Origin of the sequence: Blautia sp. MSK.20.85, from assembly GCF_013317245.1 — a bacterium.
Classification (GTDB): Bacteria; Bacillota; Clostridia; order Lachnospirales; family Lachnospiraceae; genus Blautia_A.
In genome coordinates this window covers 57,672-100,679 of the sequence record NZ_JAAIUN010000012.1, presented here as the reverse complement: position 1 = coordinate 100,679, position 43,008 = coordinate 57,672, and the positions used below count along the sequence as shown (strand labels likewise).

Annotated in this window: 41 protein-coding genes and 4 pseudogenes (1 of these 45 cut by a window edge); 36 read left to right on the top strand and 9 right to left on the bottom strand. The window is 41.8% G+C overall.

All coding sequences use genetic code 11. From position 1 onward, the window contains the following. Positions 1 to 163: 163 nt before the first annotated feature. The 6 genes and pseudogenes from G5B12_RS17475 (at position 164) to G5B12_RS08955 (ending at position 4,072) form a co-directional block, all read left to right on the top strand. Positions 164 to 874, top strand: a complete 711-nt coding sequence (locus G5B12_RS17475) for a histidine kinase dimerization/phospho-acceptor domain-containing protein (RefSeq protein WP_021975873.1) — start codon at positions 164 to 166, stop codon at positions 872 to 874. Further along, positions 859 to 1,221 (top strand): annotated as a pseudogene (locus G5B12_RS18515) (sensor histidine kinase); the annotation flags it as partial. The gene G5B12_RS17475 and the pseudogene G5B12_RS18515, both read left to right, overlap by 16 nt. A gap of 48 nt (positions 1,222 to 1,269) precedes the next feature. Then, positions 1,270 to 1,368: pseudogene (locus G5B12_RS18510) on the top strand (DNA-binding response regulator); the annotation flags it as partial. 10 nt (positions 1,369 to 1,378) lie between these two features. Continuing rightward, positions 1,379 to 2,347 (top strand): phosphodiester glycosidase family protein, encoded by a 969-nt coding sequence (locus tag G5B12_RS18505; RefSeq protein ID WP_244096070.1) that lies wholly within the window; start codon positions 1,379 to 1,381, stop codon positions 2,345 to 2,347. Further along, positions 2,344 to 2,616 carry a hypothetical protein gene (locus G5B12_RS08960; protein WP_021975876.1) on the top strand — a complete coding sequence of 91 codons (273 nt, stop codon included), beginning with the start codon at positions 2,344 to 2,346 and terminating at the stop codon, positions 2,614 to 2,616. Before G5B12_RS18505 ends, G5B12_RS08960 begins: the two co-directional genes overlap by 4 nt. Positions 2,617 to 2,758: 142 nt before the next feature. Further along, the gene (locus G5B12_RS08955) at positions 2,759 to 4,072 is read left to right on the top strand and encodes an MATE family efflux transporter (RefSeq protein WP_021975877.1); all 1,314 of its coding nucleotides are present in this window, start codon (positions 2,759 to 2,761) and stop codon (positions 4,070 to 4,072) included. Here G5B12_RS08955 and G5B12_RS08950 read toward each other — a convergent pair whose 3' ends face one another. After that, positions 4,073 to 4,510, bottom strand: a complete 438-nt coding sequence (locus G5B12_RS08950; RefSeq protein WP_021975878.1) for a MerR family transcriptional regulator — start codon at positions 4,508 to 4,510, stop codon at positions 4,073 to 4,075. Positions 4,511 to 5,172: 662 nt separating this feature from the next. Between G5B12_RS08950 and G5B12_RS08945 the strand changes: the two genes are divergently transcribed. The 11 genes and pseudogenes from G5B12_RS08945 (at position 5,173) to G5B12_RS08895 (ending at position 13,712) form a co-directional block, all read left to right on the top strand. Then, complete coding sequence (locus G5B12_RS08945) at positions 5,173 to 6,093, top strand: hypothetical protein (protein WP_021977525.1); 921 nt, start codon at positions 5,173 to 5,175, stop codon at positions 6,091 to 6,093. A gap of 44 nt (positions 6,094 to 6,137) precedes the next feature. Next, positions 6,138 to 7,271, top strand: a complete 1,134-nt coding sequence (locus tag G5B12_RS08940; RefSeq protein WP_118071806.1) for an electron transporter RnfD — start codon at positions 6,138 to 6,140, stop codon at positions 7,269 to 7,271. Positions 7,272 to 7,379: 108 nt separating this feature from the next. Continuing rightward, positions 7,380 to 7,682, top strand: a pseudogene (locus tag G5B12_RS08935) (MATE family efflux transporter); the annotation flags it as partial. Next, positions 7,667 to 8,047, top strand: a complete 381-nt coding sequence (locus G5B12_RS08930; RefSeq protein WP_174088071.1) for a polysaccharide biosynthesis C-terminal domain-containing protein — start codon at positions 7,667 to 7,669, stop codon at positions 8,045 to 8,047. The pseudogene G5B12_RS08935 and the gene G5B12_RS08930, both read left to right, overlap by 16 nt. A gap of 11 nt (positions 8,048 to 8,058) precedes the next feature. After that, the gene (locus tag G5B12_RS08925; protein WP_174088070.1) at positions 8,059 to 8,217 is read left to right on the top strand and encodes a hypothetical protein; all 159 of its coding nucleotides are present in this window, start codon (positions 8,059 to 8,061) and stop codon (positions 8,215 to 8,217) included. Positions 8,218 to 8,382: 165 nt separating this feature from the next. Beyond that, positions 8,383 to 8,880 carry a nitroreductase family protein gene (locus G5B12_RS08920; RefSeq protein WP_118061831.1) on the top strand — a complete coding sequence of 166 codons (498 nt, stop codon included), beginning with the start codon at positions 8,383 to 8,385 and terminating at the stop codon, positions 8,878 to 8,880. Between the two features lie 109 nt (positions 8,881 to 8,989). Further along, on the top strand, positions 8,990 to 9,595 hold the full coding sequence (locus tag G5B12_RS08915) for a hypothetical protein (protein ID WP_021977529.1): 606 nt from the start codon (positions 8,990 to 8,992) through the stop codon (positions 9,593 to 9,595). A gap of 108 nt (positions 9,596 to 9,703) precedes the next feature. After that, positions 9,704 to 9,943 (top strand): hypothetical protein, encoded by a 240-nt coding sequence (locus G5B12_RS08910; protein WP_021977530.1) that lies wholly within the window; start codon positions 9,704 to 9,706, stop codon positions 9,941 to 9,943. Between the two features lie 913 nt (positions 9,944 to 10,856). After that, a pseudogene (locus G5B12_RS08905) lies at positions 10,857 to 12,553 on the top strand (carbon starvation CstA family protein). Positions 12,554 to 12,735: 182 nt separating this feature from the next. Further along, on the top strand, positions 12,736 to 12,894 hold the full coding sequence (locus tag G5B12_RS08900; RefSeq protein WP_174088052.1) for a hypothetical protein: 159 nt from the start codon (positions 12,736 to 12,738) through the stop codon (positions 12,892 to 12,894). Beyond that, on the top strand, positions 12,876 to 13,712 hold the full coding sequence (locus G5B12_RS08895; protein ID WP_174088069.1) for a S8 family serine peptidase: 837 nt from the start codon (positions 12,876 to 12,878) through the stop codon (positions 13,710 to 13,712). Before G5B12_RS08900 ends, G5B12_RS08895 begins: the two co-directional genes overlap by 19 nt. A 54-nt stretch (positions 13,713 to 13,766) precedes the next feature. On the opposite strand, the gene G5B12_RS08890 is transcribed toward G5B12_RS08895, so the two are convergent. Next, the gene (locus G5B12_RS08890; RefSeq protein WP_005428285.1) at positions 13,767 to 13,937 is read right to left on the bottom strand and encodes a hypothetical protein; all 171 of its coding nucleotides are present in this window, start codon (positions 13,935 to 13,937) and stop codon (positions 13,767 to 13,769) included. Between the two features lie 156 nt (positions 13,938 to 14,093). On the opposite strand from G5B12_RS08890, the gene G5B12_RS08885 reads away from it, so the two are divergent. Beyond that, on the top strand, positions 14,094 to 14,474 hold the full coding sequence (locus tag G5B12_RS08885; protein ID WP_005428283.1) for a TnpV protein: 381 nt from the start codon (positions 14,094 to 14,096) through the stop codon (positions 14,472 to 14,474). A gap of 309 nt (positions 14,475 to 14,783) precedes the next feature. Then, positions 14,784 to 15,449, top strand: coding sequence for a PBECR4 domain-containing protein (locus G5B12_RS08880; RefSeq protein ID WP_005428282.1), 666 nt, complete (start codon positions 14,784 to 14,786; stop codon positions 15,447 to 15,449). A 411-nt stretch (positions 15,450 to 15,860) separates the two neighbouring features. Here the strand turns inward: G5B12_RS08880 and mobQ are convergent, their stop codons facing one another. The 6 genes from mobQ to G5B12_RS08850 all read right to left on the bottom strand — a co-directional run bounded on the left by mobQ (position 15,861) and on the right by G5B12_RS08850 (position 20,996). Then, complete coding sequence (gene mobQ, locus G5B12_RS08875; protein WP_023924145.1) at positions 15,861 to 17,570, bottom strand: MobQ family relaxase; 1,710 nt, start codon at positions 17,568 to 17,570, stop codon at positions 15,861 to 15,863. A gap of 135 nt (positions 17,571 to 17,705) precedes the next feature. Then, the gene (locus G5B12_RS08870) at positions 17,706 to 17,927 is read right to left on the bottom strand and encodes a hypothetical protein (RefSeq protein WP_005428277.1); all 222 of its coding nucleotides are present in this window, start codon (positions 17,925 to 17,927) and stop codon (positions 17,706 to 17,708) included. A 169-nt stretch (positions 17,928 to 18,096) separates the two neighbouring features. Next, a complete protein-coding gene (locus tag G5B12_RS08865; RefSeq protein ID WP_005428275.1) occupies positions 18,097 to 18,954 on the bottom strand; it encodes an ATP-binding protein in 858 nt (285 codons plus the stop codon). Then, entirely contained in the window at positions 18,951 to 19,667 is a 717-nt protein-coding gene (locus tag G5B12_RS08860) for a replication initiator protein A (RefSeq protein ID WP_005428274.1), read from the bottom strand. Before G5B12_RS08860 ends, G5B12_RS08865 begins: the two co-directional genes overlap by 4 nt. A gap of 24 nt (positions 19,668 to 19,691) precedes the next feature. Then, entirely contained in the window at positions 19,692 to 20,075 is a 384-nt protein-coding gene (locus tag G5B12_RS08855) for a hypothetical protein (protein WP_005428271.1), read from the bottom strand. A 3-nt stretch (positions 20,076 to 20,078) separates the two neighbouring features. Then, complete coding sequence (locus G5B12_RS08850; RefSeq protein WP_009245410.1) at positions 20,079 to 20,996, bottom strand: ParM/StbA family protein; 918 nt, start codon at positions 20,994 to 20,996, stop codon at positions 20,079 to 20,081. 537 nt (positions 20,997 to 21,533) lie between these two features. Between G5B12_RS08850 and G5B12_RS08845 the strand changes: the two genes are divergently transcribed. The 7 genes from G5B12_RS08845 to G5B12_RS08815 all read left to right on the top strand — a co-directional run bounded on the left by G5B12_RS08845 (position 21,534) and on the right by G5B12_RS08815 (position 28,870). Next, on the top strand, positions 21,534 to 22,289 hold the full coding sequence (locus G5B12_RS08845; RefSeq protein WP_005428267.1) for a hypothetical protein: 756 nt from the start codon (positions 21,534 to 21,536) through the stop codon (positions 22,287 to 22,289). Continuing rightward, entirely contained in the window at positions 22,282 to 23,175 is an 894-nt protein-coding gene (locus G5B12_RS08840; RefSeq protein WP_005428264.1) for a hypothetical protein, read from the top strand. The genes G5B12_RS08845 and G5B12_RS08840 overlap by 8 nt, the downstream gene beginning before the upstream one ends. Before the next feature lie 12 nt (positions 23,176 to 23,187). Further along, positions 23,188 to 23,829, top strand: coding sequence for an ABC transporter ATP-binding protein (locus G5B12_RS08835; protein ID WP_009245407.1), 642 nt, complete (start codon positions 23,188 to 23,190; stop codon positions 23,827 to 23,829). 18 nt (positions 23,830 to 23,847) lie between these two features. After that, positions 23,848 to 25,128, top strand: coding sequence for a Cys-rich peptide radical SAM maturase CcpM (ccpM, locus tag G5B12_RS08830; RefSeq protein ID WP_015526201.1), 1,281 nt, complete (start codon positions 23,848 to 23,850; stop codon positions 25,126 to 25,128). A gap of 128 nt (positions 25,129 to 25,256) precedes the next feature. After that, positions 25,257 to 26,777, top strand: coding sequence for a DUF6034 family protein (locus tag G5B12_RS08825; protein ID WP_005428257.1), 1,521 nt, complete (start codon positions 25,257 to 25,259; stop codon positions 26,775 to 26,777). A 115-nt stretch (positions 26,778 to 26,892) separates the two neighbouring features. After that, complete coding sequence (locus G5B12_RS08820) at positions 26,893 to 27,987, top strand: S8 family serine peptidase (protein ID WP_009245400.1); 1,095 nt, start codon at positions 26,893 to 26,895, stop codon at positions 27,985 to 27,987. A gap of 25 nt (positions 27,988 to 28,012) precedes the next feature. After that, complete coding sequence (locus tag G5B12_RS08815; protein ID WP_015526198.1) at positions 28,013 to 28,870, top strand: ABC transporter transmembrane domain-containing protein; 858 nt, start codon at positions 28,013 to 28,015, stop codon at positions 28,868 to 28,870. 238 nt (positions 28,871 to 29,108) lie between these two features. Here G5B12_RS08815 and G5B12_RS08810 read toward each other — a convergent pair whose 3' ends face one another. Continuing rightward, on the bottom strand, positions 29,109 to 31,352 hold the full coding sequence (locus tag G5B12_RS08810; protein WP_005428247.1) for a tetratricopeptide repeat protein: 2,244 nt from the start codon (positions 31,350 to 31,352) through the stop codon (positions 29,109 to 29,111). Between the two features lie 343 nt (positions 31,353 to 31,695). Here G5B12_RS08810 and G5B12_RS08805 point away from each other — a divergent pair, with 343 nt between their 5' ends. The 10 genes from G5B12_RS08805 to rsxC all read left to right on the top strand — a co-directional run. After that, complete coding sequence (locus tag G5B12_RS08805) at positions 31,696 to 31,863, top strand: hypothetical protein (RefSeq protein ID WP_009245398.1); 168 nt, start codon at positions 31,696 to 31,698, stop codon at positions 31,861 to 31,863. A gap of 76 nt (positions 31,864 to 31,939) precedes the next feature. Further along, positions 31,940 to 33,529: a recombinase family protein gene (locus G5B12_RS08800; RefSeq protein ID WP_009245397.1), complete on the top strand. Its 1,590-nt coding sequence runs from the start codon at positions 31,940 to 31,942 to the stop codon at positions 33,527 to 33,529. Then, positions 33,526 to 35,118 carry a recombinase family protein gene (locus tag G5B12_RS08795; RefSeq protein ID WP_005428244.1) on the top strand — a complete coding sequence of 531 codons (1,593 nt, stop codon included), beginning with the start codon at positions 33,526 to 33,528 and terminating at the stop codon, positions 35,116 to 35,118. Before G5B12_RS08800 ends, G5B12_RS08795 begins: the two co-directional genes overlap by 4 nt. Before the next feature lie 107 nt (positions 35,119 to 35,225). Then, positions 35,226 to 36,083, top strand: a complete 858-nt coding sequence (locus tag G5B12_RS08790; protein WP_243113451.1) for a S8 family serine peptidase — start codon at positions 35,226 to 35,228, stop codon at positions 36,081 to 36,083. Between the two features lie 161 nt (positions 36,084 to 36,244). Continuing rightward, the gene (locus tag G5B12_RS08785) at positions 36,245 to 37,213 is read left to right on the top strand and encodes a DUF4428 domain-containing protein (protein WP_174088068.1); all 969 of its coding nucleotides are present in this window, start codon (positions 36,245 to 36,247) and stop codon (positions 37,211 to 37,213) included. A gap of 145 nt (positions 37,214 to 37,358) precedes the next feature. Continuing rightward, positions 37,359 to 39,026: a histidine kinase N-terminal 7TM domain-containing protein gene (locus G5B12_RS08780; protein WP_174088067.1), complete on the top strand. Its 1,668-nt coding sequence runs from the start codon at positions 37,359 to 37,361 to the stop codon at positions 39,024 to 39,026. Next, positions 39,023 to 40,366, top strand: a complete 1,344-nt coding sequence (locus G5B12_RS08775; RefSeq protein ID WP_235812400.1) for an ATP-binding protein — start codon at positions 39,023 to 39,025, stop codon at positions 40,364 to 40,366. The genes G5B12_RS08780 and G5B12_RS08775 overlap by 4 nt, the downstream gene beginning before the upstream one ends. Continuing rightward, complete coding sequence (locus G5B12_RS08770) at positions 40,314 to 40,940, top strand: response regulator transcription factor (RefSeq protein ID WP_022426201.1); 627 nt, start codon at positions 40,314 to 40,316, stop codon at positions 40,938 to 40,940. Before G5B12_RS08775 ends, G5B12_RS08770 begins: the two co-directional genes overlap by 53 nt. A gap of 111 nt (positions 40,941 to 41,051) precedes the next feature. Continuing rightward, positions 41,052 to 41,576, top strand: coding sequence for a hypothetical protein (locus G5B12_RS08765; protein ID WP_161209969.1), 525 nt, complete (start codon positions 41,052 to 41,054; stop codon positions 41,574 to 41,576). Between the two features lie 419 nt (positions 41,577 to 41,995). Next, positions 41,996 to 43,008, top strand: the 5' portion of a protein-coding gene (rsxC, locus tag G5B12_RS08760) for an electron transport complex subunit RsxC (RefSeq protein ID WP_161209970.1). It continues 952 nt past the right edge of the window; only the first 1,013 of its 1,965 coding nucleotides appear in the window; its start codon is at positions 41,996 to 41,998; the stop codon falls past the right edge of the window.

The following is a 43,008-nucleotide window of genomic DNA, read 5'->3' as shown; positions in this document are numbered from 1 at the left end:
GCGGTATCCCGCCTTAATTCAGATGCTCTGGTAACTCAGTTGCCGAGTAGTTCACAAAAACGCTGTATAAGGAAGATGAACAAAAGCGTTTTGCGTCAAGCGGATATTCGCAATCCGCTTCGCTGCGTAGCTCTACACCAAATAACTGCAGGAGGGTGAAAACATGGAAAAGGGAACAGTAAAAAGAAGGATTTTTCTTTCAAATGCACTGATGGTGCTGGTGACGCTTCTGATCTTTCTGGCTATTAATCTGGCAGTGGTGAAGATTTATGCGGAATCAGTGGAAAAAGAACTGAAGACATCTATAGAAGACCTTATTGATGGAAGTGGCACATCGAATTTTTCGGATTCTGACAATGTAAAATACCAACATAAGGATGGCCGGGAACTTCTCGGAGATCTGGATGATTTTCTGGAAAGCTGGACAATCCACAGAAATGAGTTTATCCTTTTATTTGGAGCAGATGGAATTATCTGTATCCTTGTACTTTTACTGATCAGCCAGATTTTCACACGGAATCTGGAGAAAAATATTATGGAGCCTCTGGACCTTCTGGCACAGGGTGCAGACCGCATCCGGCACAACGATCTGACAACGGAGATCCGGTATGTGGGAGATGCGGAATTTGAGGATGTGTGCATCACCTTTAATCATATGCAGGAGCACATTTTGCGGGAGCAGGAGAAGAACCGGAAATATGAGAAAGCCAGAACAGATATGATCGCCGGAATCTCCCATGACCTGCGTACGCCGCTGACTGCCATCCGGGGAACGATCAAAGGACTTATGGACGGCATTGCGGCAACTCCGGAAATGCAGGAGAAGTTTTGCAGGCTGCATACCGTCGGACCGGAGATATGGACGGACTTCTGAACCAGTTGTTCTATGTTTCAAAGATCGAAACCGGAAATATGCCCCTTTCTGTTCAGAAAATAGAGATTGCTGATTTTATCCGGAATTATGTGAACGGAAAGCAGGAACTTCTGGATAAGGAAAAAGAGCAGATGCAGGCAGAAACAGGGGATATTCACCTGGATGTCGATTCAGATCCGGAACAGCTGCAGCGTATTTTTGACAATCTTCTGGAAAACAGCCGGAAGTATGCAGAACGTGATGTGCTGAAAACAGAACTTTCCCTGAAAAGAACAGAAGGTGGCGTGGAGATCTGTTTCCGTGACAATGGTGTAGGTGTTCCGGAGGAAAAACTGCCCTATGTATTTGATGAATTTTACAGAGGCGATGAGTCCAGAAACAAAAAAGAAGGAAACGGCCTTGGACTGGGAGCCGATGATTATATTTCGAAGCCTTTTGACCCGGTGGAGCTGGTGGCAAGAGTGAATGCAAATCTGCGCCAGTACCAGCGGATGGTGGAGAAATTTGCCAACAAAGGACCGGATGCGTCCGAGGAGATCCAGGTGCAGGATCTCCGGATCCTGGCAGGATGGGACAGGAACATCCGGAAATGTTGTAAATTCGGATGGAACAGAACTTACACAGACAAGAAAGGTCCTCAGTACCCAGGACTGGCATAAGAAATTTGCGGACAAATTTACCGATACAGTGGTTTCTACAGATACATCATACACAAGTCCCAATCTGTCCATTCAGATTTCTCATCATCAGTACGATTCCGGAACTGTGGATAACACACACGGTGGCAGTTATGCAAAATACGGAAGTAAAATTTCCTATGTGCTGGCGGATATTTATATTGGTGATATTACCTGCTTCCAGACTGCGTTTGCACAGGATACCTATGGAATTGGCTATACGGAAAAACTTACGGATATGTCTGCAAGAATGAAATCCATATTGTCGGTCAACGGAGATTCCTACAGCAACAACCGTCATAAGAATAATGGTACGATCATACGAAACGGTGTGATCTACCGCAGCCAGCAGTCCGGTGAGGAAACCTGTGTTCTCAACTGGGACGGAACAATGGATATCTATCAGCCGGGGCAGCTGGATGAGCAAAAACTGATCGGCAGAGGTGCTTATCAGAGCTGGATCTTTGGGCCAAGTCTGCTGGATGCAAATGGAAAGGCGAATGATAAATTCTGGACCTGGACTTACATTCGCCGGTCTCATCCGCGGACTGCCATCGGGTATTTTGAACCGGGACATTACTGCCTGCTTCTTGTGGACGGGCGGCAGCAGAACTCCAGGGGAATGTTCCTGGATGAGATGGCAAAGGTGTTTGAGGATCTTGGCTGTAAGGTGGCTTATAATCTTGACGGCGGCCACTGTTCTTTTATGGAAATGAACGGAAAAGTGGTCAATGATCCTTACAAACCGGAGCATGAGATCGAAGATGGAATTTTTATTACGGAGGGATCTTTATGAAGATATTAAGCACAATAAGAAAAATTCTCCTGCATGTCTGTGTTGTATGCAGCCTGGTTTCCATAACAGCAAAAATCCTGGACTGGTATAATCCGTATATGGATTTTTCCGGACATGTGGGAGGGCTTCAGATGGTGTTATATTTTGTGGTGATAGTGCTGGCAGTGACAGAAGGCGGAAGTATCATTTCAGGAAGAAAATCCCGCAGACATGTTGAAGAAAGAAGGTTGCATAATCATTCCGAAAGATTTATCATAAATCCTATGTAGAGTATCAGGGCAAAATTTCGTCCCCGGTATTCCTGTGATTATAAATACAAAGAAGATCAGGTTTCAGTTTCTCTGACATTTTCCTGTATGTCAGAAATCGGGGCCTGATTTTTGGCGTATGAGGATGATGGAGTGTAGCAAAATGTATTATGATCTGACAAAAGGCAGGATCGGCAAATGTCTGATCCTGTTTGCGCTGCCTATGATCGCGGGTAATCTTCTGCAGCAGTTTTATAATATTGCGGATACCCTGATCGTAGGACGTGTGCTTGGAAAAAATGCGCTGGCAGCCGTTGGTTCTGCCTATACTTTGATGACGTTTCTGACATCTGTTTTTCTGGGACTGAGTATGGGTTCTGGTGCTCTTTTTTCGATTTATAAGGGAAAGGGCAGTGACCGGGAGCTGCGGCTTTCTGTTGTCCATGCTTTTGGACTGATCATGGGTGTAACGGTGCTGTTAAATGTGCTGGTGTACCTTTTTACGGACCCGATCCTCTGGTTCCTGCGGGTGCCGGAAGAAGTGTACGATGGGATGAAAACATATCTGCTTGTGATCTTTGCAGGGCTTGTGGCAACATCCCTTTATAACTTTTTTTCCTGCCTTTTAAGGGCTCTTGGTAATTCCACGGTGCCTCTTGTTTTTCTGGCGGTTTCCGCTGTCCTGAATATTGGACTGGATCTTTTGTTTGTGGCGGTTCTTCCCTGGGGGATTGCAGGTGCGGCCTTTGCTACGGTGATCGCTCAGTATGTGTCAGGAATCGGGATTACCATTTATGTGCTGCATTCCTGCAAAGATCTTCTGCCTGGAAAAGAGGAGCTTTGTTTTGACCGGGGGATTCTTGGTGAGATCGTGAATCTTTCTTCTCTGACCTGTCTGCAGCAGTCAGTGATGAATTTTGGTATTCTGATGGTCCAGGGATTGGTGAACAGTTTCGGGGCTACGGTGATGGCTGCTTTTGCGGCTGCTGTGAAGATTGATACTTTTGCCTATCTTCCGGTTCAGGATTTTGGAAATGCCTTTTCTACATTTGTGGCGCAGAATTATGGTGCCGGGAATCAGGAGCGTATCCGCAAGGGTACCAGGGTGGCTTTTGCCATGAGTATCGGGTTTAGTGTGATGATCTCAGTGCTGGTGTGTCTGTTTGCCGGGCCGCTGATGAAGATTTTTGTCAGTGGGAAAGAGGTGGCCGTGATTGCTGCGGGGGTGAAGTATCTCCGGATCGAGGGTGCGTTTTATCTTGGGATTGGCTGTCTGTTTCTGCTGTATGGTTATTACCGGGCGATCAAGCGGGCGGAGATGTCGGTTGTGCTGACGGTGATCTCCCTGGGACTTCGTGTTCTGCTGGCTTATGTTCTTTCTGTTGTGTTCGGTGAGGTGGGAATCTGGGTGGCGATTCCCATTGGCTGGGTGATGGCAGATGTTACGGGGATTGTTTATATGCGGCGGACGTGGTAGTTATTTGTGGCCGTTGTCGTATAGCTGCTGGATGTCTTTCGGGAGGTTGTCCGGGAGCATCTGGCGGATCTTGTCTTCGTTTCCTTCTTTCATGGCCTGGTCGTAGTACCAGCATTTGTATTTGAGCATATCGAGGGTTTTATTGAGTCGTAGGATTTCCTGTTCTACGGCTTTTTTTCTTGTCTCGAAGAGTTCTTTGCGGTTCTGGTAGGTGCTGCTTCCCTGGTTGCACCATTCGAAGAATTGTTTGATGCCTTTGATTTCCAGGCCGGAGGCTTTGAGGCATTCGATCATGCGGAGGGCTTCCAGTTCGTGGTCGTTGAATTTGCGGATGCCGGATTCGCGTTTGAGGTTGGGGAAGAGGCCTTCTTTGTCGTAGTAGCGTAGGGTGGAGACGGGGAGATGGAACATCTCGGATACCTGGCCGATGGTGTACATGGGGATTCCTCCTTTGGGTTTTTGTTTTTATTTTATGATAAATGGTGGGGGGATGCAAGTATAGGACGTGAATAGGACGCCGTGGAGTGTGCATCGGTTCTGGCTGGGGCTTCGTCGGGGGCTGGCTTCTAGGCTGCCGGAATTCTGCTAAAACCGTTTTCCAAAAGTTCGAACTCGCTTCGCTCAAACAGCGAACTTTTGTAAAACAACGCAGATTTCCGCCAGCCAAGAATCAGCTCCCCTCCTGCAGAGTCAGCCAGAACCGATGCACACTCCACGGCTGGTTATTCAGGGCGGGAGGGTTGGGTGGCTTTCGCGGTTGGGTGTTCAGGTTGGGAGATTTAGGGTGGCTGCTCGGGGGTTGGATGAGGCATCAGCGCTGCGCTGGATGCCTGGGTGGAAAGGCTGAGTTTCCTTGTGGTTTGGCGGGAGTGGATGTCGGATTATGGGATAATTTTTGGAATAGTTTTGGATGATTTTTGGGGTGATGCGTGGTATGGTTATTATATCTTATAAGATCTTTGTCTGTATGGACATTCTTGGAGCTTCATGTTCTGGAGCGTTTTCCATTTGGAGTTACTGTAGAGTTTGTGAAAATCCGTTTTATGGGGTTTTTATGTTTGGGTGATGTGGTATAATTTTATATACCAGTAGGAGTGTTAATGACCAACAATACTATATTCGATGATGTTTTCCGGACAATGGTGGAGAAGATGACTTATCTGGTGGTTCCGCTTATTAATGAGGTGTTCCATACCGCATATCCGGAGGATGTTAAGATTGTTCAGCTTCGTAATGAACATCAGTTGGAAGATGGGGAGATTATTACCGACTCCTGTCTGAGGATTGGCGATATGTTGTATCATATTGAATGCCAGAGCCTGGATGATGAAACAATGGCGGTCAGGATGGTTGAGTATGACTTTGCGATTGCATTGGAACACAGAAAAAAAGTTGATGGGAGATATTGCGTAGAATTTCCCAGATCTTGCGTACTATATTTGAGAAGCGGAAAAAGGACACCGGATTTTCTGGAGGTAGAGTTAATCCTTCCGGATTCTCAGATGTGTGTATATCGGGTTCCAACTGTGAAAGTGGAGCATTATACAAAAGATAGTATTTTTGAGAAAAAGCTTCTGATGCTGCTTCCATTTTATATTATGAGATATGAGAAGTCTGCGGATATAATAGAGAAAGATTCGGAAAAACTTCAGAGATTATTAAGTGAATATGAAGATATACGTAATAAACTGGGGAAGGAAATTTCGATTTCCGGGAGGTCAGAGTTGTATACAGATCTGAACAGGCTGATTATCAGAATATCGGATTATGTTTTCAGGAATAAAGAAAAAGTTCGGAAAGGAGTTGGCGAGGTTATGGGTGGAAAAGTTTTGCAGTTGGAATCTGAGAGGCTTCGCGAGGAAGGAATGGCGATTGGAAAAGCGGAAGGAAAAGCAGAGGGTGAAGCAAGATTGAGTGCACTGATCAATCGATTGTTTCTGGAGGGGCGGTCGGATGAAGTGCAGCGTGTGGTGACGGATGTAAAATGGCGTCAGAAGCTGTATGGTGAGTATAATCTGTAATAAGTGATGTGTGAGCTATAAACAAAAAGTTAAGGGGATATTTTATGTGGATTTGTGCCAATGATGAGAGGATTCGATATACAGGGAGGATTGACTGTAGGGTGGAGGCGGAGCCGGTCTGGGTGTTTCCGGGGTCTTCGGCGGAGTTTTGGTTTTCAGGGGAGGTGCTGAGGATTCATGTGGAGAATTTTAATGAGTACTGGCAGAATTATCTGGGGTGTATTCTGGATCAGGTGCAGTCGGCGTTTTATTTGAAAAAGTCCGGTGAGACGGTTATTGAGGTTAGGGTGCCGGAGAATGAGTCTGGGGTGCATCATGTGTTGTTTTTTAAGAGGCAGGATGGGTGTCATGAGCTGAAGATTCTGGGGTTTGAGATTGGGGATGGTGAGAGATTGATTGAGCTGCCTCCGGTTTCGGAGCGTAGGATTGAGGTTTATGGGGATTCGGTTTCTGCCGGGGAGTCGGTGGAGGCGATTGATTTTATTGGTAAAACGGATATGGAGCATGAAGGGGGTTTTTCTAATTGCTGGTTTTCTTTTCCTTGGATGACGGCGAGGATGCTTGGGGCGCGACTTCATGATATTGCTCAGGGCGGGATCGCGCTGATGGATGGTCATGGGTGGTTTCACAGGCCAGAGCAGACTGGAATGGAGACTGCGTGGGATAAGATTCATTATAACACCATGCTTGGGGAGATGACGGAGTGGGATTTTTCGAAATTTGTTCCCCAGGTGGTGATCGTGGCTCTGGGCCAGAATGATAATTATCCGGTGGATTATATGAAAGTGGAGGCTGAGAAGAAAGCACAGGGTGTCTGTGTTCACGAACAGGAACCGGATCAGGAGCAGGTGACGCAGGTGGAGAAGAGTTATTCATATTGTTGTGAGATGGCTGACAGGTGGCGGAGTCACTATGGGGATTTTCTGAAAAAGCTCCGTGGTGTTTATCCGGAGGCGTGGATCGTCTGCTGTACGACTGTTTTGCAGCATGATAAGAGCTGGGATGATGCTATTGACCGGGTTGTAAATTCTGTGAAAGATGAGAAGATCTCACATTTTCTGTTCAGCAGAAACGGTGTGGCTACGCCGGGGCATCCCCGTATTCCGGAGCAGTTTGAGATGGCGCAGGAAATGGCAGATTATATTGAAAATGTGCTGGGTGTATATAAAAATAAATGAGATACGTAATGTGCAGCTGCAGACAAAAGAGATTATATTTTTGAAACTGAATTGCGTAAGATCAAGGTTGACGTAAAAAATCGCATATAGTATACTGCGGATGTTTCTGCGGTTTCCACAGGATCACAGATCATGATGACGCTTACCAATCTTGTGAGCAGTTTTGCCATGGGAACGACAGTGCTCCTGGGACAGCAGATTGGCTGTGGAGAGCGGAAACAGGGAGGACGGACAGTAGGAACGGCTATTGTGATGTTTACGGTGATCGCACTGGTCATGACTGCGGTGCTTGTGATTTTTGCACCACAGGTAAGCAGCATTATGAATGCGCCGGAGGAAGCTTTTGACAAAACAGTTGCTTATGTGCGGATCTGTGGCGGCGGTATGCTGGTATCGTGGCGTACAATCTGATCGGCTGTATTTTCAGGGGGATCGGAGATTCCAGAACGCCGCTGTTTACGGTTGCCGTTGCATGTGTATTCAATATTGCAGGGGATCTGATCCTCTGTGCGGGATTTAAGATGGGAACGTCAGGAGCTGCTTTTGCAACTGTATTTGCACAGATCATCAGTGTGATCGTTTCCTTTGGAGTTATCCGCAAAAAAGAGCTGCCTTTTGAAATGCATAAAACGGATATCGGGGTCCACGGCCGGACTCTCCGGAAAATGGTGGGGCGGTTTCTTTTGCCATTGGTGTTGGAATGTTTTTCCTGTCATTTTTCCATGGAAATGTGCTGGCGGGAATTTTTTCCTCCGATGCAATGGTCAGAATCATAGGTGCTTTCTGTGTGAGAGTTCCGGTGTCATGGTTTATGAGCCGCAGAGCCGGTGCGACGCTGTTTGATATCGGGCTGGCAACACCGTTTTCTTCGATCCTGCAGCTGGTGCTGTGCCTGGGATGTATGTTGTATCTGAGAAAGAAAAAATGGGTATATGATACTGTGTAAACGTTTTCAGGAATGTGGTCTGTCCGTCTGCAAAAAACTGTGTTAAAATGAGCAAAGAGGATTTTGTCAGAGAGGGATATGATTAAAGAGACAGAATGTGGAAGTCCCACTGACAAAATAAAACCAGAAAAGTAATGTAGATCATAAAGACGAGGAGGAAATATCATGGAGAATATTTTTCACAGAGTAAGTATCCGTAAATATGAAGATAAACCCGTGGAGAAAGAGAAAATCCTTCAGATCCTGAAAGCCGGTATGCAGGCGCCAAGTGCATGTAATCAGCAGCCGTGGGAGTTTTATGTTGTGACAGATAAGGAGAAGATCAGGGAACTTTCCAAAGCGACTCCTTATTCCGGATGTGCGGCAGGTGCGCCGGTTGTGATCGTTCCGGTATATCGGAAAGAGGGACTGGTTGTGCAGGACATGGCGCAGATCGACATGTCTATCGCCCAGGAAAATATCTGGCTGGAAACGGATGCGCTGGGACTTGGCGGCGTTTGGATCGGAATCGCGCCGATGCAGGATCGCATGGATCTGGTCCATGATATTCTGAAACTTCCGGAGAATGTGGAAGTTTTTTCCCTCTTTGCCCTGGGATATCCGGCAGAGAGCAGGAAGCAGCAGGATCGTTTTGACGAGAGCAGGATCTACTTTGTAGAATAATGTATGCATCGGGCTGTGTCAGAATACAATGAAGAATGGCAGAACATATGGTTTTCTGGTACAGCAAGACAGATGTGATAGATAGTAGAACAGAATCGAGGACAGAAAAATGGAACATATAGCAAGAGACGAAGCATTTGCATTATTAAAAAAATACAACAAAGATCCTTTTCACATCCAGCATGCACTGACTGTGGAGGCAGTGATGAAATGGTATGCAAAAGAGCTGGGCTATGGAGATGACGCAGAATACTGGGGCATTGTAGGTCTGCTCCATGATATTGATTTTGAACTTTACCCGGAAGAACACTGCCTGAAAGCACCGGAACTTCTCCGTGAGGCAGGTGTGGGAGAAGATATCATTCATGCGGTGGTTTCTCATGGATATGGAATTACTGTTGGCTGTGGAGCTACCATTGAGACTGCGCCGGAGCATGAGATGGAAAAAGTCCTTTTTGCAGCGGATGAGCTCACCGGTTTGATCTGGGCAGCGGCGCTGATGCGTCCGTCCAAGAGTACCAAGGATATGGAGCTGAAATCCCTGAAAAAGAAATATAAAAGCAAAGGTTTCGCGGCAGGCTGTTCCAGAGAAGTGATCCAGCGAGGCGCAGATCAGCTGGGCTGGGATCTTGCGAAACTTCTTACTATGACACTTCAGGCTATGGCAGAAAGCGAAGATGAGATCCAAAAAGAGATGGATGCGGAAGAAGCCTGAATATAGTGAAAGACACCAATAAATCTTCTGATATTTTGTGCAGAATACATTTTGCAGAGCCGGGATTTTTGCGATAAAATATAAGTATAGGAACCGGAAAACTGCATTATGAAAGAGGTGAAGGGTATGAAGGAATACGAGATCATTATTGAAACTATTAATCCCTGTGGTGGTGATCGCCATTCTCAGCAAGAGATCGTTGAAGCAAAGATTGAGAGCCCGGAAGCTTATGTCAAAGAAAAAGGAAGATTTCCAATCATTGATAAGATTGAGAATCCCGACGGCGGGGTTGTGATCGTGACCGGTGATGGAAAAGGATACATGGTAAGATATACATTTTCTGAATAATGGGTAATGCGGCGTATGTGACGGAAAACGGATCATAAAGTGGAGTATGGATCTGTTTTACATATATGCCGCATTTTTATTGCTTTTTCGTGATCGGGCAAAAAAATCCTTGACCTAAAGCAAGGAGTTTGGAGTTGGTTTTAACACCCCATCCATTATCCGTTTTCCATTTGAAAAAATGGTGCGGGAGAATAAGAATGTAAATCTGGTGCGGCTGAACCTGGATGAGGCAGTGATACCGGAGAGCTTTGGTAAAAGGGGAATCGGGATCAACCGGGATCTTTGTATAGGATTTCAGCACAAAAAAAGACACCAAATATGCCCCGGCCATCAGACATCAGCCAAAGCGATATTTAGTGTCAGAAAAATCCATATTCAATTTGCGCGAGGATTATTATAGCAGATTTTTTTCAGGAAAAGTAAAGAGAAAAATTCTGCGAGAAATAGATGCCTTTTATTTTTGAAATTGAAATCTGCACAAAAAAACGCATGCAAATTTATAAAATATGTATAAATTATTTGTTGAAATTTTATAAAAAAAGGAGTAAAACATTAGATAAATAAAAAAGAGAAATGTATGGAACAGGACAGACCACAAAAAGCATGCCGGATTACAGAGAGCCGCAGGCTGATGAGAAGCGGCAGAAGGTATTTTGTGATATCACCTGGGAGCATCCCGCTGAATAGAAAGGTTAAGTAAGCCGGGACGTAGTCTTCACGTTACAGAAGAGGCTGTTTGATATGACAGTAATAAGTGGTCGCGTTTAGCAATAAATACGATAATACAAAGTGGTACCACGGAACATTCCGCCTTTGTTATCCGAAAGGATAGCAAGGGCGTTTTTTGATGCAATAACTGTTTTACGGTCATTGTATCATGTATAAAAAACACAAAGGAAAGAGAGTTGATATTATGAACGGAATCACAATGATGATCATAGCCATCGTAGTTCTTGGAGGTGCATATCTTCTGTATGGCCGTTATCTTCAGAACAAATGGGGTATTGATCCAAAAGCAAAAACTCCTGCTTATGAGCTGGAGGACGGAGTTGATTATGTACCGGCCGATACAAATGTAGTATTTGGCCATCAGTTTGCATCCATAGCAGGTGCGGGCCCGATCAACGGACCTATCCAGGCCGCAATTTTCGGCTGGCTGCCGGTTCTGCTCTGGATCCTCATCGGAGGTGTATTCTTTGGAGCTGTGCAGGATTTTGCATCCATGTACGCATCTGTAAAGAATAAAGGACGTACTATCGGATATATCATCGAAGCGTATATCGGAAAGCTTGGAAAAAAATTGTTTCTTTTATTCTGCTGGCTGTTCTGTATTCTGGTTGTTGCCGCATTTGCAGATGTTGTAGCAGGAACCTTTAACGGATTTGTCGCAAATGATGCAGGAGCTGTTACAAAGGTAGCGGCAAACGGAGCTGTTGCAACCACTTCCATGTTATTTATATTTGAGGCTGTTGCACTTGGATTTTTCCTTAAATATACAAAGTTCAATAAATGGATCAACACTGCAGTAGCAATTATATTACTGGTAGCCGCAATTGCACTGGGACTTAATTTCCCGATGTATGTAAGCCTTGGAACCTGGCATATCATCATCTTTGCATATATCCTGATCGCCAGCGTTGCTCCTGTATGGGCACTGCTTCAGCCACGTGACTATCTGAACAGTTATCTGCTGATCTTTATGATCGTTGGCGCAGTTATTGGTGTATTTGTAGCCAATCCGTCCTGTAACCTGAAAGCTTTTACAAGCTTTAATGTGGACGGACAGTACATGTTTCCGATCCTGTTTGTAACCATCGCCTGTGGTGCTGTTTCCGGTTTTCATTCACTGGTATCCTCCGGTACTGCATCCAAGCAGATCAAAAATGAGAAAAATATGCTTCCTGTTTCCTTTGGAGCAATGCTGATGGAAAGTATGCTTGCCATCATCGCGCTGATCGCAGTTGCATCCTTTGCAGACGCGAGGCAGCAGCACAGGGGCTTACAACACAGCCGCAGATTTTTGCAGGTGCTATCGCAAACTTCCTTTCTGTAGTTGGCCTTCCACATTCACTGGTATTTACCCTGATCAACCTTGCAGTATCTGCATTTGCACTGACCTCTCTTGACTCTGTAGCCAGAGTCGGACGTCTGTCATTCCAGGAATTTTTCCTTGATTCTGATACAGATGAGGAAAACATGAGCCCGTTCCTGAAGGTGGTGACAAATAAATATTTTGCAACAGTTATCACACTGGTACTTGCTTACATGCTTACAAAAGTAGGTTATGCGGAGATCTGGCCGCTGTTCGGTTCCGCAAACCAGCTGTTATCTGTACTCGCTCTTGTAGCCTGTGCAGTATTCTTAAAGAAAACAAAACGTCAGGGCTGCATGCTCTGGATCCCGATGGTATTCATGATGGCAGTTACCTTCACAGCGCTTGGCATGACCATCACAAAGCTTTCAAAGGCACTGGTAACAACAGGGCTGGATCTTGGAAACACCTTACAGCTTGTATTTGCAGTATTACTGCTGATCCTTGGTGTATTGGTAGCGATCCAGGGCGTGAAGAAGCTGCTTGAGAAGACAGATGATAAAAAAGCAACAGCATAATATTATCGGATAAGATTACGTATTTTTGTTTGGCTGAAGAGGCATAAAAAGGTGCTGATCGTACGGATGGATTTGTTTGTATATTGCAACAATTCTTTACCTTCTTCCAGTTTACAGCGCAAAATAAATGCGCTGACAGAAAAACCGAGTGTTTTTTAAATAATCAGGAAATGATGGCTGCGATGATGGAAGGAATGCCGCTTCGTCAGTTGTTAAGCTTCGTTCCCGGAATTAAAAGAGAAATGCTGGAACAGATGGTTGGTGCTTTAAACGAAGGTTTTGCATATAATAAAAAAAATGTATCAATGGAAATGAAAGCCTTATGCCAGATCAGAAATTAGAGAATCTTCTTAATCTTGCCATGAATGCCCTGCCGCATGAGCGGGCGAAATCGGGAAATCTGAATGTGGGATATGATCCCACCACCAGGCTGTGGGATGTGATCGTGAAGTACAGTGGCCCGGAAAGCGGACTTGGTGGTGAGAGGATCCAGGTGGTCCCGCTGCTTGGTGGTTATGCAGTAGTGACATTGCCGGAAGTGGAAATTGCTGCATACTCAGTCAGAGAGCAGATCGAGTTTATAGAAAAGCCCAAGAGACTTTATTTTGAGACCTTTGAAGAGCGGGAGGCAAGCTGCATTTTGCCGGTGCAGAATGGAGCCGATGGCTTAACCGGCAAGGGGATTTTGGTGGGTATTGTGGATTCCGGAGTGGACTATTTCCATCCGGATTTCAGAAATGAGGATGGAAGTACCCGGATCCTGCGACTGTGGGATCAGAGTGTAGCTGGAAATCCACCGGAAAACTATGTATCAGGAACTGAATATACGAAGGAAGAAATTGATGAGGCGCTTACACTCGGGGAAACCGAAGGCAGGCGCCTTGTTCCGTCTGGGGATTTCAGCGGACATGGAACAGCAGTTCTTGGAATAGCAGCAGGAAATGGGAGAGCATCGGAGGGAGTGAATCGAGGCGTTGCGTATAGAAGTGATCTTCTGGTGGTAAAGATGGGAAATCCACGGGAAAATTCATTTCCGCGGACAACGGAGCTGATGGAGGGTATTGATTACCTGATACGGCAGGCAGTGAAGATGAGAAAACCGATCGTTATAAACGTCAGCTTTGGGAATAATTATGGTTCTCATGAACCTTATAATTAAGGGAAAACATAAGAAAACACTGATATTTCCTGTGTTTTCAGGCAATTCAGTGTTTTACTCGGATTCATGTTTGGTTGTTGTTTGAGTCTTATAATACTCGGTCAGGATCATGTTAATCTGCTGGGAACGTGTACGATAGTTCGCTTTTGCATCCTTATCAATCTCAGCAACCAGTTCTTTGGACAAAGTAGTATAGACCTGAATATTGTTGGAACTGATAGCCATGTGGCACCTCCGATTCAATTTAATAGAATTATTCTATCATACTTCTTCGGGAGGGGCAATGTGAACTGAAAATTGAAGAATTATTGTTACTGTAAAATTGGAACGGTCGTAAAGAAAATCTATGAATAGAGAACGATAAGAAAGGTAGAACAGACAATGAAGAAAACAATTTTTGAAGAGATGGGCGGTACTTATATCAGACATGGGGATTATCTTATCCCTGCTCTTACCTTACCGAAGGAAGAAGAACAAAGGGTTGTCGGTGTATGGGGACAAAGACATTTGCGGTATTTGAAGGAATACCGCAGATTGCTATATCTGAATATGCTTACAAGCGGCAGGCTGAATGGTTATTTGGCTGATATAGAAGAACAGGCACAGGAACGCTTTGAAAGACTTGTAGAACAGATGAAACAGGCACAAGGCATTACAGAACAGCTAAAGGTGGAAAATGTCTTGGAATGGATAGGAAGAATGAACAATATACAAGTATGTGCGAGGGAGATTGTGGATAAAGAGATAATTTATCAAGAATGAAATGTAAGATAAATAGTGTATAAAATGTAGCAGGGCATCATAAGATAAAATTGTAATTGCATTTTCCACATAGTTCGTGTAAAATGTAATTAGAAAAGCTGTGCATCAGCGGTGGGTTGACACCTAAAATCTGATACGTTTTCCGAACGAAGGTGTCGGAGGTTGGCAGGCAACGGAAAAACCTGATATTTTCCAGACGAAGGTGCTGGAGGTTGGCAGACAACGGAAAAATCAACCATGAGAAGGGAATGTTTAGTGCTGCGGCGTGAACATTCCCTTCTCTAAATTTTATGGGATAAGGATTAAGTTATGGACAAAAGACGTGCAATTCAGATTATGACAAAAGCGGCACAACTATATAAAGAACATCTTGAGGATCAGAAGGTTTTGTTCCTATATGGCTTACCGAAAGAGGTGAATAAGCAATTACAGGAAAGTAATAAGATTTTGTCATCTGTACAGGGATATGAAGTTGTTTTCCATAGATACAATTTTTTACATTTGACAGGAGTTCGATTGAATAAAAAAGAGACAGCTTCTGCAATTCATTTTTACCAGAAATGCCTGGATAAGCGATTAACAGAAAATGATTTTGTTTTTGCAAAAGATGGCTCTACGGGGCAAAAATTGGATATATTGGAACGTATGATGCTTATTAAGAAAAACGTAACAATGATAGGAGAATTTACAGATCGAGGACCGAAATTATATACAGAAAAAGCTGCCGGGAATATATGTGGTTGTATTGGCTTCGTAAAAGATAAAAATACGAAATTAAATGTACCGAACACATTGCTGAAAAAGGACATCAGAGATGTAACAGCACAGCCTACATATAAAGTATTTGCTGTAATATCAAAACACTATACAGATGAGAAATATACAAATCTTGTGAAGATGGACAAAAGTATTGATTTGAAAGAGTGTTGTTTCTCAGAAACAATAGAAAATATGATAGATAGAGAAAATCTATAATGAAATATAAAGAAACCATGCTACTGCTTTTTGTAACAGTATCATGGTTTTATTGTTTGTCGTCTATATTTTAAGTTGATTATTACTTTACAAAATTGGCAATGTTATAATTATCATTGATTTTAGAAGAAGGGAGTATCGAGGGAAATTAGTGGAACTGGTTTTGCAAGCATAGCGTTTGGATATCCAAACGCACTTTGGGAGCCCCCCAAACCCCATTTGTTGGCTTTACAAAGTAGGAATTTTTTGCTCAAGATAAAAAGAGAGTGCGTAAGCGGAAAGAAATCAAATTATGCTTACGCACTTTGTGCCTCACTTTTGCTCGGTGGTTAGCAGTTTGTGAATTATTGGGATGAAGCAATATAACTGTTTTGAGAAAACGGGATATTTTTTATATTAGTAGTTTAAACATTATAGTTCTGTGTTGTGCGATTTTTGCCTGGATTGAACAGGATGTTTTTTTTGCAATTCCTGTTTCCTCTGATATTCAAGTTCCCAGGTACGATGAGAGAAGCTATAGGGATCTTCCATATTGAGATCATCCACTTCATGGGTTGCGATATCACGATAGTGATAGTCATAATATTCACCAAAAGTACCTTTGAGCTGCTCAATCAGTTTCTCTCGGAAAGTAGGTCGTATCTGGATTCTGGCATCCAGTAATTCTGTATATTGCTCTGGTTTAGGCCGGAGTTTTTCCTCTTGGAAAGCGACAGCATCTTTTTCAAGCTGCTCTTTGAGAGCCATATCCTGAGAATCGAGAATATCCAGATTCTTATCCATCTGGTCGTATTTTCTGGAAAGGCTCGCCATATCTTTCTCTGTGGAGCATTCAGCCTGAAACAGCAGCTGTTCTTTGGCAGATTTCAGTTCCTCGATTTCTTCTGTTACGGTTGTAAGCTGCTGGTTTAACTTTATATGCTGGAAAGGATTTAGAATACTGGTTTTACTTTTTTGCACATTTAGTTCTTTCTTTTCAGTAACTTTCGCTTTGAGCTTTTTCTTAATGGTATCATATTTATTTAGGATAGGACGAAAATGCTGCATCCAGTCATGGATCACTTCTTTTTGCATTTCATTATGAAGTAAATGATATTGTGTAAAAATCATATGATTGCGGATTGCTTCTAATGTTTCTGCAATTACCGGAATAGATTTTTCGACAGCTTGAACCAATTTTTTTATCTGTGTTTTTAATTCCCGTAGTATTCTGTTATCCGCACGAACCCGACGGTTGATTTCACACCGGTCTGCTATCATGCCTTTCTTTTCCATATTCTGGGCAATGTAGCCTTCGTGGATGGTTGGCTGTTCAGTGATTCCCTGAGCTGCAAAACTGCGGTGATCAATGGCGGCATTTATCTGATTAAGGGCAAGCATTTTATTTACGGCATCTGCCCAGTTTGCTCTCCAGAGGCAGAGCTGTTCCTCACTGTTCCATTGTTCGGAAATCGGGTTTTGTCTGCCATACCGGGTGCTTTTTGGATGTTTGTCGATACGTTCATAACCTTTCTCCTGTGCTGCCGAGGGAGTCAGATATACTTTCTTTTTCCCAGCTTTATAACGATACTGTTTTTCCCAGCCCTCTTTCTGAGCATCCTTAAATTCAGAAGCAGTAAATCCCTTTTCCTCTCCATCTTTGATGCATAGATATTCTTTTTCGGTTTTATACTGCCATGTTCCGTTTTCGTTTAATGGACGGACAGTAAGTAGAATGTGTGCATGGGGATTGTGACCATCTGTATCGTGAATGGCGAAATCGGCACACATTCCCATATCTACAAAATTCTTTTGAATAAAATTCTGAAGAAGAGAAATATTGCTGTCTTTATCCAACTCAATAGGGAGTGCGACAACAAATTCTCTTGCCAGTCGGCTGTCTTTTGTTTTTTCAGCAGCTTCTACAGCATTCCAGAGTTGCTCCCGGTTTTTCCATTTAGGCGGAGCCATAGGGGGAAGCATTACTTCCTGATAGATCAGTCCATGTTTTCGGGTGTAGTCATGCTGGATGCCATCGTAATCATTGTATATGCGGCTACAGCTCATATAAGCAGATGCAGCGACAGCAGACCGCCCGGAACCACGGCTGACGACCTTGGCTTGCATATGATAAATTGCCATATCTGGCACCTCCTTTCGATGTTGCCTGCAACAGCGGATAGCCCTCGGCAGAGCGCACGAGCCCCGTAGGGGATACCACCGCCCGATTTATCGGGTGGTGAGTAAGTGCGCCCTTCGGGAGTAGAACTTGTGTATTTACATTCCTCTTAGCCGGAGCATCAGCTCCCGCTTTAGGGTATCTAAATCCATTTCTTTAATATGTGGAGCAATGCTTTCCAGAATCGCTCCTTCTTGAATCAATCTGCGTGTTCTGGCATTACGTTCCTTTTTACGGTTTCTTGCTTCGATTTCTTCCAGTCTGTGTTTTGCCTGTAAAAGCACTTTTTCTTCTGGTGTCATAATTCTTTTATTTGCCATATCTGGCACCTCCTTTTTATGCCCGTATCCGGGCGATTTAGTTTTAAAATCTTGTGGTTTAGTACTATAGTTTTAGATAACTGACAGTGGCATGTCTCTGGTGATAAATAAGAAAAGAAAGTAGTACTACTGTCAGTGAAAAATAGTTATTGTGCGATGCTGCTTTGTTTCAACTCTGGTTTGAAGTGTGATTATCTAACAGAATTTTTTTCGTTTTTTTTAAATTAGCTGTTGCATTGTCCTGACGGATATTCCGGTTATTGATACGGATGGGAACACATCTCTCCAGAATCCGGTCATAAATTCGCTTGTGTGCGATATCAGCGGCGTTATTCAGCTCTGATAAAGTGAGATTGGTTGTTATGATCAGGGGCTTTTTACTGCGGTAACGGCTGTCAATCACATTGAATACCTGTTCCAGTGCAAAGTCAGAGTTCCGTTCAATTCCGAGGTCATCAATGATCAGAAGGCTGTAGCGGTTTAAGCTGTGGATGAACTGATTCCTGTCTTCAAAATGCATTCCGGTAAGGGTATTCAGAATCCGGGAAAAGTTGGTCATCAGTACCGGGACGCCTTTTTCCAGAAGGGCATTGGCAATGCAGCCTGCAAAGAAAGATTTTCCAGTACCGACATCGCCCCAGATGAGAAGTCCGGAAGCGTTTGCTTTCATCTCTTCCCAGTTACTTACATAATTGTGTGCAAGTTTCATTTCCGGATTGCTGCCGTTATCTTTGGCAAAGGTGTAGTCATAAAGTGATTTGTCCTGTAAGCCGCTGGTTTTGAGATGCTCTATTTCCATTTGCTTTTCATGAAGTTTTCTCTGGGCTTCCTCCTGTTCAAAGATCTCCTGCTGGCACTTACAGCGGATGGAAGGAATAAGAACCTTTCCCTGTAATTCATGCCTGCACTGTCTTGGCGTATTGCATTTGGAACAGTAGATCAGGTGATTTGTTTCGTTAAAATATTCATCAGACTGAAGCTCTCTGTTTGGTGTGATAGCTGTTGGTTTTTCTGTAAATGTTGTCATAATGTTTCGTATTCCTCACTTTCATAATTTCGTTGCCGGGAAACAGGATGATCCTGTCTTGCCCAACGGATGATGGTAGCTGCATGGTTTTGGTATTGCTTTCCGGTAGAAGCCATATAACCGGATAAGCGTTCCATATAGTCCTGCCAGTCAGGGATTGTCTGCCGGATATTTTCCAGCTCCGTCTCTGACAGAAAAACATTTTGAAATGTTCCATAGGGTGAGCGTGGCTCTTTACTCCCTCTTATTGTTAAATGGTTCTTTTTTATCTCTTTCTTATTACTGGACAGTTTTCTGTCTGTATCAGGGAAAGAATCCTGTCTGTCAATAGGACAGTTTTCTGTCTGTCTTGAGGAAAGAATTCTGTCTGTATTGCTGAGGGTTTCTTTCGGGATTTTTACATAGATCCGATTAGGGTGTCCGGGTCCCTGCCGTTTTCGGAAGATAAGCTCTTGTTTTTCCAGTACTGCCAGAGCAGTTTTCACCGTCATCTGGCTTTTGTGGAGAACTTCTGCCAGTGCTTCAATCGTAAAGTAGAGGAACACATGACCATTTGTATCTGACCAGCCCTCATTTTTCTGGGAAAGCCTTGCACGGTCGAGCAGGATCATATAAAGCATTTTGGCAGTTTCGTTTATTTCCATGTCCAGAAGAAAACGGGGAAACATCATATAAGATGGCAGGCTTGTGTCTGCTGTCAGAAAGTCCGTCATGTGTTCACCTCCAATCACAATGGTTTATTCTCCAAGAAAATCCCAGTCTATATCACGATCCGGCTGTTCTTTTTCAGGAGCTGGAAAGGGCATCCTGATGGGGGATTCCCTTTCCAACATGCCTGCAGTCAGCCCGGACAGAAAAATCGGCAATGACTGTTTCAGGCTGTGTTCTACTGCTTCTACAATCTGTTTCACAAAAAGTTCTTCCCGTTCCCTTGTTTCCAGATAGGGATCAGCCTGAGTGCGGTAGTAGCGGTCAAAATAATCGACCAGTGCAAGGGAGATTACCTGGCTGTAAGATTTAAAATTCTGTCTGTCCATCGTCTGTAAATATTCCCAGGCTCTCCGCTGCTGGTCTTTGTCCAGATTAAATCGCAGGTTTGTGTTGCGGATATGGTTCTGCATGGCTTATCCCCTCCTTTTCAGGCTCATATAAGCCAGAGATTCATAACCTTTGGCAGTGGCACAGATATCATCAAGGATGGTAACTCGTGATTTGTCATACGCTCCAAAGTTACGGATCAGGCATCCACCGCCTCCGACCACATACAGGCGCATCAGGCCAGGATTGTATTCATATTTGCGGAGCGTGGCAAAAATATCTGTGACATACTGTCTGGCAACAGCAGTAATACAATCCAGATAAGACGCTGAAATGTCAGCGGTTCCAAACCGCAGAATCTGCTCTACGGTAGATTCTTCAATCTTTACTCCGAAGTTGTCCAGAACAGCGTTTTTAGCGGCAATCATGCATTGGTTTACGCCAAACTTTTCTGTCCAGCACCGGCTTTCCTGTGCTTTCTTATTATTGATATACAGAATGTTCATGGTTCCGTTGCCGATATCTGCAAGAAGATTTGTCCCCTTGAAATCTCCAAGTCGGTTTACGATAGCCGGATATCCCTGCGGGTAAAGGCTGCATCCCACAAAACGGAGATGATACTCTTTGCTGTTAAATCGGTAATGGACTTCTGGATTCTGGAGCAGATAGGAACGGAAATCTTCTCTCTGGTTTCTGATCCATGTCAGAGGAAGCCCGGCAGCCAGATGAACGTCTGCTTCACGGATGGAAAAGACATTCAGTTCCCTTGCAATCGCCATGAGAGTTAGAAGATAATATTCTTCGTCCATAGCTTTATCTGGGATAAATTCTTTGTGTCCTTCGCCAATCCGGTAGTAAATGCCGTTATATTCCAGAATATTCCCGGTGAAGATGGGTTCTGTTTCATAGGCTTTGATTCCGGTTGGTGTGACGGTATTTGCTGTTTTCATGTTGCCGTAGCCGTGATCTACAGCAATGATTTTTGTGTTTCTGAGTTCTCGCATAAAAAACACCTCCATTTTCGTATTGATTAATTCAGCAGGCTGTACCGGTGTGGTACTGCTTTGCTGTGAGATAAGCATACGAAAGTTGGAGGAAAAAGACATTGAGGGAAAATTGAGTTGGAATTGAAAAATAGGATATAATTTTGTAAAATAGAGCAATTTCTTTAGTTTTTTATAGCCCTGCATTTTTTTGTTATAAACGTTCATTAAATGTTGACATGTTATTATATAAATAGTAAAATTGTACAATAAAATGTGGAAAGTTGGATGGAATTTATTGAATTATAATAAAACTAATCGTACTTAACTGGCGGCTTATGTATTTGTAGAACTTAGAATAATAGAAAATTTAAAATATTATCAATTTTTACAGCTGTTGCAATGCTTTCAGTAGGAACAACAGTTTTTGCAAGTCCTTAACTGTTGTTTGATAAGGAGTGTAGTTTTATACAAATAGTGATATTATTGCAAAAAACTAGGATTTTATAAAAATAAAAAAATCAAGTCTATAGCTGTTTGAAGTGAGGAGAAAAGCGTATGAGAAATGTGTTGGCAACGGACATAAAAAACAATATTCGAAGCATTCGCTTTATTTTGGGGATTTTTCTAATCGTTTCGGCTACCCTGATGTCTGAGCATGAGATGTTGCAGAAGATCATAAATGCAGGCGGATCTGCAGAAGGACCAGGCTGGTTCGTAGCATACACCTATTGTATGAACAGCGTTAATATGCTTCTGTTTGTTCCCATTGCCGTTGCTTTTGCGGGTGGAGAGAATACGGAGGCTGAGCTGCACAGTCGTTTTTTTCTGTTCAGTTATATCCGTTCAGGGAGAAAACAGTATCTCGTAGGAAAAGCAGCAGGATTGTTGGTCTCCGGAGGTTTGACAGCTTTTTTAGCCATGGTGTTCCTTCTTGTAATCTGTATACTGAGGTTCGGTCAGTATCCTTCTCTGATTGACGGAAATTATGAGATGGCAGTGCTTGTGGGCAGAACGGCGGTAAGCTTTCTGAGATTGTTTTTAAATGGCGCTTTTTGGGCGCTAATTGGCGGTACGTCGGCTGTCATAACAAAAAATCGCTATATGTCCTATGCCGTTCCTTTTATTCTTTATTATGTCCTGACCGTATTTCAGGAGCGTTACTATCAAAAAGCATTCTTTCTGAGTCCCCGCTATTGGGCGGCGTCTATTTACTACAATGATATCTTCTGCATTGCTATATTAGCGGTTGGAAGTTTTTTAACGGCACTGATCTTTATGTGCGCAATAGAAAGAAGGTTGCGGTATGCGTGATATTAAACAGGCTTTTTGGATTGCAGGCCAGAATTTCTATGGATGGAAAAAAAGTCCGAGGATCTGGATGACCTTTATTTTGGCAGCTATATTATGTCTGATGCTGTCGGATCAGATTATTTCCCATGCGATAAAATATGAGACAATCCTTCAGGTATTCGAGCCGTTTATTTGGACATATGGGGATGCATCCTCTGTTATGCTGTCCTCCCTGCTTTTAATCCTGCTCTTTGCGGACATGCCATTTATCAGTCAGGCAACTCCGTATTGGCTTGTACGCACAAAACGGAAGATATGGCTTGCGGGTCAGATTATCTATGTGATCCTGGCGACTGTGATCTATAATATTTTTTTGGCTGTGATGCTTGGAATTATGGGAGCTCCCTTTTCCTTTACGGGAAATGTGTGGAGCGAAACAGCGGCAATGTTGGGCTATGGCGGTGGGGAGAGCATAACCGTTCCTGTTTCCATAAAAACAATGGAAAGCTCAACTCCTTATATGTGCGCAGCAATAGTGTTTGGACTTGTACTTTTATATACTCTTTTTATCGCAGTTCTCATGTTGTTTTTAAATCTGGCTGCGGGAAATATGGCAGGGGTGATCGGTGCTTTTGCAGTCAGTCTGTATGGGCTCCTGCTGAACCCAGATGTTTTCCGGAAACTGTTTCATTTTACAGAAAGTCAGGAATATAGGGCGAACGTGTTCTGCGGCTGGCTGTCTCCGTTGAACCAAGCTACCTTTCCCATGCACAGCTTTGGTTATGATTACCTGCCAGGGATCGGGATGAGCATGTTCATATTTGCAATATTAATCATAGCGCTGATCGGCTTGTCAGCCGTCCGAATTAAGGGCTATAATTTCTCTTTTACGCAGACAAACGAATAAATGGAGGGCAAAATGGAATATGCAATCAGGTTGAAGGGACTGACAAAATCCTTTCAAAAAGAAAAAGTATTAAAGAACATTACCCATGATTTTGAAAAAGGGAAGATTCATGGGATTATGGGGTTTAACGGTTCAGGGAAAACCGTAATGTTTAAATGCATCTGTGGATTTTTACAACCTGAGAGCGGCACAGTGCTCGTAGGGGGAAAACAGATCGGGAAGGAGCTGGACTTTCCAGATTCCGTAGGCATTATCATTGAAAACCCTGGCTTCTTTCTGGATCTCAGCGGTTTTGCGAATTTAAAGAGACTGGCGTCTCTGAAACACCGTATTTCCGATGACGATGTGAGGGCGACGATGCGTGCCCTAGGGCTTGATCCTCTGTCTAAAAAGAAGGTAGGACAGTATTCTCTTGGAATGCGTGAACGTCTTGGTATCGCACAGGCAATCATGGAAGATCCGGAGCTTTTGATATTGGACGAGCCTTTTAATGGTCTGGACAAGCAGGGGGCAGGAGAGGTCTGCGAGCTTTTGCGGGGATTAAAGGAACGAGGGAAGACTATTCTTATCGCAGCACATAACATGCTGGAGATCGAATGGCTCTGCGATACGATCTGTGAGATGGATGCAGGTGTCCTGACGCAGATAAAATAAAAATACGGGGGAAAGAATATGGGAAAGGTATTAATTAAATGCATTCAAACACCAATGCAGAAATATTTTTATGATCGTTCTTTGGATTCTGTAGTTATGGTGAATGATGAAGAATATCAGATATTAAAAACTGTGGAAAAGACAAAATTGGTTCCTGATGGAGTGTTAAGACGGTTTGTGAAAAGCGGATTATTGCGTGAGACTGCGATAGAAGAAATTGAGCATCCTGAGACAGAAAACTTACATTTGTTGGCAGAACATTATATGGGCAATCTGATTTTGCAGGTAACTCAGCAGTGTAATTTGAGATGCAAATATTGTGCATATTCTGGAAACTACTATAATCGTTCCCATACGTCAAATAGGATGGATTTCGAGACAGCCAAAAAAGCAATAGACTTTTATTTGAAAAGAAGCGAAAAAGCGGATCAACTTGCATTATCATTTTATGGGGGTGAGCCTCTTCTGGAATTTGAATTGATTAAGAAATGTGTTTCCTATATTTTACAACGTAAAGGGGATAAAAAAATTCTTTTTACTATGACGACTAATGGGACTTTAATGACAGAAGATGTCATAGAATTTTTGGTAAAATATGAGTTTAATCTTATGATTAGCCTTGATGGTGATAAGAAAAGTCACGATATAAATCGAAGATTTAAAACAGGAAAAGGTTCATTTGACATTATTTTAGAAAATTTGAGTAGACTGAAAGCTTACAATGAAGAGTACTATTCAAAAGTTTTGTTTAATTGTGTTATTAGTTCTTCATCAGATCTTGAAAATATATATCGATTTTATTCGGAAGAAGAGCTGTTTGAAGCAGGGACAGTGAATTTCAATTATGTAAATCCAGTTGGTTTAAAAGATGAGACATTGTCGCGCATAACACAAAAAAATTTCAGAGTACATCGACTAGCATATATAAAGATGATTTTATCTGTATTAGAGAAGCGAAAATGGGATGCACAAAGTCGATTGTTGCGAAGAGAACTGCAAGATATTGAGTTATTATATGAACAGCTACATAGTCATGTTGCTGAAGGCAAAAAAACACATCATGGTGGTCCATGCATTCCTGCAGTTAGAAGACTATTTGTGGATACAAAAGGTGAATTTTTTCCATGTGAAAGAGTTTCGGAAGAAGATTCAGAAATGTGCATCGGAAGTTTGGATTCGGGATTTGATTTTGATAAAATGAGTTTCCTACTTAACCATGGTAAGATGATTAAAGAAAAATGTTTAGGATGTTGGAATTTGAGAATGTGTGCATATTGTTTGGCGCAAATTCCAAAATAAATAAGGTAGTCTGTTTCTAAAAAATATACGAAAACGTTAATAGTGTCAGGAAGATATTTATAAGTTAAAGAGTTTATAATTGAAGTTTCGTGAAAAAGCGACAATTCTATAAGATATATGGAGGAAAAATGAAAAAAAGTGTTCTAGCAATTATGGTAGGTGCGTTGTGTATTATTCTTTCCAGCTGTCAGGAAACACCAGAGGAGAGTTCGGTAGTCAGCAAAGTGGATGGGATTAGCGAGGCGGCTGTCTGTGAACCTCTTAAAAAAGGAGAAAAGAGAGAGACAAATGTTCCAACGCATTGGAAATTTGAAGAAAAGAAAAGCAACGACCGTGTGGTTATCCAGGCAGATATTAAGTTGGGCGAACAAAGCATTGGCAATCTTCCAGTCATAGAGATGCAAAATCACGAGTTAACGCAGGAAGAACTGAATGGATTGATTGATTATTTTACGGACGGTGAGGAACTATATATGCCACAGATGGTGACAAAGGATGCGTATCAGGAAGTGTTAGACAGGATTTCCAGCAAGGAAGGAAGTTACTTGCAATCAGCATATTCTACATCGATTGCAGGGATTCAAAACGCAACCCGAGAGGGGATGGAGCTTGCACCGGATGAAGCGTCTGCACCGGAAAAGATGGAGATAAAATTTCAAAAAAAAACAGAGGATCACGGTGTGGAAGCGGCACGGAGTTGGATGAGTACTGAATTGGAAAACACAGATACAGAGGATTATTTTACTGCAGATGTGGGCGAGGACAGGAAGGCATATATAGAAGCAGAGCGGTATAATCAGGAAATTGACAATGACAGTAGTTTTCTCTGGATGGAGGGTTCTAATTTTATAGAAGAAGAAACAATAGAAACTGAGGAAATGCAGAGTGAGTATTACAGTAGCTTTGGCATGGATACCAACGGCTATACAGAGAAATTTCATGAACTGGCAGATGCGTATCGAAAGTGCATGGACAAGATCACCTTTACAGAGGAAGATGGAAAGGAACAGGCAGAACAAGTTTTAGAGGATTTAGGTATCGATGGAATGGGCCTTGTAGATTCTGATCGTACCGTGTGGTTCCCGAATGGCGCATGTTCAGAGCGCAATGGTCTGGGACTTGGTAGTGATGCTTTGTGGCAGGGAGATCTGGATAGAGGATTACCGGGATATCTGTATTGTTTTTCGAAAAGTGTAGAGGGTATTACTTCAGTTCCTGATGGCGTGGTTGCGGAAGAAACAGTGGATAGTTATGTGCCTCCGTTCCAGGTAGAAACAATCTCTATTCTGATAACAGAGGAAGGAATTAAATATTTTAAATGGGATGGGATATCGGAAGAAGTCTGTACGGTGACGGAAAATACAAAGCTTCTGCCTTTTGAAAAAATACAGGCAAAGCTGACAGATCAGATTTTTTATTGGTATTCCGGAAAAGGCCAGTCTGCCAACGACACTACCGCACTGGAGTATGATGTGGTAAACGCAAAATTGCAGTATACTTATACCACAGCCTATCAGGAGCCGAAACACGCATGGTTGGTTCCAGCATGGATTTTTACTGTCAGGGAAAGTATTGGTGGAAATTCTCTACAGGAGCTTTCTTATGTGATCAATGCTTATGATGGCAGTGTGATTGGAGAAGCATATTAGGGTTCAGCGACACTTGAATTTTTATTGACCATAGAATTACAAGGTTTATCATGAGAATAATAAATATGCGATATTTGGCTTGGATATATAACAGGTAAGAATAGGAATAGTGCAAATGATTAAGCTCGCATTGATTGATAACGGTATACCTTATCATATGAGAAATAACAGGAATCAAAGGATTGTTCATAAATCTTTTTTGGCTTCTAAATGCGATCCAAGTGAGTATAAAGACGATAAATCATTCCATGGCGCTGTATGCGTCGGAATTATCACAAGCATATGTAGTGATATAGAATTATGGGACTTGAATGTGACTGACTCTGCAGGAACAACACAGATCACAGTTTTGCTGGAAGCTTTGGAATGGTGTATTCAAAATAAAATAAAGTTAATTCACATGAGTCTTGGAACAATCAATTATTTTGATATTAAACCCTTATGGATTCAAATAAAAAGATTACTTGATGCTGATGCGATTATAGTAGCAGCATATCATAACAGAAATATAAAGACTTATCCAGCTGCATATCCAGGTGTTTTTGGTGTCAGGCAGGATCGTTATGGTCTTTTGGGAAATGGTCAAATTCTGTTTCAAGAACAAAAAGGTTATAATATTGAGAATTCTATTATAGCAAATTTTTCGTGGAATGGGATCGTAAATCAAGCCAATAGTTATGCGGCTCCTGTTGTCACTGGACATATTGCTACATATTTAAACAGAAAGCCCACAGCAGGATTTGATGATGTTATGGACTTTTTGATGACTATAGCAACGCATAAATCTGATTATCCGGATATACTAGAAAATGTAATAAGGGATAAAACCAATATAGAGATACCGGTAATTGCCGGTATTGATTTAGATTACGAGGAAATGATACAGCTAAAAGTGATGTTTAGTCAGAACGGTTATTACGCAATAAATCTGCAGAAAAATCCTTTAGATGAAAATGTAATTCCTTTAGAATATTATGACGATTCCAATGAGTCATTGAACGATATCCTTTATACAGTATATATAGCTTATGAACCTGATATTATTCTTTTGAATCAAGAGGAAGAAATATTTGAAAGTAGTAAGGCATCAGATATAGATATGTATATTGTGCGTAAAAATAATATGTATGAATTGTATGCAGAAGATCGAATAGGAATAACTTACAATATAGAGGATATATATGAGCTTGTTTGTCAATATTTTGCTTAACGAATAGTGAGGATGGCAATTGGATATGAGAGAAAATGGGAAAACATGGTATCGAATTTGTAAAATGTTGTGTGAATATAAAAAGTATTTTCCAGGGATTATCTGTTGCCTTTTGGGTTCATCATTCATAACGTTTATACACCCACTGCTTATAAGACAAATAACAGATTGTGGTATATTGCAGAAAAACATGAAATACATTCTTTTATTTTCTGTTATATTAATAATAATTTCTTTAACCCAGCAAGAGTTAAATATAATCCAAACAAAATTATTTTCAAATGTACATAATCAGTTTACACATTCTCTCTATAAAAAGACTTACTGGAAAATCAATAGGATGAAAATACAGTATTTTGCTGAAAGAGGAAGTGCAGAGATTATAAATACAATTGGTATGGATATTGATAATGTGTCATCTGTTGTGGATCAGATTACTCAGTTTTCTATATCATCAATTCTCCAAATAATAGGAGGAGTAGTTGGGCTGTCCTTATTAGACTGGAAATTAGCAATATTGATAGAAGCAATTATTCCACTGAAATTTATAATAGTGTCCTATTGTGCAAACAAGAAACGGGAAGTGTTTGAACAGTGGATTGAGGATAAACGAAAGTTTATGAGTTGGTTTGCCGAGTGTATAAATGGAATTCATGAAATGAAGCTCTGGAATCTGTTTCAGGTAAAAAAATCTCAATTTGAAGGTCTGCAAAAAGATTTGATGGATTCATATAAAAAGAACGCAATGCTAGATGAATATAGTACTGTCAGTGTTGTAGTAATAGACACGGTTGTAAATGCGTTATTATATATATTAAGTGGGCTTTTTATAATAAAAGGAGAATTCACTATAGGCGGAGCATTTGCTTTTATTACATATTGAACAAGCAGAGGAGCATATTTACAAGTTCTCAGGCATTGATGAAGGCAATATACCTAGACTATAAAAAATTTGAGATAGGAGGAGCGAAAAGTGTCAAAAAAAGAAAAGTGATCCTTATGTAAACGCTCCATGTCTAAGAAAAAATGGAAATGGACAAGCGCCTAGTCTTGGAGTGTATCTCAAAACTAGGCGTTTACATTATTGAGGCAATATATTTTACAAGTGTTTGTAGGAACCGTTAGTGCTTGGTGAGAAGAATACTTTTTGCCAGAGCAATTCCAGCTTGTGGATACAATTCTTGAATTGCTTGATATTTTTCTTCAATCAATTCGGGTTCGTCTGCCCATATATCCTCATAAATTTTCAAGGCTTTTTTAAAATGGGTTTTCGCTTGCGAAATATTTGCAGTGATCAGGCAGATACTTCCAAGGGATTCCTGTACCTGGGCATAATCCAAACAGTGGTTTGAATTATATTCTTTGATAATCTGTGCTAATTTCTGAAGAGCAGACAGGGCAAGGTCAGGTTCTTGTATTTCAATTAAGAGGACAGCATAATTATTAATCTGAGGAATACTGTCATTAGTATAAAGAAGCTGGTATTGTTGTAAAAGAGAGATACCCATTTTCATGTGCCTTTTAGCGAGATCAAGTTGTCCGTTGATTCGGTAAAGCCCTCCAAGATTGGAATGGAGGTTGGAAACCAGGTGGGCATTTTCTTTTGTGGTTTCTTTTATTTGAGCAAGTGCTTCTTTTTCTAATTTTATCGCTTTTTCTGTTTTGGGTTCCAGAGTTGCCTGATAATCCAATAGTAAGGCACGGTCAGATGCAGTCCCGTAAGTATTTGCTTTTATAAAATGCTGTAGTTCCTGGATGATTTTTTTCATACCCTTTTGATAGTGGTACTTCTCCATATATGGAAAAACATCTTCTAAAAATAACAGGTATTGGGGAATATCGTCCTTTTCAATGAAAAGCATGATGTTTTCTACTGTTTGAAATAATTTTTTATAATAGCTAACTTCAATGCCATGCATCAAACATATTTTTTGCAGAGAATCCAATAACGTGTGGCAGCTTGTAACAGAAGGTGCGGTCTCGGAAACTGCAATTTCCTGAATCATTGGATGCAGAGAAATAGTATGCCGGAGACTTGACTGTACAAAACCTGTCTCGATCAGATCATTCACGTCATTTAAAGTAGGCAGCTCCAGCCATTTGGAAAATATACGGGCAGAAATACCAGATGAAGGCATAAAACACATATTGCACATAATATCCTGCTGTTTCCGTGATAAGGAGTATAACGAAAACAGGGTATGGATATGGTTGTAATAGGTGGCTTTTTTGCTCTGACCATCTTTCATTACTTTAATCTTATCTTCATTATGAAGAGAAGCCTTTTCCTCTTGAAGTTTTATCAATAATTGCTCTGGAGTTAAAATTCCATTTTCCAGAAGTTTGGCTGCCAGTTCGACAGCAAAAGTATGGTAGTGTACAGTTTCTATGATTTTTTCTACGATTGCCCGGTTTTCCTCTGCTTCTGAATAAAATACAGATGTCAGTTGAAAAAGAGTGGGTATATCTTTCAGTTCTTTTAATTGAAAACTACAGTATTCAGACAGTTGGCTTCTGGTTGTAAATAAAACCCGGCAACGGTATTTTAATACGACTGACAGGCAACTGTCCTGTGTGGATGTGACATTAAAATTGTCTATGATCAGCAGTGTATCAGATTTCAAAGAGCGTAAGAAACGGTTATGTCTTTGAAAACGTTCCTGCTCACTGATTTCTGGTGGATCATCAATAAAATCCATGTCTACAATATCTTGATATAGATTACCGGTGTATTCCATATAGAGAATATTGGTGTACTGTTTTCTGTATTGCTTTGCATAGGCTTTAGCAAGCTCGCTTTTTCCAATTCCGGCAATTCCATAAAGAAATATATGTCGGTTCTCTTCAAACAAAGTATGGAGTTCATCCAGTTCTTCTTCTCTTCCTAGAAAATGACGGCATGGTTTTGGGACTTCGCTGTCCATAATGTAATCCAGAACAATCGGAGATAGAACACCTCCTGCAATCAGTTTTTGATTTCTTGTATCACGTTTAATAAATTGCCGTTCCATACCAAAAGAAAGTACTTTTGCTAAAAACAACAGCCTTGAATCAGAAGGTTTATATAGAGATACAAGTTCCTGCTTTTTTGTATCCGAAATCGTATCGTCCTGTATGAATAACGTGTAAATGTCCTGTATAACCATGTTGCAGTCTGCCATTAAGGGAAGTAAGTTCCGCTGAATGGTTGTTGCCAGTTTTTTCTGATTGCTGGGTTTTGCATAATATGAGGTTATTTTGGGACTGATTTTTGCTTGTCCGGTTATCCAGCGGCAAATTAGACCATTATCCATAGAAAAATCTTCATTTATCGGATCATTCATAAAATCTTCAAATAATTCGTATAAAAAATCAGGTTGGTTCATCTGATTGCTTTCACTGATTTGATTTTTTAGGCATGTGCTAATAGAAGAAAAATCACATCGTTCCAACAGAAATCCCTCCTTTGGTTTTCGTGTTTTATATTCTTAAAGTCTTTTTATTATAACACGAACAAATGTTCCGGACAATAGGAATTGATACTGTATAGGAAGAAAATGAATCTTAAAAACTCAATCTGCGGTCAATTTCAATTCAATGTGATTGGTGCAGAATAATTTTAGAATGTAATCAGGCTTTCGAAAGCCGAATTCAATTCATACAGAACTTTTGTACAATCCTGCCGGCATAGGATGTAGAGAGAACTGTATGCTGAAGGAGGCATATAGCATGAATACGTTATTTGATTCTGTAGAAGTTCTGGATACAAAAAAAGAAATCCAAAAAGAGAATGTAAGCTATGAACATGCAGGATATCAGATTCGAGTGCATTTTAATGGGGAAAAGACATTGATCCAGTGCATTCAGAATCTTACTGAACGAAAAATTGCAGGTTGATTTTCTTAAGTTCTTGTTGTAAAATAAAGACAATTAAAGACAATGACTACGCAAGACCGATGAAAAGAGGGATAGAATGTATCAGGCAGGAATTTATTGCCGAATTTCCATTGAAGAGCAAAATAAAGAGGGTGAATACAGCAATAGTATTCACTCTCAGATTCAGATGGCAAGAGATTATATTGCAGAGAATAAAGATATTGCAGAGAAAAAAGTTTATGTAGACGATGGGGCTTCTGGAAGTAATTTTGAAAGAACTGAATTTCGGAGGATGCTGGCAGATATTGAGCTTGGTGTTATCAATATGGTGATTTTTAAGGACGTATCTCGACTTGGAAGAGAACATATTGATACCAACTATTATCTAGGCAAATATTTCCCGGAGAAACAGATTCGGATTGTTTCGATTCTGGATAATTATGATTCAGCCGTTGGAACTTATGATGAAATGTTAGAAATAAAAACTTTGCTGAATGATATGTATTTGAGAGATACATCCAGAAAGATTAAGACAACGATTCAGACCAAAAGAAGTATGGGCGAATATACTCCGAAACAGCCCCCCTTTGGATATGTGAAAAGTAAAACAATTCATAATCATCTGGAAATTGATCCTTATGCAGCCGAGGTTGTTCGAAGAATTTACAGAATGTATCAAAATGGATTTGGCTGTACGGTTATTTGCAGGACTTTGAATGAAGATGAAATCCCTTGTCCCGCAAAATATAAAAAGGAAGTTTTAAAAACCAATTATGTATGGGATTCGGGAAAAGGTCTGTGGACATCGTCTACTGTAAGTGGAATTTTAAAGAATCCGGTCTATACTGGGGCGGTTGTGATTCGGAAACATGAAAGACCGTCTTATAAGCTGAAATACAAAAAGGCAATTCCCCTGGAAGAAATGGAGCTGGTGCCGGATGCACATGAGGCAATCATTTCTAAAGAAGAGTTTGATAGGGTTCAGCAAATAAGAAAGGGGCGCAGAGTTTCCTATTTTGATAAAAACAATGAACCACATAAATATGTGGGACTGCTCTTTTGTGGGAAATGTAAAACAGCCATGCGAAAACGTTATCTGGCATCTCATAAAGACTATGACGGATATATGTGTGGTTTTCATCAGAAGCAGGGGCAGAATTACTGTGAGCTGAATCATATTACATTTGAAAAGCTGGATGAACTGGTTGTATTTGCAATCAACCAGCAATTGAAACAGATGAAGATGGATATGAAGAATCTGGAAACTCAGATCAGACAGAAACAGCCGGAACTGGATGGTAAAATTGCAAAATTGCAGGCAAAAATAGAAAGAAATCTGGAATACCGGAAACGAGCATATGAACAGTTTATGGATGAAGTACTTTCCAAAGAGGAATATCTGGAATTAAAACAGATGTATGAAACAGAGAATCAGAAATATCAAAAAGAATTATCAGAACTGAACCATGAAGAGCAAAGGCAGCGGGCGGCGGTCAATGAAACAAAGATATGGTTGGAGCACTTTAATCGCAGAAGAATAACGGTAAAGCAGCTTACCAGAGAAGCGCTTGTGGAGTTAGTTGATAAAATTTATGTATATCCAGAGCAGAAAATAGATATATATTTTAAGTTTGCTTCAGTAGAGAGTTCACCAGATAGAATACTTGAGAAAGATGGGGTGATATGATGTATCAGATGGGTGTATATTGTCGTCTGTCGAAGGATGATGGAGAGAATAAAGTTAGTGAGAGTATTGAAAATCAGATGAAACTGATTCGTGAGTATGTGACTAAATCAGAGGATCTGGAAATCGCAGATATTTATATTGATGACGGTTATTCGGGGCTTTATTTTGCGAATAGACCGGAATTTCAGCGGATGATGGAGGATATCTACAAAGGGAAAATTCAAGGCGTTATTACGAAAGATATTTCCCGGCTTGGGCGTGAACATATTGAAACCAGTAACTATATTGAGCGTGTTTTTCCATCTTTGGGTGTGCGTTATATTGCAATTTTGGATGGCGTGGATTCTGTTCATCACAGTAATGAAGAATTGGCACAGTTTAAGACGTTGTTTAATGATATGTATAGTCGTGATATATCTAAGAAAATCAGAGGTGCATTGACCGCCCAGAAGAAACGGGGACAGTTTATGTCTGGGTTTGCCCCATATGGATATGTAAAAGATCCGGCAGATAAGCATCATTTTCTTGTAGATGAAGAAGCAGCTAAAGTGGTACGGAGAATCTTTTATATGAGTTTGGAAGGATATTCCAGGGATGGTATTGCAAAGAAACTGAATCAGGAAGGAATTCTGACACCGTCAGAGTATAAGAGAAAGGTGCAGGGATTGAAATATGCCAATGCATTAGAAAAAGCGGGTGCAAAGGGCTGGGCATATCCTACGATCAATGTAATTTTGCGAAACAGAGTTTATACAGGGGCTATGGTACAGCATAAATCAGAAAAGATATCCTATAAAGTGGAAAAGTATCAATATATTCCAGAGGAACAGCAGTATATTGTGGAAGGAATGCACGAAGCAATTATTAGCAAAGATACTTTTGAGCAGGTACAGGAACTTATGAAGAAAAGAACACGGACACCGGGATTTAATAGCGAAGTGAGAAAGGTAAATCCATACGCAGGAATTATTGTTTGTGGAGATTGCGGATATAATTTCCAGAGGGTTACTTGTCGGGACGGTTATGAGTGCGGTACCTATCACAAAAAAGGAAACACAGTTTGTTATTCTCATTTCATTAAAAAAGAAGTATTGGATTCTATTGTAAAAAATGAAATCCAAAGACAAGCGGAACTGGCACTGAAAGAAAGTGATAAGGATGAAATATTAAAAGTAGCAGATAGGAAGAAGGAGGTGCAGAGACGATGTGCAGAAGCAGACCAGCAGATTGAACGGTTACAAAAAGAACTTGCGGCTGTCCAAAAGTATAAAAAGAAAACTTACGAAAATTATGTAGATGGTGTTCTGGATAAAGAAGAATATCTCTCCTATAAGGCAGAATATGAAAAGCAGGATAAAGATATCAGGGCGAAGATTCAGTTGGCAGAACAAGAGAAAGACAGCTTTGGAGAGGCAGAAGAATCTTATGAAAACTGGATAGAGAAATTTATCAAGTATGGAACATTATCCGAAGTGACAAGAGAAATTGTGACAGAATTGATTGAAAAAATTGTTGTGAATGGAGATAAGAGCATTGATATTGTATTTAAGTATCAGTCGCCTTATCCGGTAGAAAAACAGGCAGTGTAAAGACTGCAAATTTTTTTACAGTAATTTTCCCCTAGTTATAATGAACACACAGAGGGGATTCCCTTCTGGAAAACTATATTGATACAGTTGCGGCCATGGGGCGGACTGTGATCGTTACAGGAACCGGAAATAACGGCAGCCAGCCCTGGCATGCAGGAGGAATCCTGCAGCAGGGGAAAACAGAAGAAATCCAGCTGGCAGTGGGAGCTTTTGAGCCCACATTAAATGTACAGCTATGGAAGGATTATGAAGATGAGATGGAAATTTATCTGGAAAGTCCGTCTGGAGAACAGATTGGCCCATTATATGAACGGCTGGGCCCCCAGCGGCATCTGCTGGAAAATACAGAGCTTCTGATCTATTATGGAAAACCCGGTCCATATCAGCTGTCCCAGGAAATCTACATAGATTTCATTCCTGAAGGTAATTATGTGGACAGCGGTGTCTGGAAAGTTCTTTTAAGTGGAAAACATGTGCGTTCCGGCCAGTATTTCCTCTGGTTGCCGGGCGGAAATGTACTGAATCGTGGAACCGGGTTTTATTCTCCACGGGCAGTGGGAACCCTGACGATTCCTTCCACTGCTGGAAAAGTTATTTCTGTTGGAGCTTATGATTCCAGACAGAATGCCTACGCAGATTTTTCCGGAAGGGGAAGTCAGTTCCTGCCGATCCGGAAGCCTGACCTCGCAGCTCCCGGTGTATCCATCTCCGCCCCGGTTCCCGGCGGAGGCTACGCCACTGTCACCGGAACCTCCTTTGCGGCACCCTTTGTCAGCGGAAGCGCAGCTCTGCTTATGGAATGGGGGATCGTGAAAGGAAATGATCCGTTTCTTTATGGGGAAAAGGTGAAGGCGTATCTGAGGAAAGGCGCACAGAGTGTGGGCGGATATGAGGAATATCCGAATGTGGAGGTGGGATGGGGACGGTTGTGTCTGGCAGAGAGTATCCCATACGGCATATCCTGAACATATAGAAACGGACAGGATTTTCAGATACGAGCCTTATGATCCTGCCATTGATGTGGAGATGAGTTCAGTTACTGTCAGAGGTGCTAGTGCAAATATTGAAGCATTCACGCATAATGTAGATAAACAAAACACAACTATAAAAAGAAGGAGGATAGGGTATGGGTTTATTTGATAAGAAGATCTGTGATATCTGCGGAGAGAAAATAGGTTTATTGGGAAACAGAAAACTGGATGACGGAAATCTGTGTAAGGATTGTGCAAAAAAATTATCACCATGGTTTGAAGACCGGCGGCACAGTACGGTAGAGGATATCAAACGTCAACTGGAATATCGTGAAAAAAACAAAAAAGCCGTAATGGATTTTTGTATAACCCGTCAGATCAATACCAGAAATTATAATGTTTTTATTGATGATAATAAGGGGAATTTTACTGTTGCACGGAAGCTGGATGTCAATGAAAATCCGGACATAGTTCCTTTATCCGCTGTTGTGCAGTGCAGAGTTGATGTAGAGCGACAGCAGAACGAGGAAACATATACAACAAAGGATGGAGAAACCGTAAGCTATCAGCCACCGGTATATAAGTATGAATTTGATTATACTATGCGTATTAAAGTAAAAACTCCATGGTTTGATGATATGGATTTTCGTCTGAATACTTTTTCCATAAGCAGCGATAACAGAGGCGAATTGATGGAAGTGGAGCAGACAGGTCATCAGATCATAGCCGCCTTGACACCAAATGCGGCTGGAATGCAGCAGCCCGGAATGCAGATGAATAACGGAATGCAGCAGTCCGGGATGTACATGAACGATGGAATGCAGCAGTCCGGAATGAACATGAACAGTGGAATGCAGCAGCCTGGTATGAATATGAACAGCGGAATACAGCAGCCTGGAATGCATATAAACAATGGAATGCAGGAGTCCGGGATGAACATGAACAGCGGAATGCAGCAATCTGGAATGCAGATGAACAACGGAATGCAGCAGCCTGGGATGCAGATGAACAATGGAATACAGCAACCCGGAATGCAGCAGCCCGGCGGTTTGTGGAAATGTCAGTGCGGTGCAGAGAATACCGGAAGGTTCTGCGAATACTGTGGCCAGCCAAGACCATTTTGAGTGATGATAGACAGAGTGGACAGAATTGTTCACTCTGTTTGTGACAACAGGGTTGAGAATGGATGATTTCTCTGAAAACTATATAATAAAATAGAGTTTTATAGTATACTTGTCACAGGGATGTATTAATGAGAGAGGAATTTTCATGACATACAATAAAAAAAGGGCACTGTCGTATGGAGGAATCCTGATAAGTGTATTGCTGGCGTATTTCTGCAGGCTGGTAAGACCGGAAAATGTTTTTATGAGAAATCTGGCAGATCAGTGTCGTAACTGTATTTATCTGGGAATGTATTGTGCCTGGGTGATCTATCTGGAAAAGCATGTAGTGCATAGAAAAACGCGCAGATGCCTGACTGCAATTGGCTGTCTGATGGTATTCTGGTTCTTTGTGCGGACGGTAAAATTTCATATTCTTCATGATCCGCTTGGAGAACATATCTGCTGGTATCTGTATTATATCCCGATGATCCTGATACCGGTCCTTGGACTGGCAGCAGCGATGTTTCTTGGTGAAAAGGACGGCGAGAAAACGGGCAGAAAAATTATTGTTTTGCTGTTTTTTGCGGTGATTATGATCGTCTGTGTTTTTACAAATGACCTGCATCAGCTGGTGTTTCGGTTTTCCGGGCGGCCGCCGCTTTCAGATAGAGATTACAGCTATGGTATTCTTTTTATAGTAATCCAGGGATGGATCATATTTTGCCTGATATGGATGGAAATCATGCTGATCAGAAAAAGCAGGATTCCGGGAAGAAAGCAATTTTGGCTGCCGGTTATTCCGGGAATATTGCTTCTGGGATGGAATATCGGGAATTTACTCCGTCTGCCTCTGATCAAAACAATTGCCGGAGATATGACAGCGGTATGCTGCCTTTTGATGGCGGCAATTTACCAGGGATGTATATTATGCGGCCTGATACAGACGAACAATCGATATTTTGAATTATTCCAGACCTCCGGAGGACTGGATGCAGAGATTACGGATGATTCCTTTCAGCGTTATTATCATTCCGGTGATTTTCCTGAGCTGTCACCGGAACTGCGTAAAATTGTAATAAACAGATCAGCTGTACAGGAACAGGGAATCCGGATCAACCATATTCCTATAAGAGGAGGACATTTGTTCTGGTCAGAAGATATTTCGGTGCTTCTGGATCAGTATCAGGATATCCGGGAACAGCAGGAGGAGCTGACTGCCAGAAATCGTCTGTTGCAGAAAACCTATCAGAAAGAAGCTGAGCGGAGAAAAACAGAAGAACAGAACCGACTGCTGAACATGATACAGAATCAGACAGCCGGGCAGCTGGAATTGCTGTCACAGCTGATGGATGAGCTGGAAAGAACGGAGTCAAGGGAACACTATGACCGGATCTTGGGAAAAATCGTGGTTGTTGGTACATATTTAAAAAGAAGAAAAAATCTGGTATTGACACAATATGCATCAGACGGAAATCTGCTTACAATGGAGGATCTCAGACAGAGTCTTGCGGAATCCTGTGACAGCTTAAAATTATGTAAGATCCGGGCAGCTTATTATGTCGAAAATGGTGAAGTGCAGCTGAATGCAGATGATATACTAAAATGCTATGATACCTTTGAATGGCTTGTGGAACGATTGTTTGATACAATGCAGTCTGTTTTTTACCGTGTGTCGCAGATCGATGATGCTTTGCGGATCTCGGTTCATATTGTAGCAGAAGCAGATCTTCGGGGATTAATGTCAGAAAGACCGGAATTAAATGTGCAGCAGGAAGATGAAAACGAATGGTTTATCGGATGTATCGTATTCAGAAAGAGAGGCGGAAGATGACTGATTTTGCGGAATGCAGTATGGCAATGCAGGATTTTTTGATGATCCTTCTTGAAATCTGCCTGATTCTGGAATTGATCCTTCTGTTGATCAGGATAACCTGTTTTTACGGGAAAAAGAAAATTATAACAGCAGTGACTGTTTTTGCAGTTTCTTTTATGCTTATGGGGTTCCTGATGAATGATCACAGATATTGCCAGGGGGAAAGCGCATATCAGCTAATGCTCCGGATGTGTCCGGTCAGTGTTTTGATGGCAGCGATGGTGGTATTGTTGCTTTATCTTTGCTGGGCAATCTGGAGAGAGAGACGCAGATATCACCATTCTCTGTCTTACTGGTCTGTGAATGAAGCTGTTGATGATGTTCCTTGTGGGGTGTGTTTTTCGGATCCTCTTGGAAGGATCGTTTTATGCAACACCAAGATGCATGAACTGAGCAGGATAATGATAGGCTCCTATCTGCAGGATTATGAGGCATTGCGGAAAGTAATAAATGGAGGATCCGAAGCAGAGGGACTTCGCAGATTAAACAGTGACAGTAATGTATTTTATTTTCCGGATGATTCCGTCTGGATGTTTCAGGAATATCGTCTGCAGGAGCCGGATTGTGCAGGATATCTGCAGACAGTGGCAGTTAATGTATCAGAAATTTATTACAATGGTGAAAAGATCAGAGCAAATAATGAAAAGCTGGAAATCCTGAATCATAAGCTAGAGGAAATGTATGAAAAAATCGGAGATAAAATAAGAGAGCAGGAGACACTTGCCATGAAAATGCAGGTTCATGACAATTTTGGCCGAAGCCTTCTGTCAATACGCAGGATATTGGAAAGAAAAGAAAATCAGGATAAAATGGATGAACAGCTATCTGCATTAAAGCATCTGGTCTATATTCTTACAGATTCTTCTGTTGAGAATATGGAAGAATTATGCGCGGATACGATCAGGCATGCAGAAGAACTTGGAATTTATGTTCAGATCAGCGGGGATTTCCCTCAGCATCCCTCCTACAGGCTGCTGACAGACAGAGCGATCCGTGAATGTGTGACAAATTGTGCCAGACATGCCCATGGAAGTACAGTTCTGGTGAAGATAGAAAAAGGTGCAAATGAATACAGCATCCGGATAACGAATGATGGAGATGCACCTGAAAAAAATGCAGAAGAAGGTGGTGGTCTGTCTGCACTGAGAAAAGCTGCGGAGTCGGAGAAATGTATTATGCAGGTTTCTTTTTCGCCGGAGTTTTGTCTGGTGTTGAAAATGCCACTGACAGAAAGGATGGGAGTCTATGGTACGGATACTGATAGTAGAAGATCAGAGGATCATGCAGAAGTATTTTGAAAGTATTATCATGCGGGAACCGGAATTCCGACATGTCCAGACAGTTTCGGATGCCTGTGAAGCTGTAAAGATCTGCTCTTACTCGGCAATTGATCTTGTGCTTATGGATGTGCAGACATTTCATAATCATGATGGGCTGAGTGCCGGAAAGATCATCAGGGAAAAATATCCATATACAAAGGTATTGGTTGTTACTTCGCTGATCGATCCCAAGGTGCTGGAAAGAGCAAAGAGCGGATGTGCAGACAGTCTATGGTATAAGGATCACGGTGAAGAGGAAATACGGAGTGTGATCTACAGAACGTTAAATGGGGAGCATGTATTTCCGGATGTGGCACCGGAGGTGGAACTTAACTGGATCACAAGCGGTGATATCAGTCCCAGACAGCTGGAGATGCTGCGCCTGTATATCCACGGGATGTCATATTCCGAGATCGCAAGGAAAATGGACTGTTCTGCTTCTGGGGTGAGATGGAATTTTCAGGAAATGATCGCCAAGGCGGGATACAGCTGCAAAGAGGATCTGATAGCAGCTGCACTGGAAAGTAAACTGATCGTAACCACACTGAAATAGAAGATCCACAGAATGCAGAAACATATTCGGACAGAGGGAGTTTGGCGTGAGCTGACGGAGCATTCACAAATATAGCATAAGATTTTGAATAATAGGAAAGAGGAAATAGACATGAGCGATTTTTTGACAGAAAAAAATAAAAAAACAGGAATACTTGGGAAACTGAAATGGGTTCTTTGTGGCTTTTTTATACTTTTTTCCCTGGGAGCTATTGGCGCATCGGAGAAGTATATTGGTGAAGGGCGCTGGGGAATGGCAGCAACAGAGATCATACTTGGATTGCTGTTTCTGTATCCAACCTTCCGGGAAATTCAAAAAGCATTAAAGAAGAAAAAAACTGGAGAAATTGCCTGCTGGTTTGAATCCTATGCCCAGAATACTGTCTCATTTGAAAAGTTTGAGCAGGAACTGGGAAAAGGTGCAGTGAAAAAGCTGGAAAAATTTATTGCGGGGGGATATATCCGGAATATCCAGATAGACAGAGAAGGAAATTATATTATGATCACTGCACCGAACAGACGCGTAAATGAGAAGATCTATATTACAGTTACCTGCCCCAGCTGCGGTGCAAAGAATCAGGTAATAAAAGGTCGTCTGAGCACCTGTGAATATTGCGGACAGCGTCTTACCCCATGACAAAAGACACCTTTCGGATCTGCCCTGTTAAAGATAAAATCCTTGTGCAATATGCTCAATGCATAAAAAGGATATTTTATAAACAAAATTATATAAGTTGCATATAACTAACGCATGTAGCATAACAGAAGTTGTACAAATATCTGTACATCCATAGACGATTGGAATGAAATCATAGAATAAATTTATAAAAATAGCTAATAAAACTGGATAATATGTTCAAATTATGGTACATTTATTGTAGCAGTCAGAGGAAATACTGCGGCCTTTTTTTGGACCGGGATTTTCGAAGGGCTGAACAAATAACAAAGAACTTATTTATTTGGTTTTATTGTTTCTTTCCTGGGAGTGCAGAGAAGGAGGGAACGGATAAGAGCAGATAATCATAAGGATATAATCTTTATAAGGAAGGTGAGCAATTGGAAAACTATACTAAGTACAAGCTGAAAAGCAGTGATGAGCTTGCATCAGTGCTGAACGGCAGGGACAATCTGTTTGTAATCGCCTGTAACAAGTGTTTCAAGGAATTTGAGACCGTTGACGAACCGGATTGCGAGGAATTCCTGAAATTTGCTGCGGAGCAGGGAAAAACCGTCACAGGCAGTGCGAAATTCGATTTTCTGTGCAACAAGATGCACACAGAAAGAAAATTACAGGATCTGCTGCCGGAAGGTACAGAGAATGTAGTTGTGATCTCCTGTGGTCTTGGTATCCAGACTGTTGCAGATCTGACCGGTAAGCCGGTGATCGCAGCAAGTAATACCCTTAACTACAGAGGCCATCACGGCATGGCACTTACCAAAAAGAGCTGTGATGCATGTGCACAGTGCTATCTGAACATTACCGGAGGCGTCTGTCCTATCGTCGACTGTTCCAAGAGTCTTGTGAATGGACAGTGCGGCGGAGCAAAGAACGGGAAATGTGAAGTGGATCCTAACAAGGACTGCGCATGGGAGAAGATCTACCAGAGACTGGCAAAACAGGGTCGTCTGGAAGAGTTCCTGAATCAGCCGGTACAGGTACGTGATTACTCCAAGGTTAACTTTAAGGTGATCAATGATTACGTGAAGTCTATCAGAGAGGACAGACTGAATGGATACTATGGTGGCGTTCATCCGTCAGAGCATAAGGAATTCAGCGAGCATATCGATCTGAAGAAATTCCCGGATCCGAAGACGGTTGTGATCTCCATGTCCCAGCATCTTGGTGCACCTGCCAACCCGATCGTGGAAGTAGGCGACACAGTAAAGGTTGGACAGAAGATCGGAGAAGCTGCCGGATTTATCAGCGCACCGGTACATTCTAGTGTAAGCGGAACCGTAGTTGCTGTTGAGCCACGTATGCATGGTACAAGAGGCAGTGAGGTGATGGCAGTTGTCATCGAATCCGACGGAAAAAATACTCTGCACGAATCCGTACAGCCACATAAAGC

What these genes read in the sequence shown, in the direction of transcription:
- G5B12_RS08805 (WP_009245398.1), top strand. Translation starts at nt 31,696, where the DNA reads ATGAATACGTTATTTGATTCTGTAGAAGTTCTGGATACAAAAAAAGAA.
- G5B12_RS08840 (WP_005428264.1), top strand. Translation starts at nt 22,282, where the DNA reads ATGCGTGATATTAAACAGGCTTTTTGGATTGCAGGCCAGAATTTCTAT.
- G5B12_RS08765 (WP_161209969.1), top strand. Translation starts at nt 41,052, where the DNA reads ATGAGCGATTTTTTGACAGAAAAAAATAAAAAAACAGGAATACTTGGG.
- G5B12_RS08895 (WP_174088069.1), top strand. Translation starts at nt 12,876, where the DNA reads ATGCCAGATCAGAAATTAGAGAATCTTCTTAATCTTGCCATGAATGCC.
- G5B12_RS08795 (WP_005428244.1), top strand. Translation starts at nt 33,526, where the DNA reads ATGATGTATCAGATGGGTGTATATTGTCGTCTGTCGAAGGATGATGGA.
- G5B12_RS08850 (WP_009245410.1), bottom strand. Translation starts at nt 20,996, where the DNA reads ATGCGAGAACTCAGAAACACAAAAATCATTGCTGTAGATCACGGCTAC.
- G5B12_RS08780 (WP_174088067.1), top strand. Translation starts at nt 37,359, where the DNA reads ATGACATACAATAAAAAAAGGGCACTGTCGTATGGAGGAATCCTGATA.
- G5B12_RS08860 (WP_005428274.1), bottom strand. Translation starts at nt 19,667, where the DNA reads ATGACGGACTTTCTGACAGCAGACACAAGCCTGCCATCTTATATGATG.
- G5B12_RS17475 (WP_021975873.1), top strand. Translation starts at nt 164, where the DNA reads ATGGAAAAGGGAACAGTAAAAAGAAGGATTTTTCTTTCAAATGCACTG.
- G5B12_RS08910 (WP_021977530.1), top strand. Translation starts at nt 9,704, where the DNA reads ATGAAAGAGGTGAAGGGTATGAAGGAATACGAGATCATTATTGAAACT.
- G5B12_RS08880 (WP_005428282.1), top strand. Translation starts at nt 14,784, where the DNA reads ATGGACAAAAGACGTGCAATTCAGATTATGACAAAAGCGGCACAACTA.
- G5B12_RS08955 (WP_021975877.1), top strand. Translation starts at nt 2,759, where the DNA reads ATGTATTATGATCTGACAAAAGGCAGGATCGGCAAATGTCTGATCCTG.
- G5B12_RS08770 (WP_022426201.1), top strand. Translation starts at nt 40,314, where the DNA reads ATGGTACGGATACTGATAGTAGAAGATCAGAGGATCATGCAGAAGTAT.
- G5B12_RS08820 (WP_009245400.1), top strand. Translation starts at nt 26,893, where the DNA reads ATGATTAAGCTCGCATTGATTGATAACGGTATACCTTATCATATGAGA.
- G5B12_RS08900 (WP_174088052.1), top strand. Translation starts at nt 12,736, where the DNA reads ATGATGGAAGGAATGCCGCTTCGTCAGTTGTTAAGCTTCGTTCCCGGA.
- G5B12_RS08960 (WP_021975876.1), top strand. Translation starts at nt 2,344, where the DNA reads ATGAAGATATTAAGCACAATAAGAAAAATTCTCCTGCATGTCTGTGTT.
- G5B12_RS08915 (WP_021977529.1), top strand. Translation starts at nt 8,990, where the DNA reads ATGGAACATATAGCAAGAGACGAAGCATTTGCATTATTAAAAAAATAC.
- G5B12_RS08885 (WP_005428283.1), top strand. Translation starts at nt 14,094, where the DNA reads ATGAAGAAAACAATTTTTGAAGAGATGGGCGGTACTTATATCAGACAT.
- G5B12_RS08775 (WP_235812400.1), top strand. Translation starts at nt 39,023, where the DNA reads ATGACTGATTTTGCGGAATGCAGTATGGCAATGCAGGATTTTTTGATG.
- G5B12_RS08865 (WP_005428275.1), bottom strand. Translation starts at nt 18,954, where the DNA reads ATGACAACATTTACAGAAAAACCAACAGCTATCACACCAAACAGAGAG.
- G5B12_RS08940 (WP_118071806.1), top strand. Translation starts at nt 6,138, where the DNA reads ATGTGGATTTGTGCCAATGATGAGAGGATTCGATATACAGGGAGGATT.
- G5B12_RS08920 (WP_118061831.1), top strand. Translation starts at nt 8,383, where the DNA reads ATGGAGAATATTTTTCACAGAGTAAGTATCCGTAAATATGAAGATAAA.
- G5B12_RS08855 (WP_005428271.1), bottom strand. Translation starts at nt 20,075, where the DNA reads ATGCAGAACCATATCCGCAACACAAACCTGCGATTTAATCTGGACAAA.
- G5B12_RS08950 (WP_021975878.1), bottom strand. Translation starts at nt 4,510, where the DNA reads ATGTACACCATCGGCCAGGTATCCGAGATGTTCCATCTCCCCGTCTCC.
- G5B12_RS08945 (WP_021977525.1), top strand. Translation starts at nt 5,173, where the DNA reads ATGACCAACAATACTATATTCGATGATGTTTTCCGGACAATGGTGGAG.
- G5B12_RS08815 (WP_015526198.1), top strand. Translation starts at nt 28,013, where the DNA reads ATGAGAGAAAATGGGAAAACATGGTATCGAATTTGTAAAATGTTGTGT.
- G5B12_RS08810 (WP_005428247.1), bottom strand. Translation starts at nt 31,352, where the DNA reads ATGAACCAACCTGATTTTTTATACGAATTATTTGAAGATTTTATGAAT.
- G5B12_RS08835 (WP_009245407.1), top strand. Translation starts at nt 23,188, where the DNA reads ATGGAATATGCAATCAGGTTGAAGGGACTGACAAAATCCTTTCAAAAA.
- G5B12_RS08800 (WP_009245397.1), top strand. Translation starts at nt 31,940, where the DNA reads ATGTATCAGGCAGGAATTTATTGCCGAATTTCCATTGAAGAGCAAAAT.
- mobQ (WP_023924145.1), bottom strand. Translation starts at nt 17,570, where the DNA reads ATGGCAATTTATCATATGCAAGCCAAGGTCGTCAGCCGTGGTTCCGGG.
- G5B12_RS08825 (WP_005428257.1), top strand. Translation starts at nt 25,257, where the DNA reads ATGAAAAAAAGTGTTCTAGCAATTATGGTAGGTGCGTTGTGTATTATT.
- G5B12_RS08845 (WP_005428267.1), top strand. Translation starts at nt 21,534, where the DNA reads ATGAGAAATGTGTTGGCAACGGACATAAAAAACAATATTCGAAGCATT.
- ccpM (WP_015526201.1), top strand. Translation starts at nt 23,848, where the DNA reads ATGGGAAAGGTATTAATTAAATGCATTCAAACACCAATGCAGAAATAT.
- G5B12_RS08785 (WP_174088068.1), top strand. Translation starts at nt 36,245, where the DNA reads ATGGGTTTATTTGATAAGAAGATCTGTGATATCTGCGGAGAGAAAATA.
- G5B12_RS08870 (WP_005428277.1), bottom strand. Translation starts at nt 17,927, where the DNA reads ATGGCAAATAAAAGAATTATGACACCAGAAGAAAAAGTGCTTTTACAG.
- G5B12_RS08890 (WP_005428285.1), bottom strand. Translation starts at nt 13,937, where the DNA reads ATGGCTATCAGTTCCAACAATATTCAGGTCTATACTACTTTGTCCAAA.